Origin of the sequence: Nocardia veterana NBRC 100344 (genome assembly GCF_000308855.1) — a bacterium.
Taxonomy (GTDB): domain Bacteria; phylum Actinomycetota; class Actinomycetes; order Mycobacteriales; family Mycobacteriaceae; genus Nocardia; species Nocardia veterana.
Genome location: NZ_BAGM01000064.1, coordinates 1 through 56,093, shown reverse-complemented (window position 1 = coordinate 56,093; position 56,093 = coordinate 1). Strand labels below are relative to the sequence as shown.

56 protein-coding genes (1 of these 56 running past the window's edge) are annotated in these 56,093 nt (G+C 69.4%); 30 read left to right on the top strand and 26 right to left on the bottom strand.

Translation table 11 applies throughout. The features are described 5' to 3' along the window. On the top strand, nt 1–161 hold the 3' end of the coding sequence (locus ON37_RS10575; RefSeq protein WP_210742531.1) for a TetR/AcrR family transcriptional regulator. 412 nt of this gene lie to the left of the window's left edge; only the last 161 of its 573 coding nucleotides appear in the window; the start codon falls outside the window, past its left edge; the stop codon is at nt 159–161. Nucleotides 162–194: 33 nt separating this feature from the next. On the opposite strand, the gene ON37_RS10570 is transcribed toward ON37_RS10575, so the two are convergent. Next, nucleotides 195–1,217, bottom strand: coding sequence for a LacI family DNA-binding transcriptional regulator (locus ON37_RS10570; protein WP_040718725.1), 1,023 nt, complete (start codon nt 1,215–1,217; stop codon nt 195–197). Nucleotides 1,218–1,372: 155 nt separating this feature from the next. Between ON37_RS10570 and ON37_RS10565 the strand changes: the two genes are divergently transcribed. The 4 genes from ON37_RS10565 to ON37_RS10550 all read left to right on the top strand — a co-directional run bounded on the left by ON37_RS10565 (nt 1,373) and on the right by ON37_RS10550 (nt 5,424). After that, nucleotides 1,373–2,698: an aryl-sulfate sulfotransferase gene (locus tag ON37_RS10565; RefSeq protein WP_040718745.1), complete on the top strand. Its 1,326-nt coding sequence runs from the start codon at nt 1,373–1,375 to the stop codon at nt 2,696–2,698. 62 nt (nt 2,699–2,760) lie between these two features. Then, the gene (locus tag ON37_RS10560; RefSeq protein WP_083892878.1) at nt 2,761–3,618 is read left to right on the top strand and encodes an ABC transporter permease; all 858 of its coding nucleotides are present in this window, start codon (nt 2,761–2,763) and stop codon (nt 3,616–3,618) included. Continuing rightward, a complete protein-coding gene (locus tag ON37_RS10555; RefSeq protein ID WP_040718724.1) occupies nt 3,618–4,376 on the top strand; it encodes an ABC transporter ATP-binding protein in 759 nt (252 codons plus the stop codon). Before ON37_RS10560 ends, ON37_RS10555 begins: the two co-directional genes overlap by 1 nt. 4 nt (nt 4,377–4,380) lie before the next feature. Next, nucleotides 4,381–5,424, top strand: coding sequence for an ABC transporter substrate-binding protein (locus tag ON37_RS10550; protein ID WP_245553147.1), 1,044 nt, complete (start codon nt 4,381–4,383; stop codon nt 5,422–5,424). 25 nt (nt 5,425–5,449) lie between these two features. Here ON37_RS10550 and ON37_RS10545 read toward each other — a convergent pair whose 3' ends face one another. The 3 genes from ON37_RS10545 to ON37_RS10535 all read right to left on the bottom strand — a co-directional run bounded on the left by ON37_RS10545 (nt 5,450) and on the right by ON37_RS10535 (nt 7,646). Then, nucleotides 5,450–6,142, bottom strand: a complete 693-nt coding sequence (locus tag ON37_RS10545; RefSeq protein ID WP_040718722.1) for a class I SAM-dependent methyltransferase — start codon at nt 6,140–6,142, stop codon at nt 5,450–5,452. 52 nt (nt 6,143–6,194) lie between these two features. After that, the gene (locus tag ON37_RS10540) at nt 6,195–6,965 is read right to left on the bottom strand and encodes a trans-aconitate 2-methyltransferase (protein ID WP_040718721.1); all 771 of its coding nucleotides are present in this window, start codon (nt 6,963–6,965) and stop codon (nt 6,195–6,197) included. Nucleotides 6,966–7,034: 69 nt separating this feature from the next. Beyond that, nucleotides 7,035–7,646 (bottom strand): TetR/AcrR family transcriptional regulator, encoded by a 612-nt coding sequence (locus ON37_RS10535; RefSeq protein ID WP_083892877.1) that lies wholly within the window; start codon nt 7,644–7,646, stop codon nt 7,035–7,037. 51 nt (nt 7,647–7,697) lie between these two features. Here ON37_RS10535 and ON37_RS34665 point away from each other — a divergent pair, with 51 nt between their 5' ends. From ON37_RS34665 to ON37_RS10500, 9 genes are all read left to right on the top strand, one after another. Then, entirely contained in the window at nt 7,698–7,778 is an 81-nt protein-coding gene (locus ON37_RS34665) for a putative leader peptide (protein WP_371507465.1), read from the top strand. Between the two features lie 105 nt (nt 7,779–7,883). After that, on the top strand, nt 7,884–8,405 hold the full coding sequence (locus ON37_RS10530; protein WP_040718720.1) for a DUF4242 domain-containing protein: 522 nt from the start codon (nt 7,884–7,886) through the stop codon (nt 8,403–8,405). Then, nucleotides 8,402–9,433, top strand: a complete 1,032-nt coding sequence (locus ON37_RS10525) for an acyl-CoA dehydrogenase family protein (protein ID WP_040718719.1) — start codon at nt 8,402–8,404, stop codon at nt 9,431–9,433. Before ON37_RS10530 ends, ON37_RS10525 begins: the two co-directional genes overlap by 4 nt. Beyond that, entirely contained in the window at nt 9,409–10,140 is a 732-nt protein-coding gene (locus tag ON37_RS10520; RefSeq protein ID WP_040718718.1) for an ABC transporter ATP-binding protein, read from the top strand. The genes ON37_RS10525 and ON37_RS10520 overlap by 25 nt, the downstream gene beginning before the upstream one ends. Then, a complete protein-coding gene (locus tag ON37_RS10515; protein ID WP_040718717.1) occupies nt 10,137–11,282 on the top strand; it encodes an ABC transporter substrate-binding protein in 1,146 nt (381 codons plus the stop codon). The genes ON37_RS10520 and ON37_RS10515 overlap by 4 nt, the downstream gene beginning before the upstream one ends. Before the next feature lie 41 nt (nt 11,283–11,323). After that, on the top strand, nt 11,324–12,046 hold the full coding sequence (locus ON37_RS10510; RefSeq protein WP_373282004.1) for an ABC transporter permease: 723 nt from the start codon (nt 11,324–11,326) through the stop codon (nt 12,044–12,046). Nucleotides 12,047–12,104: 58 nt separating this feature from the next. Then, the gene (locus ON37_RS32855) at nt 12,105–12,269 is read left to right on the top strand and encodes a hypothetical protein (RefSeq protein WP_157171407.1); all 165 of its coding nucleotides are present in this window, start codon (nt 12,105–12,107) and stop codon (nt 12,267–12,269) included. Between the two features lie 79 nt (nt 12,270–12,348). Further along, a complete protein-coding gene (locus ON37_RS10505) occupies nt 12,349–13,146 on the top strand; it encodes an SDR family NAD(P)-dependent oxidoreductase (protein WP_040718715.1) in 798 nt (265 codons plus the stop codon). A gap of 120 nt (nt 13,147–13,266) precedes the next feature. After that, nucleotides 13,267–14,307, top strand: coding sequence for a Gfo/Idh/MocA family protein (locus ON37_RS10500; RefSeq protein ID WP_040718714.1), 1,041 nt, complete (start codon nt 13,267–13,269; stop codon nt 14,305–14,307). 6 nt (nt 14,308–14,313) lie between these two features. Here the strand turns inward: ON37_RS10500 and ON37_RS10495 are convergent, their stop codons facing one another. Beyond that, complete coding sequence (locus ON37_RS10495; RefSeq protein WP_040718713.1) at nt 14,314–15,111, bottom strand: SAM-dependent methyltransferase; 798 nt, start codon at nt 15,109–15,111, stop codon at nt 14,314–14,316. 498 nt (nt 15,112–15,609) lie between these two features. On the opposite strand from ON37_RS10495, the gene ON37_RS10490 reads away from it, so the two are divergent. Next, on the top strand, nt 15,610–17,115 hold the full coding sequence (locus ON37_RS10490) for a flavin-containing monooxygenase (RefSeq protein ID WP_040718712.1): 1,506 nt from the start codon (nt 15,610–15,612) through the stop codon (nt 17,113–17,115). Nucleotides 17,116–17,457: 342 nt separating this feature from the next. After that, nucleotides 17,458–18,708, top strand: coding sequence for a PucR family transcriptional regulator (locus ON37_RS10485; protein WP_245553146.1), 1,251 nt, complete (start codon nt 17,458–17,460; stop codon nt 18,706–18,708). A 2-nt stretch (nt 18,709–18,710) separates the two neighbouring features. Here the strand turns inward: ON37_RS10485 and ON37_RS10480 are convergent, their stop codons facing one another. Together ON37_RS10480 and ON37_RS10475 are read right to left on the bottom strand one after the other, a co-directional pair. Next, on the bottom strand, nt 18,711–19,895 hold the full coding sequence (locus tag ON37_RS10480) for an AI-2E family transporter (protein ID WP_051031432.1): 1,185 nt from the start codon (nt 19,893–19,895) through the stop codon (nt 18,711–18,713). An 87-nt stretch (nt 19,896–19,982) separates the two neighbouring features. Continuing rightward, nucleotides 19,983–21,071 (bottom strand): alpha/beta hydrolase, encoded by a 1,089-nt coding sequence (locus tag ON37_RS10475; RefSeq protein WP_245553145.1) that lies wholly within the window; start codon nt 21,069–21,071, stop codon nt 19,983–19,985. A gap of 281 nt (nt 21,072–21,352) precedes the next feature. On the opposite strand from ON37_RS10475, the gene ON37_RS10470 reads away from it, so the two are divergent. Further along, nucleotides 21,353–22,363, top strand: a complete 1,011-nt coding sequence (locus ON37_RS10470) for an alpha/beta hydrolase (RefSeq protein WP_245553144.1) — start codon at nt 21,353–21,355, stop codon at nt 22,361–22,363. A 15-nt stretch (nt 22,364–22,378) separates the two neighbouring features. Here the strand turns inward: ON37_RS10470 and ON37_RS10465 are convergent, their stop codons facing one another. Both ON37_RS10465 and ON37_RS10460 read right to left on the bottom strand, forming a co-directional pair. Continuing rightward, nucleotides 22,379–22,813, bottom strand: coding sequence for a DUF8820 family protein (locus tag ON37_RS10465; RefSeq protein WP_245553143.1), 435 nt, complete (start codon nt 22,811–22,813; stop codon nt 22,379–22,381). 10 nt (nt 22,814–22,823) lie between these two features. Next, the gene (locus ON37_RS10460) at nt 22,824–23,852 is read right to left on the bottom strand and encodes a DUF6745 domain-containing protein (RefSeq protein ID WP_040718711.1); all 1,029 of its coding nucleotides are present in this window, start codon (nt 23,850–23,852) and stop codon (nt 22,824–22,826) included. Between the two features lie 233 nt (nt 23,853–24,085). Between ON37_RS10460 and ON37_RS10455 the strand changes: the two genes are divergently transcribed. Beyond that, nucleotides 24,086–24,712: a hypothetical protein gene (locus tag ON37_RS10455; RefSeq protein WP_040718710.1), complete on the top strand. Its 627-nt coding sequence runs from the start codon at nt 24,086–24,088 to the stop codon at nt 24,710–24,712. Between the two features lie 88 nt (nt 24,713–24,800). Here the strand turns inward: ON37_RS10455 and ON37_RS10450 are convergent, their stop codons facing one another. The 4 genes from ON37_RS10450 to ON37_RS10435 form a co-directional block, all read right to left on the bottom strand. Then, nucleotides 24,801–25,799 (bottom strand): M56 family metallopeptidase, encoded by a 999-nt coding sequence (locus tag ON37_RS10450; RefSeq protein ID WP_051031431.1) that lies wholly within the window; start codon nt 25,797–25,799, stop codon nt 24,801–24,803. Further along, nucleotides 25,796–26,197 (bottom strand): BlaI/MecI/CopY family transcriptional regulator, encoded by a 402-nt coding sequence (locus ON37_RS10445; protein WP_040718709.1) that lies wholly within the window; start codon nt 26,195–26,197, stop codon nt 25,796–25,798. Before ON37_RS10445 ends, ON37_RS10450 begins: the two co-directional genes overlap by 4 nt. A 108-nt stretch (nt 26,198–26,305) precedes the next feature. Continuing rightward, on the bottom strand, nt 26,306–27,037 hold the full coding sequence (locus ON37_RS30900) for a DUF8020 domain-containing protein (protein ID WP_051031430.1): 732 nt from the start codon (nt 27,035–27,037) through the stop codon (nt 26,306–26,308). Nucleotides 27,038–27,583: 546 nt separating this feature from the next. Further along, nucleotides 27,584–28,978 (bottom strand): hypothetical protein, encoded by a 1,395-nt coding sequence (locus tag ON37_RS10435; protein ID WP_210742539.1) that lies wholly within the window; start codon nt 28,976–28,978, stop codon nt 27,584–27,586. 131 nt (nt 28,979–29,109) lie between these two features. Between ON37_RS10435 and ON37_RS10430 the strand changes: the two genes are divergently transcribed. After that, a complete protein-coding gene (locus tag ON37_RS10430; protein ID WP_040718734.1) occupies nt 29,110–30,000 on the top strand; it encodes a helix-turn-helix domain-containing protein in 891 nt (296 codons plus the stop codon). On the opposite strand, the gene ON37_RS10425 is transcribed toward ON37_RS10430, so the two are convergent. Next, on the bottom strand, nt 29,997–31,043 hold the full coding sequence (locus ON37_RS10425) for an alpha/beta hydrolase (protein WP_040718708.1): 1,047 nt from the start codon (nt 31,041–31,043) through the stop codon (nt 29,997–29,999). The genes ON37_RS10430 and ON37_RS10425 overlap by 4 nt on opposite strands. 253 nt (nt 31,044–31,296) lie before the next feature. Here ON37_RS10425 and ON37_RS10420 point away from each other — a divergent pair, with 253 nt between their 5' ends. The 3 genes from ON37_RS10420 to ON37_RS10410 are packed head-to-tail and all read left to right on the top strand — an operon-like array spanning nt 31,297 to nt 35,273. Then, a complete protein-coding gene (locus tag ON37_RS10420; RefSeq protein ID WP_040718733.1) occupies nt 31,297–32,715 on the top strand; it encodes a condensation domain-containing protein in 1,419 nt (472 codons plus the stop codon). Further along, nucleotides 32,693–34,285, top strand: coding sequence for an ArnT family glycosyltransferase (locus tag ON37_RS10415; protein WP_051031426.1), 1,593 nt, complete (start codon nt 32,693–32,695; stop codon nt 34,283–34,285). Before ON37_RS10420 ends, ON37_RS10415 begins: the two co-directional genes overlap by 23 nt. 10 nt (nt 34,286–34,295) lie before the next feature. Continuing rightward, on the top strand, nt 34,296–35,273 hold the full coding sequence (locus ON37_RS10410) for a glucosyl-3-phosphoglycerate synthase (protein ID WP_051031425.1): 978 nt from the start codon (nt 34,296–34,298) through the stop codon (nt 35,271–35,273). Here ON37_RS10410 and ON37_RS10405 read toward each other — a convergent pair. After that, on the bottom strand, nt 35,200–37,284 hold the full coding sequence (locus ON37_RS10405; RefSeq protein ID WP_051031424.1) for an acyltransferase family protein: 2,085 nt from the start codon (nt 37,282–37,284) through the stop codon (nt 35,200–35,202). The two genes, ON37_RS10410 and ON37_RS10405, sit on opposite strands and share 74 nt — an antisense overlap. 231 nt (nt 37,285–37,515) lie before the next feature. On the opposite strand from ON37_RS10405, the gene ON37_RS10400 reads away from it, so the two are divergent. The 3 genes from ON37_RS10400 to ON37_RS10390 all read left to right on the top strand — a co-directional run bounded on the left by ON37_RS10400 (nt 37,516) and on the right by ON37_RS10390 (nt 42,683). Continuing rightward, nucleotides 37,516–37,980, top strand: a complete 465-nt coding sequence (locus tag ON37_RS10400) for a nitroreductase family deazaflavin-dependent oxidoreductase (RefSeq protein ID WP_040718706.1) — start codon at nt 37,516–37,518, stop codon at nt 37,978–37,980. Nucleotides 37,981–38,097: 117 nt separating this feature from the next. Then, nucleotides 38,098–40,506, top strand: a complete 2,409-nt coding sequence (locus ON37_RS10395) for a beta-glucosidase family protein (RefSeq protein WP_040718705.1) — start codon at nt 38,098–38,100, stop codon at nt 40,504–40,506. 110 nt (nt 40,507–40,616) lie between these two features. After that, the gene (locus tag ON37_RS10390) at nt 40,617–42,683 is read left to right on the top strand and encodes a neutral/alkaline ceramidase (protein ID WP_085997265.1); all 2,067 of its coding nucleotides are present in this window, start codon (nt 40,617–40,619) and stop codon (nt 42,681–42,683) included. On the opposite strand, the gene ON37_RS10385 is transcribed toward ON37_RS10390, so the two are convergent. Further along, a complete protein-coding gene (locus ON37_RS10385; RefSeq protein ID WP_083892875.1) occupies nt 42,670–43,308 on the bottom strand; it encodes a TetR/AcrR family transcriptional regulator in 639 nt (212 codons plus the stop codon). The genes ON37_RS10390 and ON37_RS10385 overlap by 14 nt on opposite strands. A 131-nt stretch (nt 43,309–43,439) precedes the next feature. On the opposite strand from ON37_RS10385, the gene ON37_RS10380 reads away from it, so the two are divergent. Further along, on the top strand, nt 43,440–44,273 hold the full coding sequence (locus ON37_RS10380; protein ID WP_040718730.1) for an alpha/beta fold hydrolase: 834 nt from the start codon (nt 43,440–43,442) through the stop codon (nt 44,271–44,273). Nucleotides 44,274–44,307: 34 nt separating this feature from the next. Here the strand turns inward: ON37_RS10380 and ON37_RS10375 are convergent, their stop codons facing one another. The 4 genes from ON37_RS10375 to ON37_RS10360 form a co-directional block, all read right to left on the bottom strand. After that, entirely contained in the window at nt 44,308–45,381 is a 1,074-nt protein-coding gene (locus ON37_RS10375) for a DoxX family protein (RefSeq protein ID WP_040718699.1), read from the bottom strand. 82 nt (nt 45,382–45,463) lie between these two features. After that, a complete protein-coding gene (locus ON37_RS10370; RefSeq protein ID WP_245553142.1) occupies nt 45,464–45,949 on the bottom strand; it encodes a universal stress protein in 486 nt (161 codons plus the stop codon). A gap of 9 nt (nt 45,950–45,958) precedes the next feature. Further along, nucleotides 45,959–46,378, bottom strand: coding sequence for a MarR family winged helix-turn-helix transcriptional regulator (locus tag ON37_RS10365; RefSeq protein WP_040718698.1), 420 nt, complete (start codon nt 46,376–46,378; stop codon nt 45,959–45,961). Continuing rightward, entirely contained in the window at nt 46,368–47,744 is a 1,377-nt protein-coding gene (locus tag ON37_RS10360) for an MFS transporter (RefSeq protein ID WP_040718696.1), read from the bottom strand. The genes ON37_RS10365 and ON37_RS10360 overlap by 11 nt, the downstream gene beginning before the upstream one ends. 106 nt (nt 47,745–47,850) lie before the next feature. On the opposite strand from ON37_RS10360, the gene ON37_RS10355 reads away from it, so the two are divergent. Further along, nucleotides 47,851–49,269, top strand: coding sequence for an amino acid permease (locus ON37_RS10355; RefSeq protein ID WP_040718695.1), 1,419 nt, complete (start codon nt 47,851–47,853; stop codon nt 49,267–49,269). Nucleotides 49,270–49,281: 12 nt separating this feature from the next. Here the strand turns inward: ON37_RS10355 and ON37_RS10350 are convergent, their stop codons facing one another. The 4 genes from ON37_RS10350 to ON37_RS10335 form a co-directional block, all read right to left on the bottom strand. Then, nucleotides 49,282–49,935, bottom strand: coding sequence for a hypothetical protein (locus tag ON37_RS10350; protein WP_040718693.1), 654 nt, complete (start codon nt 49,933–49,935; stop codon nt 49,282–49,284). 104 nt (nt 49,936–50,039) lie between these two features. Beyond that, the gene (locus tag ON37_RS10345) at nt 50,040–50,594 is read right to left on the bottom strand and encodes a TetR/AcrR family transcriptional regulator (protein WP_157171406.1); all 555 of its coding nucleotides are present in this window, start codon (nt 50,592–50,594) and stop codon (nt 50,040–50,042) included. Between the two features lie 125 nt (nt 50,595–50,719). Further along, a complete protein-coding gene (locus ON37_RS10340; protein ID WP_040718691.1) occupies nt 50,720–51,001 on the bottom strand; it encodes a hypothetical protein in 282 nt (93 codons plus the stop codon). Between the two features lie 152 nt (nt 51,002–51,153). Next, nucleotides 51,154–51,327, bottom strand: coding sequence for a hypothetical protein (locus ON37_RS10335; RefSeq protein WP_168441333.1), 174 nt, complete (start codon nt 51,325–51,327; stop codon nt 51,154–51,156). A 757-nt stretch (nt 51,328–52,084) separates the two neighbouring features. On the opposite strand from ON37_RS10335, the gene ON37_RS10330 reads away from it, so the two are divergent. After that, nucleotides 52,085–52,315, top strand: a complete 231-nt coding sequence (locus ON37_RS10330; RefSeq protein WP_040718689.1) for a DUF397 domain-containing protein — start codon at nt 52,085–52,087, stop codon at nt 52,313–52,315. A gap of 128 nt (nt 52,316–52,443) precedes the next feature. Then, nucleotides 52,444–53,340, top strand: a complete 897-nt coding sequence (locus ON37_RS10325) for a Sco1979 family transcriptional regulator (protein ID WP_040718688.1) — start codon at nt 52,444–52,446, stop codon at nt 53,338–53,340. 103 nt (nt 53,341–53,443) lie between these two features. On the opposite strand, the gene ON37_RS10320 is transcribed toward ON37_RS10325, so the two are convergent. Beyond that, the gene (locus ON37_RS10320) at nt 53,444–53,785 is read right to left on the bottom strand and encodes a hypothetical protein (RefSeq protein ID WP_245553141.1); all 342 of its coding nucleotides are present in this window, start codon (nt 53,783–53,785) and stop codon (nt 53,444–53,446) included. A 507-nt stretch (nt 53,786–54,292) separates the two neighbouring features. Between ON37_RS10320 and ON37_RS10315 the strand changes: the two genes are divergently transcribed. Beyond that, nucleotides 54,293–55,135, top strand: coding sequence for an acyl-CoA thioesterase domain-containing protein (locus ON37_RS10315; protein ID WP_051031422.1), 843 nt, complete (start codon nt 54,293–54,295; stop codon nt 55,133–55,135). On the opposite strand, the gene ON37_RS10310 is transcribed toward ON37_RS10315, so the two are convergent. Beyond that, on the bottom strand, nt 55,132–55,971 hold the full coding sequence (locus ON37_RS10310) for a hypothetical protein (protein ID WP_040718685.1): 840 nt from the start codon (nt 55,969–55,971) through the stop codon (nt 55,132–55,134). The genes ON37_RS10315 and ON37_RS10310 overlap by 4 nt on opposite strands. Nucleotides 55,972–56,093 lie beyond the last annotated feature (122 nt).

Here is a 56,093-nt window from a genome sequence, read left to right as displayed (position 1 = left end):
CCGACCTCGATCTCGACCCGGTGCGCGTCCGCCGGGTCGCCGCGCTCATTCCGGCCGCGATGCGTGGCATCACCTCCGAACGCACCCTCGGCACCTACGGCGATCTCGACGACGCGATCGAGGCGCTGGTGGGCGGCATCGTCGCGTATCTCGAACGCTGACAAGGTCTTTCGCGCCGGCACCGGTGGCGATCGTCAGCGGACACACCCGCAGGTTTCGCCCGCGGCGAGGTGGATATCGATGCGGGGTGGGGCGTCGGTGCGGGTCCCGGCCGGGTCCAGCACTCGCGACAGTGCCGTGCGCGCAATCACTTCGAGTGGTTGCTGCACCGCGGTGAGCGTGATGGGCGCGTAGGTGTCGGCCGGATTCGCGTCGAAGCCGACCACCGAGATGTCGTGCGGAATACGCAGGCCCGCCTCCGCGACGGCACGCAGGGTGGCGGCGGTCTGGGCGTAGGTGCCGACGACCATGCCGTTCGGCGCCGGATGGGTGGACAGGTAGTCGCGCACCGCGCGGTAGGCGCCGGCCGGGGTGAGGTCGGTGGGAATCCGCTGGGCGTGCTGGTCGCCGACCGTGGACGAATAGCCCGCGTAGCGCTGGGCCACGGTTTCGCGGTCGCCGTGTGCGACCTCGGCCGCGGTGAAGCCGCCGACGAACACGATGGCGTCGCGGCCGTGCGGGTCGGTCAGATGTGCTGTCGCCAACGCCCCGGCGTGGACGTGGTCCGCCCCGACCACGTCGACGTCGGCGCCGTCTCGGTTGTTGTGGACCCACACGATCGGAATCCGTTCCTGGCGGCACAGTTCCGCGGTGGCGCGGCCGTTTGCGCCGCCCACCACGATCAGGCCCTCGATGCCGGAATCGCTGAAGGCCGAGGCGAATTCGAGTTCCCGCTCCGGGTCGTACCCGGTGTTGCCGATGAGGGTCAGATGGTCCCGGTCCCGGGCCGCGAGCTCGATCTGCCCGACGAGGGTGCCGAACAGTGGCATCCGTACGTCCGGAACCAGCAGTCCGATATGCCGCCAACGGCGGGATCGGCGCAGTGCGCGAGCCGCGCGATCCGGCCGGTAGTCGAGCTCGTTCAGGGCAGCTACCACGCGGGCCCGGGTGGTAGCCGAAACGGGCCGGGGACCGTCGTTGAGGACGTAGCTGACCACCGCTGTCGAGGTGCCCGCCCGACGGGCTACGTCGGCCAGAGTCGCGCGCTTGGCAGTCACATTCGCCTCATTCTCGATACGTCACGCTCGGCGGAACAGAGTTGAAATCATTCGGATCATTACAGTCTGCATGCGGCGGAATGGCGGTGCAAATCGATTAGATTCGTAACAACATCGACCTGCTCGCGTAACGCACGACTGATGGAGTGAACCGCATGGCCTTCGTACGACTCACCGGCGTCACCTATTACGACCCGAATTCGGCACATGCCGGCTACATCCTCTTCACCGGCGCGGACTCCGTCACGCGGCTGATCGATCTCAACGGCACGGTGCATCGAGAATGGCCGTTCGCCGGTGTGCCGCCGCGCATCATCGACCCGCAACTCACCGGTGGCCGCCGCGGCGACATCGGCGTTCAGCTCAGCGCGAGTGGTGACCCGCGCGGTGGCATCTACGCCAACGGCACAGTGGGACAAGTGAACTGGGCCGGCGAGACGGTGTGGGAATGGGGTCGGCAGGCGCCGGGCGGGGCGGCCCGGCAAAATCACGACTGGCAGCTGCTTCCGAACGGCAACCGTCTGCTGCTGGTCACCGTCCCGCGGGTCGTGCCGGGACTGGGACCGCGACCCGTCGGCGACCAGGGACTCTACGAGGTCACGCCCGACGGGGCGATCATCTGGGAGTGGCGCGCCGGCGACCACCTCGACGAGCTGGGTCTGTCCGATGCCGGCTGGGATGCCTTGCGTGCGACCGTGCTGCGGGACCCGGACGACCCGTGGGGCTATCTCGAAATCAACAGCGCACAGACGCTCGGTCCGAACCACTGGCACCGTGCGGATCCGGACAGCGTGTTCCACCCGGACAACATCCTCATCAGTTGCCGCAAGGCGAATGTCGTCGCGTTGATCGACAAGACGACGAAGGCCGTGGTCTGGCGGCTCGGCCCGTACTTCGACGAGGCGCCGGGTGCGCAGCATCAGCGAATCAACGCGCACAAGGTGCCGCGGGCGTTGGACCAGCTGTCCGGACAACACAATCCGCATCTGATCGCCGAGGGGCTCCCCGGCGCCGGCAACATCCTCGTCTTCGACAATCAGGGCGGCGCGGGATACCCGCCGGCGCCGCTGGGCATCTACGCCGGATCCCGGGTCCTCGAGATCGATCCCTCGACCCGGCAGATCGTCTGGCAGTACACCGCTGAGGATTCGGGGCAGCCGCCGTGGGCCTTCTTCAGCTCCTTCGTCAGCAATGCCCAGCGATTGCCCAACGGCAACACTCTGATCACCGAGGGGATGCACGGCCGCCTGTTCCAAGTCACGCCGGAGGGACGCGTGGTCTGGGAATACGTCTCGCCCTACGAGGGATCCGGTGTGGCGGGTGAACCGGAGGTTCGCGAACCCCGCGTCCCGGGGGTGGACCGGACGAGTACAACCCCCATGGTGTATCGCGCCCAAGCGGTTCCGTTCGACTGGGTGCCGATCGGCGCACCCGCGGCGGCGCCGGTCGCCGTCGATCTGCGGACCACGATCGGCGCCTGACCGCTCCGCACGGCCGGGGATGCCGGTCGCTCACCGGGAAGTCCGAATATGGAAGTCCGAATATGACAGAGAGTCTGCCAATCGTGCCGGCCGACCCCGGCGCGGCACCGGCCACGACGACGCCGTGGCGGCGCCGATTGGGCGCGTCCGCGACGACGCTGCCGAGCGGCCGCGCGGTCGGCGGCGCCGTCGCCGGAGTGATCCTGGCGGCGGTCGTCTGGTCGGTGATCGCCGCACTGAATATCTTTCCGCGCCAACTGTTTCCGTCTGTTCCCCAGATTCTGCACGCGGGTCGTGTACTGGGGGCCGACGGATTGCTGGTGCCCGATATCGCCGCGAGTCTGCGCCGGGCGGCCTTCGGCTTCCTGCTCGGGCTCGGAGCGGGGGTGCCGGCGGCGGTTTGTACCGCGACCACTCGGGTGGGCCGGGCGGTGGTGCAACCCGTGCTGCGGTTGTTGGCGCCGGTGCCGACGATCGGTTTGGTGCCGCTGGCGATCCTCTGGTTCGGCCTCGGGGAGAACAGCAAGGTGCTGGTCATCGCGCTGGGTGTCTTCGTCCCGGTCTGGATCAACAGCCACTCGGGATTCGCCGGCACCCCCGAGCACTACCTGCAGGCCGCGCGCTGCCTCGGTGCGAGTCGCCGGCACACCCTGACTCGGGTGGTGCTGCCCGAGGCGATCCCCGACGTGGTCGGCGGGGCCCGGGTCGGCGCCGCCATGGCGTTCGTCCTGATCGTCGTTGCCGAAATGACCGGCACCACAGCGGGAATCGGCTATCGGATCTATCAGGCACAGTTGTTCTCCCAGGCCGACCGGCTGATCTTCTGCCTGATCGTGCTCGGCGTGATCGGTGCGGCCTGCGATCTGGCGATCGCGGGCCTCACCGCACCGATGCTGCGCTGGGCGAAGGAGGTGAACTGATGGCCGTCGCGACCCGGGATCTGGTGGTGCACTTCCCGAAAGCCGCCCAGCCCACGCTGCGAGGTATCGACCTGTCGGTGCCCGACGGTTCGTTCGCCGTTCTCGTCGGCGCCTCGGGCAGCGGCAAATCGACGCTGCTGCACTGCCTCGCCGGGCTGCTGCCACCCACCTCGGGAACGGTGACCGATGGCGGTGCGCGCGTGCTCGGCCCCGATCCGCGCCGGGGCGTGGCCTTCCAGCGCGATGTGCTGTTCCCGTGGATGAGCGTCGCGGCCAATATCGAATTCGCGCTGCGCGCACGACGGGTGCCGGCCCGGGCCCATCGCGCGCGCACCGAGGAACTCCTCGACCTTGTCGGGCTGTCCCGCGCGGTGCTCGGACTGCGCCCGAGTCAGTTGTCGGGTGGGATGCGCCAGCGCGTCGGCATCGCCCGGATGCTCGCCGGTGAACCCGAGATCATGCTGATGGACGAGCCGTTCGCCGCGCTCGATGCGCTCACCCGGCTCAAGATGCAGGATCTGCTGATCGATATCTGGACCCGCTTGCAGCGCACCGTCGTCTTCGTCACCCACGACGTGGACGAGGCGATCCGGCTGTCCGACACGATCAGCGTGCTGCGCGACGGCCGGATCATCAATCGGATCACGAATCCGCTCGATCGTCCCCGCCCCGCGGATACGCTCGCGGACCGCCCCGGATACAGCGAATTGCGCCGATCGCTGCATCACGAACTCGGCATCGCGCCCTCGGCGGGGTGAGTCCATGTCCTCGAAGCCCGGCATGTCCTCGAAAGCGTTGCTCCGCCCCGAATTTTCGATCCACCCACACGAAGAGAAGCCCGTGAAATCGCTGCTGTTGCGCTCCCTGACCGCCCTTGTCTGCTTCGTCGCGCTGATCGTGCCGCTGGCCGCGTGCGCCGGTACGGACGATTCGGACCCCCACGCCCTCACGGTCGGCTTCGTCGTCGATCCTTCGTGGGCGCAGGTGCCCGTGGCGCAACAGGCCGGAGATTTCGACCGCCACGGGGTGAAGGTCCACATCGTCAACTTCGCCACCGGGGTGGAGGCGCTGCAGGCGCTCGCCGCCGGTCAGCTCGACGTGGCCACCGCCGCCGACGTTCCGGCCGCGGCGGCGATGACCCGGTCGCCCGCGTTGCGCATCGTCGGGGACGGGTCGCGATGGGAGGACTCGCGTATCGTCGCGCGCCGCAGCGCCGGAATCACGTCGCTGCGGGATCTGGCGGGTCGGTCGGTCGGCACGCCGCTGGGTACCAGCGCGGCGTACTTCGCCCAGAATGCGTTGTCGCACAGCGCGGTCGAGGCGAAGCTGGTGCAGGTGGCACCGCAGGCGACCGTGACTGCCGCGGGTCAGCGCAACGTCGACGCGGTCGCGATCTTCCAGCCGTACCAGGCTCAGGTGATCGATGCGCTCGGCGCCGACGCGGTCGAGCTCGCCGGTGGCACCTACAGCCAGCACAGCCTCTATCTCGCCACCGACAGCGCCGTCACCCGCAAGCCCGAGGCGCTCGCCGGCTTCTTCGCCGCCCTGGGGGAGGCGGGGAGCCGGCTGGGCTCCGGGGCCGAGCCGGCGATCGCCGCGGTGGCGTCGGCGACTCAGCTGTCCCCGGATCTGATCCGGAAAATCCTGCCCGAGTTCGATTTTCGCCTCCGATTGCAGCCCGACCTCGCCGATACACTCGTCGCTCTGGCCGAGTGGGCCAGGGCGCAGGGCGCGGTCGACAAGTCGGCCGGTTTGCCGGACTACCGGGCGCTGGCCGAGCCGAGGTTCCTGCCGCAGGGCGGGTAGGCCGGGTAGCAAGCGCCCGTCGCGTTCAGGCCAGGTGTGCCAGCAACAGCCAGGCGGGGACCGAGGTGCGGCCGCCGGGTTCGTCGCGGACGTTCTCGAAGCGGACCGGGAACCGGTCGTCGCGCGGCAGGTCGTTGCCGTGGATGCGGGCCGGGCGGATCTCGTCGATCACCCAGTATTTCGAAACCACTTCGCGTAGTTCGTCTTCGGTGACCGGATTGGGGCCGAACCCCTCGGGGGTGGCGGACGGGAGCGCGGTGCGGTCGAAGACGAGCGCGAAGTAGGACGCGCCCGGGGCGGCGGCGCGCACGATCGCTCGCTGATAGGCGTCGCGCTGCTCGACCGGGATGGAGTGGAACAGGGTGCTGTCGACGATGGTGCCGAACCGGCCGTCGTATCCGGTGAAGGAGGTGATGTCGGCTACCTCGAAGGAGGCGTTGGTGAGCCCGCGCCGGGCCGCCTCGGCCCGCGCCAGTTCGATGGCGGTCGGGGCCGAGTCCAGGCCCACCGTGACGTGCCCGCGGGCGGCCAGGTACATCGAGATCTCCGCCTCGCCGCAGCCCACGTCGAGAACGTCGCCGTGGAATTGGCCCTCGTCGGCGAGCACCTTCAGTTCCGGCTGCGGTTCGCCGATACTCCACGGCGGTTTGGCGCCGGAGAAGGGACCGTCGTCGTGCTGATATGCGCTCTCGAACGTGAAATCGCTCGGTGTGGTCATGATGTCCTCCGATCGGTCGGGACTATCAGACGAGAGTGGAGCAAACTCGATGCTACGACCCGGGTTTGTGCGCCACGGCGAAAACCCGGCGGAACGGCAACCAGGTCGTGCCGTCCGCGCGCGGTGGATAGGCGGCGCGCAGCAGCGGCGCGAGCTGGGCGGTGAAACGTGCCCACTCGGCATCGTCGAGTGCGGCGCGGACCGGGCGCAGCGCGGTGCCCGTCACCCAGTCCAGGACGGGATCGGTGCCGGTCAGCCGCTGTAGGTAGGTGGTCTCCCAGGCGTCGACCACACAGCCGGCCACCGTGAGTATCGCCGCGTAACCGCTCGGATCGAGGACGTCGCGCGGTTGCAGAATGCCGCTGGATTCGAGCCGCGACCGCCACTCGTCGCGGGCGGCCAGTTCGCGGATGGCGACGTGCGACGGTGCGTCGAAGTTGCCGGGCACCTGCAAGGCCAGCCAGGCGCCGGCCGGCAGGGCGTGCACCCATCGGGGCAGCAGGTCGGCGTGCGTCGGCACCCACTGCAGGACGGCGTTGCTGATCACGACATCGGTGTCCGGCGCCGGTTGCCAGTCCTCGGCGGACCGCACCTCGGCATCGATGCCCGATTGCCGTGCGGCCGCGACCATTTCGGGCGAGGAATCGAAGGCCTCCAGCCGCGCGGACGGCCACCGCTGGGCCAGCGTGGCGGTGAGTTGCCCGGGACCACAGCCGAGGTCGACCACCCGGCGCGGATTCTCGGCGTCGATCCGGGCGACCAGTTCGAAGAACGGGCGCGACCGATGATCGCCGAACCTGCGGTACCTGTCGGGATCCCACATGCGCTGCTCCCACTCGCCGAAGACGTTAAACCGTACGAGCGTTATGTTAGCTCGCCGCGGCGAATGCGGTCAGCCTGGCAGCGACCGCGTGATCAATTCGGCCGCCAGGCTCCGGCCCGTCCGCAGCGGTTCCAGCGAGTGGGCGAACTTGGATCCCGACAGTGCGCCGTCGTAGATCAACTGGATGCGCTGGGCGAGGGCCTCCGGTTCCGCGCTGCCGCATTCGCGCAGCAGGGCGGTCAGGGTATCGAGCATCCATCGGCGGTGGGCGACAACGGGTTCCAGCTCCTGGTCGGGAAATTCGGTGGCCGCGTTGGCGTATTGGCAGCCGCGGAAGCCCTTGGTGGGAGCGGAGGCCAGGGCGAGATCGAAGAAGGTCAGCACCTTGTCGACCGGCTCGGTCACCGCCGCCACGGCCTCGTCCCAGCGGCCGCGGTCCCGGCGATCGAGGTGTTCCAGATACGCCTGCACGAGAGCGTCTTTGGAGCCGTAGCTCTGATACAGGCTGGCCCGCGCCACCCCGGCCTCGGCCAGCACCCGGTCGATGCCGACGGCGCGGATCCCGTAGCGGGAGAACAGCGCGGTCGCGGTCTCCAGCAGGCGCTGGGCGGGCGCGGGTCGACTTCGGCGGGTCGACTGCTGCTCGGCCGATGGTGTTGTTGTGGCCACGTCTTCCACCATAACCACTCCCAGAGGTAGACAGAACGTTCTGTTCATGTTTAGTCTGAACGGGTGACCCGCAGCAACCTCACCCGCCGACTGCACGTGGACCTCGTGCGCGTGGCGGGCGCTGCCTGTCGTCACCAGCGCTGAGGCAGCCCCGCCCGGGGCCGTCGAGCATTCGCGCACATCTCCGGCCGCGCCCTTGCACGCGGCTGTCGAGCCCATCGCAGAGCCAGTTCCGAAAGGCGGCTGTCCATGTCCCTGTATCTGTACGAACTCGTGCCCACCGGCGCCCCCGGGCGCACCATCGACGAATTCGGCGCGCGCGTCGACAAGGCCGGTGGGGAGTTGATCGAGGCGCAGGTCACGGCGGGTGCGACGCGGATCTTCGCGATCGCCGAATTCGCCGGATGCGATGCGCCCGCGCTCCCGGCGGACGAGGTGTCCGCCGCCGCGGTCGACGGACCCCATCAGGTGCGGATCGTCGGCGCCGACCTCGCCACCGTCAAGGCCGCCCGCCCCGCCGCGGGCTATCTGGTCGAGTGGGACATCCCCGCCGAGATCGATATGGACACCTACCTCGCGCGGAAGAAGGCCAACGCGCCGAAATACGCCGACGTCCCCGAGGTCAGCTTCCTGCGCACCTACGTGCGTGAGGACACCGCCAAATGCCTGTGCTTCTACGACGCGCCGGACGAAGCCGCGGTGCGCCGGGCCCGGGCCGCGGTGAGCACCCCGATCGACCGGTTGTACGCGCTCGAGGATCCGCGGACATGACCGTCACCGTGCCGGCGCGCGCGGCGGTCGCCGCCTTCGTACGGGAGCGCGCTGCCGCGCTCGACGCCGGAACCACCGACGTCCGCGTCGATCTCGCGGAGATCGGCCGGAGCGAGTTGCTCGCCCTCGCCTTGGGCGAGACCGATATCAGCGAATTCGCGGTCGTGATCGAGGAGGTGGCGGCCGAAAGTCTCGCGGCCGGCTTCTCGCTCTGGGCTCAGCGCATGACGCTCGAATACGTGTGGCGGGCACCGGAACCGGTACGCCGGTGTTATCTGGACGGCCTCGCTTCCGGGCGCACGGTCGGCGTCACCGCGATGGCCGCGGCACTCAAACATCTCGCCGGACTCGGTGAGTTGCCGTTGCGGGCCGAGCCGGGGGACGACCGGGCGGTCTCCGGCTCGATCGCGTGGGCCTCCAACGTCTTCGAGGACGCGCTGATCGTCTTCCCCTACCGCGGGGCGGACAGGTCCGGTCGCGTCGCCGTGGTCGCGGCCGGTGCCGACGGGGTGCTGGTGCGGCCGGCTCCGGAACTGCTCGCGCTGAACGCCACCGGCTCGACCGGGTTGACCTTCGACCGCGTCGAGGTGCCCGACGATCAGCTGATCACCACCGATCTGCCCCGCTTCGGGGCCGCGATCCGGCCGATTTTCCTGCTCCTGCAGACCGCCTTCTGCAGCGGTGTCGCGGGCCGGTCGGTAGCGGAGGCCGGAGCCCGGCTGACGGGGCTGGGCGACCGATTCCGTGGCGACCACGGCGAACTCACGGCTCGGCACCGGTCGGTGCGGCAGCGGCTGTACGCGTTCGCCGCCGATCCGGGCCGGGTCGCGCCGGCCGAACTGATTCGCGTGCGGCTCGACGCGTCCCGGGTCGCGGTCGACGCCACCCGGCTGGAATCCACGCTGCGCGGCGGCGCCGGGTTCGCCCGGGACTGCGACACCAACCGGCGGTTCCGTGAGGCCGCCTTCCTCCCCGTCCAATCTCCCTCGGAAGGTCAATTGCGGTGGGAACTGTCGCAGTACGACTAGCGGGCGCGCGCAAGAGCTACGCCCGCCACGGCGCACCGGTGCTCGACGGTGTCGATCTCGAGATCACGGCGGGAGAGCTGCTGGTGATCCTCGGCCCCAGCGGCAGCGGGAAATCGACCCTGCTGCGGATCATCGCCGGGCTGGACCGGCTCGACGGCGGCAGCATCGGCTGGGGCGAAGGGGGGCAGGCGAATCCGACGACCGGCGTGGTGTTCCAGCAGCCGCTGCTGATGCCGTGGCTGAGCGTGCGGGACAACGTCCGCTTCGGTGGCCGGTTCGCGCGCCATCGCGACGATCTGGATCCCGGGGCGGCCGATGCGCTGCTCGAGCGGTTCGGCCTGGCCGGGCTGGCCGACCGGATGCCCGACGAGCTCTCGGGCGGCCAGGCGCAGCGGGTGGCAGTGATGCGCGCGGTCGCGGTCCGGCCGCGGCTGCTGCTGCTCGACGAACCCTTCAGCGCGCTGGACCCGGCCGTGCGCGCCGATCTACAGGACTGGCTCGCGGCCCTGGTCGCCGACCTCGGGTGCACTACCGTGCTGGTCACCCACGACGTCGACGAAGCGCTGCGGCTGGGGGACCGGATCGTGCTCATCGGTCACGGCGGCAGAGTGCGCGCGCACTACGCTCGCCCCGGCACCGAGGATGAACGAAATACCCTGCGGCAGAGCATTATCGAGCGCTACCGGGATGCGTCGGTGACGGTATGAGCAGGTCCGGGATTACGCGGCGTGGCCTGCTGTGCGGCTGCGCCGGACTGGTTGCTGCCGGTGGGCTGGCCGGACTGGCGGATCTCGGTGTGGCCGCCGCCGAACGCCGCGCCGCCGGCGGTGCGCAACTGCGCATCGGATATCTGCCGATCACCGACGCGGCTCCGCTGCTGATCGCCGAACGCGGCACCGAATTCGCCCAGCCTGTGCTGTTTCGCAGTTGGTCCGCCCTGGCCGAGGCCTTCCTCACCCGTCAGGTGGATATCGTGCACCTGCTGATGCCGATGGCGATCCAGCTGCGCTTCGGCCTCGGCGCCCCGGCCCGGGTTCTGGGTTGGAACCACACCAACGGGTCCGCGCTGACCGTCGCACCGCACATCACCGAACCGGGGCAGTTGGCGGGCACACAGGTGGCGATCCCGTTCTGGTGGTCGATCCACAACATCGTGATCCAGCAGTGGTTGCGCGCCAACGGATTACGGCCGGTGATCCGCGGTTCGGCCACGCGGGCGGCGGGCACGGTGGAGCTGATCGTGATGAGTCCCTCGGATATGATTCCGGCCCTGGCCAACGGGTCGATCAGCGCCTTCACCGTCGCCGACCCGTTCAATGCCGGGGCCGAACTGCGTGGGGTGGGCCGCATCCACCGCTTTCTCGGCGACCTGTGGCGCGACCACGCCTGCTGCGCGCTGGTGGTGCATCAGGACCTGTTGGACAGCCGGCCCGCCGTCGCGCAGACGATCGCGGAGGCGGTGGTGAAAGCCCAGCTGCGGATCGGTGGTGACCGCCCGGCCGCGGCGAAACAGCTTGCGGGACGGTATCTTCCGCAACCGCTGCCCGCGATCACGAAGGCGCTGACCTATTCCGATCGGATCCCGGTCCGCCACCCGGACTGGCATCCGCAGCGAATCGGATTCCAGCCCTTCCCCTTTCCCAGCTTCACCACCGCGCTCGCGACCGCCATGCACGACACCGTCGTCGACGGCGACACCCGGTTCCTGTCTCGTCTCGACCCGGCCGGTGTGCACGCCGAACTCGTCGACGACCGGTTCGTCCGGACCGCCCTGGACCGGGCGGGCGGGCCCGCCGCATTCGGACTGCCCCCGGGGCTCACTCGTACCGAGGAGATCGATCCATCGTGACTACCGTCGCCGCCCGCCCACTCCGCCGCACCGCGACCTGGATACCGCGCCTGGGCGCCGTGGCCGCCGCGATACTGCTGTGGTGGGTGCTCACCGATGTGGTCGCCGGACCACAGTCGCTGCTGCGCGAATTCGGTCCCCAGCATGTACCCGGCGCCATCGCCGGATTGCTCGACCGCGGGGTGCTCGTCCCGGATATCGGGGTGAGCATGTGGCGGCTCACGGTGGGTTTGCTGATCGCGGTCACCGTCGGGGTGCCGCTGGGCCTGCTGCTCGGATTGCATGCCGCCACCGAATCGGCGGTGGCGCCCATCGTGCAGTTTCTGCGGATGATCTCGCCGCTGTCGTGGGCCCCGATCGCGGTGGCGCTGTTCGGGATCGGGCATCAGCCGGTGATCTTCCTGGTCGCCGCGGCTTCGGTGTGGCCCATCGTGCTCAACACCGCCGCGGGCGTGCGCTCCATCGATCCCGGACTGCTGCTGGTGGCGCGTTCCTTCGGTGCGACGCGGCGCGAACAGCTGACCACGGTGGTGCTGCCCGCGATCCGCGGCCCGGTGCAGACCGGATTCCGGGTCGGGCTCGGTATCGCCTGGGTGGTGCTGGTGCCGGCCGAGATGCTGGGCGTGCGGTCCGGGCTCGGCTATCAGATCCTCAATGCCCGTGACCAACTCGCCTACGACCAGGTGATGGCCGTGATCGTGGTGATCGGGCTGATCGGGTTCGCGCTGGACTCACTCGCCCGCGCGGTACCGGATCGCCGCTGAGAGTCGAATCTCGCGCGTCCTGCTCAGCGAGCTGGGCGGCACGCTCACTCCGGCGGTCGTGCTGGGCCGCCGGGCCGGTGATCCGGCGATCGATGCCCCCGCCGACCGGCTCGTCACGGTGGGCTCGACGGTGAGCGGGCCCGGCGCCGTGGGCGCGGCCTCGATCCTCGGTGTCATCGCCGGCGTGGTGCGCATAGACGCCGGCGACGACGAGGAGGACTGAATGGCCCGCGCCGGGCGGATTCGGTTCAGCGCGATCCGGATCCGCGACCGGTGGGCCGCACCTTGTTACCGTCGCCGGCATGGATCTGGAACTGAGCGGTAAGCGCGCCATCGTGACCGGGGGCAGCAAGGGAATCGGGTTGGCGATCGCGCGTGGGCTGGCGGCCGAAGGTGTCGCGGTCGTGCTCGCGGCCCGATCTGCGGAACCGCTGGCCGCCGCGGCCCGGAGCATCACCGACGAGACCGGCGCTCGGGTGCTGGCGGTTCCCACCGATACCGGTGACGACGCGCAGGTGCGGGCCCTGGTGGACCGCACCGTCGCGGAACTGGGCGGGGTCGACATCCTGATCAATGCCGCGGCCACGCCGTGGAGTGCCGGCGCACCCGCGGACCTGGGCGCGACCAGTGACGACATCGTGCGCCGCGAGGTCGAGGTGAAGGTGCTGGGCTATCTGCGCACTGCCCGTGCCGTCGCGCCGCATCTGATCGCCCAGGGCTGGGGGCGGATCGTCAACATCAGCGGACTCGGTGCGCGGCAGGCCAATTCGATCGCTCAGACGGTGCGAAACGTCAGCGTCTCCGCGCTGACCAAGAACCTGGCCGACGAACTGGGTCCGCACGGGATCAACGTGACGGTGGTCCATCCGGGTCTCACCCGGACCGAGCGGCTGCGCGCACGATTGGCCGCCCAGGCCGCCGCGTCCGGCGCCACGGTCGACGAACTCGAGGCCGGTCTGGCCACGAACTCGATCCGCCGGGTGATCGATGCCCGCGAGGTCGCCGACGTCGTGACCTTCCTCGCCTCGCCCCGCAGCATCGCCATCACCGGCGATGCCGTCGCGGCCGGCGGCGGTGTGCCGGGCCCGGTCTACTACTGATCCGCACGACGGTCGCGCGGCGGCCGAGCCGAATCGGTCGCCGCCGGTGTGTCGCCGGCCGGTCTCGCGCCCCGGCGCGGGATCGTAGGTGCGTCGGGAACGGTCGAGGAAAGGGCGGCGATGACCGAGCTGAATGTCGCGGTGATCGGATACGGACTCGCGGGTGCGGTCTTCCATGCCCCGCTGATCGCCGCCGAGCCACGGCTGCGGGTGGCGGCGGTGGTGACCTCCTCGGCCGAACGCTCAGCCCAGGCTCGCGCCGAACATCCCGGGGTTCGGGTTTTTCCGACCCCCGACGAACTGTTCTCCGCCGCAACCGATTTCGATCTCGTCGTGGTGGCGACACCGAACCGCACCCACGCCCCGCTGACGCTGGCCGCGGTGGCGGCCGGCCTTCCGGTGGTGGTCGACAAACCGTTCGCGCTGACCGCCGAGGAGGGGGAGGCCATGATCGCCGCGGCCCGCCGGGCCGGCCTCATGCTGACGGTTTTCCAGAACCGGCGCTGGGACAGTGACTTTCGCACCGTGCGCCGACTGATCGATGAGGGCGCCCTGGGTGCCGTGCACCGTTTCGAATCGCGCTTCGAGCGGTGGCGGCCCCGGCCCAAGGGCGGCTGGCGGGAGATCGGCAGCGCCGCCGAGGGCGCCGGTATTCTCTACGACCTCGGTAGCCACCTGATCGACCAGGCCCTGACCCTGTTCGGCCCGGTCGCGCACGTCTATGCCGAGGTCGACGCCCGGCGCCCCGGCGTGGCCACCGACGACGATGCGTTCCTCGCCCTCACTCATTCGAACGGGGTCCACTCGCAGCTGTGGATGAGTGCCGTGGCCGCACAGCTCGGCCCGCGGCTGCGGGTACTCGGGTCGGAGGCCGGCTACGTCTGTTACGGGCTGGACCCCCAGGAGGCCGCCTTGCGGGAAGGCCGGCGACCGGACGACGGAAAGCCCTGGGGTGTGGTGGATCCCGTCGATTGGGGTCAGCTCGGCGCGGAGGGCGACCTCCGCCTGACACCGAGCGAACCCGGCGCCTATCCGGAGTTCTACGCCGGGGTCGCCGCCTGCCTGCTGGACGGCGCCGAACCACCGGTGGATCCGGCCGATGCCGTGGTGGTGCTGCGCATCATCGAGCGGGCGCACGAGTACGCCCGCTCGGTGCGCTGACCGGGATCAGGGTTTGCGCGCGACCCCGCCGAAGGCGGCGATCTCGGCGGCGCGGCCCAGTTCGGTCGAACCCGGCCGCCACTCGGTGATGCGGGTGTAGCCGGGTTCGACGAGTTCGAGCCCGTCGAAGACGGCCGCGATCTCGTCTCGGGTGCGCGGATAGTACGGCGTGCCACCCGTTTTCGCGTATTCGGCGCACAGGTCGACATACGCCTGACTGTCGTCGGTCCCGTCCCACAGCACCAGATAACTGCCGGAAGGGACGGCCGCCAGCACGGTACGCACGATGCGCAGCATGTCCTCGTAGCTGCGGGCGTGGCCGAGCACGCCCATGAACATCACCGCCACCGGCTGCTCGAAGTCGAGGATGGTGCGGGCCTCCTCGATGATCTTCTCCGGTTCGTGGAAGTCGGCGTTGATATAGGTGGTGACGCCTTCCGGAGTGGTGCTGGTGAGCAGTGCCCGGGCGTGGGCGAGCACCAGGGGATCGTGGTCGACGTAGACGACCTTGGCGTCGGGCGCCACCTCCTGAGCCACCTCGTGGGTGTTCTGCATCGTCGGCAGCCCGGTGCCGATGTCGAGGAACTGCCGGATTCCGGCCTCCCGGGCGAGGTGTCGTACGGCCCGGATCAGGAACTGCCGCGACTGCACCGCCATGGTCGAGATATCCGGGTCGATCTGCAGGCTCGCTTCGCCGACCACCCGGTCGACCTCATAGTTGTCCTTGCCGCCCATCCAGAAATTCCAGATGCGTGCCGAATGCGGGATGTCGGTGCGAATCTGCGCCTGATCCTCGTTGGCCATAGGTGTCGAACTCCCCGTCAGTGTGGCGCCGCCGAACCGCGCGGCAAATCGTCGGTGCGAATTGCCGCGAGTATAGACCCCATCGCGGAGTGCGCGCGGAAGATGTTGCAAGGGTGAGATATTCGGGCACATCGCCGCGGCGGCGGTCGTGGTCGAGCGCGTTGTGCCACGCGGGCCGCGCTGGGGGCGCCGGATAGAGCCGGCGCAGCGGCGAATCCTGTCGTCTGTGCGGCGTACGTCCGGTTCGACCTTGTTTTGCTGAAAATGTGCTAGTTTCTTCGGTTTTTCGTCATTCGCAAGCACGGTGCGCGCCCCGAACTGGCGCCCGTCCCGCGTGGAGCACCTACGCCGTGCTGCTGGACAAGCGATCGATCTGGAAATTCGTTCGGATTTCGGGTCGTTATCCGGACGCGCCGAATGCCTTCGCATTCGGGCGTTTAGGTATTCGGGAACCCGACCCGTATGGTTGCTGATCGGTTACTGAGGATCTCTACGCACATGGAGGTGGTAACGGGATTGCACAAGACAGTGATCGTCGTCGGGTCCGGATTCGGGGGGATCGGCATGGGAGCGGCGCTGCGGCGCGCCGGAATGGACGACTTCCTCATCCTGGAGGAATCGCCCGAACTGGGCGGCGTGTGGCGCGACAACACCTATCCGGGCTGCAGCTGTGACGTTCCGGCGCATCTGTACTCGTTCTCCTTCGCGCCCTACCGGGATGCGCGCACCCGGTTCCCGGGGCGCCGCCGAACGTTGGAATATCTACGGACCGTCGCCGCCGAGGCGGGGCTGCCCGCCCATCTGCACACCGGCGCCGCCGTCGTCGCGGCGACCTATTCGGACCGGGATGCGCGGTGGGAGCTGTTGACCGCGAACGGGATCCGCTACACCGCCGAGATCGTGGTCTTCGCCGTCGGACAATTGCACCGGCCGAACATTCCCGACTTCCCGGGCCGGGACGAGTTCTGTGGCGCCTCGTTTCACACCGCCGACTGGGATCACGCGGTCGACCTGCGGGGACGGCGGATCGCCTTGATCGGCAACGGATCCAGCGCCGCGCAATGTCTGCCGCACCTGGCCGACAAGGCGGCCTCGGTCCGGATATTCCAACGGACGCCGCAGTGGATTCTGCCCAAACCGTCCGCCGACTTCGGTCCGGCGGCTCGCGCGATACTGCGGCTGCCCGGCGCACAACGGATCTACCGCCGGACGCTGCAGTGGGGCGCCGATGCGCTGCTCGTCCCGATCATGCGTCGGGGCTGGCCCGCGCGCCCCGCGCAATGGTGTGCGCGGCAATACCTGCGGCGCAGCGTCTCCGATCCGGACCTGCGCGCGCGGCTGACGCCGGACTATCCGATCGGCGCCAAGCGGATTCTGTTCGACAATCACTTCTATCGCTCGCTGGCGCGCGCCCACGTCGACCTCGTCACCACGTCCATCGCCCGGATCACGCCGGGCGGAATCGACACCGCGGACGGGGCGCACCACTCGGCCGACGTGATCGTCTACGCGACCGGCTTCCGCGCTTCGGAATTCCTGGCGCCGATCACCGTGCGCGGCCGCAACGGACGCCTGCTGTCGGACGAATGGCGTTCGGGCGCCAGCGCTTTCATGGGCTTGGCGGTACCGGGGTTTCCGAACGTCTTCCTCCTCGCCGGGCCCAACTCGTTCAATCCGGCGGGAAGTAATCCGACGATGAAGGAGTATCAGATCGACTTCATTCTGCGGTGCCTGCGCTGGCGGCAACAGATCGGCGCCGCCGCGGTGGAGGTGCGTCCCGAGGCGATGGCGGCCTACCGGGAATGGCTGGACCGCGCCTTGGCCGGCACCGTCTGGTCGGCGCAGGTGCCGAACTGGTACCGGCACGACAGCGGCGCCGTCACCAACCCCTGGCCCGCCTCCGCGCGCACCTTCGCCCGGATGCTGCGCCGTCCGCCGGCCTCGAGTTTCGCGTCGGTCACCGGCTCGGTCGCCGGCGACCCGGCACCGGCCGTGCGTATGTAGTCGCGGAGCGAAGCCGCCCGGCGCAGCCTCGGTGCGCGCCGGGCGACGTCGTCCGACCGCCCGATTCGCCGGCAGCGCATCGAGCAAAAGTGAGCGGTTACCCATGTTTTGTTCCCGAAACCGCGGAGATCGCTGCGCCCGGCAGCATATCCCCAGGCGAGAAGCCCTTGTCCGGGATGTCGAATCTGTCCAAAACGGAGTAGAAGGTGAGCGGAGACTCGGATTACCGTTCCAACACGTAACACCTACGGCCGGTGAACGGGTGGTCTCGGCATCGCCCGATCACCGATGCGGCGGATCTCGCGCCAGGCCGCGGATCCGGTCCGTGACAAGGAGGTCAGAGTGACTACAGCAAGCACAGTCGGTGCTGAGCGCGCGATGTCCGGCCGCGTGGTCTCGCTGTCGATGCGGGACGTGCACGCGATGTCCCGCGAACTGGTCGCACACCTGTCCGCGGCGGTGCCGCCGTTCACCACCCTGCCCGCGGATGTGCTGTCCGGCGAGGTCACGGCCGTGGCGCGGCTCTGCGTCGAATGGTCCATCCGGCGAGTCAACGGCGGGGATCTGCCCGAGCGGACCGATCGCCTGCGCGGCGCCGCCGCCCGCTGGTGCCGGGCCGGTGTCCCGATCGAGGTCGTCGTGCACGCCGTGCACGAGGGTTTCAAGGCGGGCCTCGACCTGCTGTTCGCCCGAGCTCAGGCCAGCGATGCGGAACTCGTCGTCAAGGGCACCTCCACCGCCTTGGAACTGCTGGATCTGATCACCACCACCGTGAGCAAGGCCTACGTGCTCGAACGTCGCGCCGACGCCGCCGAACACCACACGGCGGTCCACACGCTGACCTCGGCGTTGCTCGGCGGCCACGCCACCACCAAGATGGCACGCGAATGCGGTATTCGCATCGCCGACCGGTATCACGTACTGGCGGTGTGGATTCCGCCGCACCCGGACGAGACGCATCCGCGGCTGGACCGGCACGTCGTGGCCCGGCGCAAACTGCGCCGAGTCCAGGCGGCGTTGGCGAAACTGCTGCGCGACAACGCCCTCGCCATGCTGTCGGTCGACGGCGGCAGCATCCTCGTGCCCGAGACCGCCTGCGCGGAAACGGATTTGGACGAACTCGTCGCACAGTTGTCGGAATTGGCCGGGGTGCCGCTGACCGCAGCCGTGGTCGGCGCGAACGCCGCGGATGTCCCGCGTGCCGCGCAACAGGCCCACGACCTGCTCGACACGGTGCGCCGGCTGGGCCGCGGGCCGGGCGTGCACCGGTTCGCCGAGCTGGCGCTGCAATATCAGCTCACCCGGCCCGGAATCGGCCGCGACATCCTGGATGCGCGGCTGGCGCCGCTGGACGCGCACCCCGAACTGCTGGAAACACTGAAGGTCTTCTTCAGCACCGACCTGAACCGCCAGCGGGCGGCCCGGCAGCTGTGCATCCACCCGAACACCATCGACTACCGGTTGCGCCGGATCGGCCAGCTGACCGGCTTCGATCCGTCGCGGACGACCGGATTGTGGTATCTGCGTTCGGCATTGATCGCCCGGCTCGGCCTCGCCGAGGACGCGCTCGCGCCGGCGCGGCAACCGGCCTGAGCTCAGGTTCCGGCCGGCGGAGGCGTCTCGTCCGGATGGTCCAGGCGCGGGAACACCACCTCCTGCAGGATCAACAGGACGGCCGCCGCCACCGGAATCGCCAGCAGCGCGCCCAGAATGCCGAGCAGCGCCCCGCCGAGGAAGATGGCGACCACCGTCACCACCGCCGGTACCCGCACCGTGCGATCCATGACCCGCGGTACCAGCAGGTAGTCCTCGAGCAGCCGCATGGCGATGAAGAAGCCGGCGGTGGCCACACTGACCGGCAGCGAAACCGTCAGCGCGACGGCGGTGATGATCAGCCCGGCCACCGTCGAGCCGATCAGCGGCAGGAGGTCCAGAATCGCCACCAGCACCGACAGGACCAGCGGGTACGGCACCGAGAACACGGTCAGCCAGATGAACGTCGCCACCGCGGTGATCAGGGAGATCAGCAGATTGCCCAGCACGTAGCCGCCGACCTTGGCGAAGATCGCGTCGCCGAGCAGAATCGCCCGCGGCCGCCGCGGCTGCGGGAACAGCCGGTACAGATTGGCGCGGATGCGCGGGAAGTTCGCCGAGAAATACGCGGTCAGCACCACCACGATCACCGTGCTGGTGAGAATGCCGAAGACGCGCTCACCGGCGCCGAGCAGGCCGTGGACGAGCGACGAGTTGGCGGTGAGCCCGTGCTGGAGTTCCTGATCCAGATGCAGTCGCTGCGACCAGGATCGGATCAGCGGGTACTGGGCCTCGAGTTCGTGCAGACGATCGGAGGCGTGGTCGACGAGATCACCGCCCTGGGTGACCAGCGGAGTGATGGCGGCGGTCAGAAATCCCGCGACAATCGCTGTCCCGCAGGCGAATACCAGCGCGACCGCGGCCCAGCGCGGCAACCGATGCCGACGCAGCCACGCGATCACGGGTTCGATCCCGATCGCCAGGAAAAGGGCGATGCCGACCAGGATCAGGGCCTGGCGAGCGGTCGCCAGCAATTGCACGACGCCGATCGCGAGCAGCACACCGAGGCCTCCGGTGAAGCCGATGACGAACGGGGAGTTGCGGTCGAAGCGCCGCCCGAGCCGCCCGTGCGGATGCCGCTCGTCGGCTGCCGCCGCGGCCGCCTGTTCGGCCGCGGCGATCGGCTCCGGGGCGGACGGGCCACCCCGGGTGCCGCGCTTGCCTGCCGATCCCGCGGAACTGCCCATTCTTGGCAGCGTAGTGCCCCCGGGTCCGGCCCGGGCGGGTCTGCGGGCGCAGGCCGCTGCCGTACCCGCCGCGCGGTGCCGGATCGGTCACTGTTCGAGGGCGGCCGCGAACAACGGCCAGCTCCGGTGCAGATCCTCCTGCCAATATCCCCAGGAGTGGGTGCCGTTGGGGCGAAGCTCGACGGTGGCGGGAATGCCGAGTTCGGTGAACCGGTCCCGCAATTCGCGCGTGCAGCGGACCGCGCCGATTTCCAGCGCACCGCCGACCAGCACCTGGTCGGCCAGTTTCGCCGGGTTGGAGCCGATTCCGGGGCCGTCGAGCGTATCCAGTGGACCCGGTGCCCCGGTGCCGGTGGAGACGTAGATCGCGGTGCCGCGCAATCGGTCGGCGTGCAGATACGGATCGTTGGCGGCCCAGGCCGGGTCCGCCGGCGGGCCCCACATGTTCACGGTATTGCCGAGGCCGGCGCCGACGACCGCGTCCACGATCAGCCGTCCCTGCGGGTCGCTGGTGCGCGCGCAGCCGGACAGCGAGCCGATCGCCCGATACCGGCCCGGCGCGGCCAGCGCCAGCTGGAAGACCGACGTGCCCGCCATGGACACACCGATGATCGCGTTGCGGCCGTTCGTGCCGAATCCGGAGTCGATGATCGGCGGCAATTCCGCGGTGAGAAAGCTCGCCCACCGCTGCCGGCCGAGCACCGGATCGTCGACGCGCCAGTCGGCGAAGTAGCTGTTCGCACCACCGAACGGGACCACCACGTTCACCTGCCGGTCCGCGAAGAAGCGGGCGATATCCGTCCGACTGATCCAATTCCCGTCGGCGCCGCCGTCGATGCCGTTCAGCAGGTATACCGTCGGTGCGGGCCGCGAACGGTCCGGCGCCGGAAGCACGTCCACTCGCACCGGAATGTTCATGGCAGCCGAATGCACCGTCAGCGTCAGCGCGCGCGACGATCCCGGCGCCGCGGTCGCGAGGAAGGACCCATCGGGGGAGGGGCGGGCCTCGGCCCGCAGCCGGTCGGCCGAAACCGACGCGGCCGCAGCCGGATTCGCCGGTGCGGTGGCCGGTGGCTGAGCCGTGGCGGAGCCACCGGCCAGACCGACGGCCAGGCACAGCGCTGCCGCCACGCGGGCCCAGTCACCACGCAGAGCGTGCGGGACAGCGGAATTCACGCGCCGCCTTTCAGAGGTTACCGACAGCGGAGGGTACGAACAGCGGATCCGGCCTCGCCGACGGTAAGCCGGGGGCGGGGACCGGGCCAGTGGTGCGGCGGATATTTGGCGCGAATGCCAGTGCGGGGGCGACCGGTCTGGTAATGCCCACAAATTCCGGGATATCCGGTGCCGTCCCGGTCGGCGACGTCGTTGACTGTGGACAATGTCGGTCGGACATGATCGCCGCCGACCGGGTCGAGATCGGAGCGAGGATGCCCAACCGCCCGCGGAGATTGCGTATGCGCGCCGCCGTCGTGACGGTGCTGATCGCCCTCATGGCCGTGATCGGTAGTGGTGAGCGCGGCCGGGCCGAGCCCGCGGCTGCGGATCCGATGGCGGTGCGCGCGCCGGACGGCTCACATATTCAGGACATTCGCCCCCGGGCCGATCGGATCCTGGACATCGGCGTGTACTCGGCGGCCATGCGCAATGTGACGCGGGTCCAGCTGATTCGGGCCGCCGACCCGCAGCGCCCGGCGCCCACGCTGTACCTGCTCAACGGGGCCAACGGTGGCATCAGCGACGGCAGCTGGGCCGACCGGACCGATATCGCCGAATTCTTCGCCGACAAGCAGGTGAACGTGGTGGTTCCGTTCGGCGGCGCCAGTAGCTACTTCACCGACTGGCGCGCCGACGATCCCGTACTCGGCCGGCAACGCTGGACGACGTTTCTGACCAAGGAACTTCCGCCGATCATCGATGCCGGGTTCGGTGGCACCGGGCAGAACGCGATCGCCGGGATTTCGATGGCGGGCACGTCGGTGTTCCAGCTGGCACTGGCCGCGCCGGGGCTGTATCGGGCCATCGGATCGTATTCGGGCTGTGTGCGCACCAGCGACCCGCAGGGCCAGTTGATCGTGGACGCGGTGGTCGGAAATCGGATGGGCAACACCGTGAACATGTGGGGCCCGCCCACGGATCCGGCGTGGGCGGCCAACGACCCCTATCTGCATGCGGATCGATTGCGCGGCACCGCGATCTACGTCTCCACCGGCACCGGGGCACCCGGGCCGCTCGACAACCTGCACGGGGCGCACGGCGACCCCACCCAACTCGCCTATCAGCTGGTATTCGGCGCCGCGCTCGAAGGGGTGACCAATATCTGCACCCATCAGCTACACGACCGGCTGCAGCAGCTCGGGGTCGCCGCCACCTTCGAGTTCCGCCCGGCCGGCACCCATTCCTGGGGTTACTGGCAGGACGATCTGCACCGGTCGTGGCCGATGTTCGCCCAGGCCATCGGAGCGTGAGGCCGCCGCGGCGGCTCAGTCGGCGACGAGATGGCTGTGGGCACGGGTGAATTCGCGTTGGCGGCGAATCACGTACTCGCCCGGGACGCTGCCGGTCGCGCCGTGTTCGGGATGCATGAGATAGGCGACGGCATCGGCTCGGAAGATGCCCAGCGCCAAGCCCTCCGGATCGAGGACGTCGGGGGTCCACCAGCAGGTTCCCGGCTCGGCGACCAGTGTGTGCGGATTTCCACCGGCGCCGCCGCGCAGGACCTCGATGCCCCTGGCGGGCACGGGTATCCGGGTTCCGTACGGTGCCGGGGTGACCGGTCCGAGGAGTGACAGCGGGACCACGATCAGGTCGCCCTGGGCGTACAACCCGTCGACGACGGGGATGTCCACGGCGTGGGCGAGCAGCCCCATCGAGTCGGAATCGGTTGTGGCGCAGGTAATCATCGAGTCATCGAGCATGTGCATCACCTCAGGTGCGATGGACGAGCGTGCGGTAGAGATCGGCGGACAATCCGTAGGTCCACGCCGCGGCCGCGACGGGGTCGGCGAGATAGCGCGGGACGCCGAGACCGTATCGGCGGCGGGTGCCGTCGCGTTCGACCGATCCGTTGGTGGCGACGAGAACGCGGTGCTGCCCGGGCAGGTCGTAGAGCAGGAGCTCGAAACCCGGATTGCCCGGATCCGCGGCGGTGGCGACCAGCCGCAGCCCGGCCTGCTCCACATACGCGGGCCAGCCCAGACGTTCGATGGCGCAGCGGCGTACCTCGATATTGAGCTCGGCATCGATCGCCGCGGCATCGGGTGCGGTGATCACCCATTCCGGCACCCGCGTGCCGTGCCAGAAATACAGCTCCCACCCGTCCGGGTAGCCGACCGCGGGCCCGTCGGGGCAGTGCGGCCGCAGCGCGTCGAGGCCGGCGGTCGGCTCGGTGCGCAAGACCCGGGGCCGCTCGGAGATCACACAGACACGCTCACCAGGCCACCACGGACCACAGCTTCGGGCCACGGTCGCCCACGCCTGCCACAGCGGTGACGAATCGCCGTGCAGCAGTGCGAAATACGCCCACACGCCGGGCGGGCCGTACACCCGCTGCCAACTGCCGAGGCGGTCGAAGACGCCGTAGGCGGTACTCAGGACCGGCTGCATCGTGGCATTCCAGGTCCGCGCCACCGGCTCCTCGACGTGCCGCCGAAACATCTCGGCTCCCGGCCGCGGCCACAGCTCGTGACACTGCCACGACAGCCACGACAACAACGGAAAGTCACGGGATGTGCGCTGCTGCAAGGGGTTACGGCCGATGCGGCCCGGCGCACCGGTGTGCAGGGCGAGGAGGGGTGAATCGACCCAGCGGAATCGTGGTGGCGCCAACCCGGCCAGGCGATACAACTGCGTCAACGCCGCTTCGGCGGCGGGACGGTCGGCCGGTGCCGTGGACAGCAGGTGATCGGTTATTTCTCGACGGATGTCGGCAGCCTCGCGCTGCCCGAATGCACTCACCGGAGGGCGGTGGTGTCGTCCTTTCCTGCGAACATGCCGACCATCGTGACAGATCGGCGGCCGTGGCGGCAAGAGCGTACCGGGCGCGGGCTGCCGCGTGCCGCCGCACCGAGCCGGTCCCGACCCGATACGGTGACCGGACCCGCCGTCCGCCGGCCGGTGGGAGAATCCGAAAAGAACGCACAGCGATTCGTCTCAGCAAGCACTACCGGAATACTCGAGGAGAACTGGTTATGCGTCGACTGAGTTTCACCCGTCGTCTCAGCGCGGCAGCGATAGCGGCCACCGCCGCGGGCCTGATGTTCGCCGCCCCCACCACCGCGGCCCCCACGCCGGTCGACTGGTCCGCGGCGACCGCGCACCTGCGGGCGGCCGCGGCCGGTAACCCGGCGGCCGAACAGGCGATCGATCGGCTGATCGCCTCCGGTCCGGCGGTGGAGCAGGCCGCCCTGCCGCCGCAGCCGTTCCAGATGCCCGCCCAGTCCGATATCGGCCGCGGCGACGGCCCGGGCATCTACGGCTCGGGAATCGCCTTGAACTACGACGGTTTCCGCTTCGGCTTCTTCGGTGGTCCCGGCACCATCGCCCCGAATCAGGCCGGGGCGAGCCTGCAGGTGGTCTGGTACAACCTGTCCAACGGCCGCAGCGGCAACCAGGTGTTGATCGAACACAACGACGTGCCGCTGGACACCACGATCCGCACCGCGGTCTTCGATCCCGGCCCCGGAATGGTCGTGGCCGCGGTGTACGGGACGCTGTGGCACCGCTGGCCGGTGCCGGTGTCCGACGCGAACCCGGACGGGTTCCAGTACCAGCGCGGCACCATCTCCGTGCCGTCGTTCGGCATGATCTACAACTGATCGTCGCCCGCCGGGCGGTCGGCCCGGCGCGACGCGGAGGTGTGGGCCGGTTTCCCGAGACCGGCCCACACTCGTGTCCGGGTGGCGTTCAGTGCAGAAACGGCAGACACCCGGCCATTCCGAAATGCACCAGCAGATAACCCGAGGCCGGGATCGCGGTGAGGACGGTTGCGGCGGCGCCGAGCCGTAATCCGTGCCCGGCCCGGCGGGCCCGCGACTCGCTGCTCAACAGCCGATCGACCCGCGCGGCGACGGCGAGGCCGCTGGTTCCCAACGCGATATCCGGCATCGAACCCGGTGCGGCGGAGCGGATCTCGTCGTCCACCGCGCCGGAGAGGGCGAGCAGGGCGGTCAGGATCGTGGTGCGGCTGTGCCGGCCGGCGGCCCGGTCGTCGGCGCACATCTCGAGCAGATGCGCGACCCGATCGTCGGCCATGGCGAACAGCCGGATCCGCGGCAGGGCCGCGGCCAGCGCGCGGGTGCAGGCGCGGATCAGATGGTGGCGCCCGGTCAGGTGGGCGTCTTCGTGCGCCAGCACGGCGGCCAGCTGGGGCCGGTCCAACGCGGCGACCGCGGCACTGGTCACCACCACCGCACCGGGGCGGCCGGCGACACAATAGGCCGCCTTCTGCGGTGCGTCGATGATCACCGCATTGCCTTCGGCTCCGGTCAGCCGTCGCCCGATGATCGAGGCCGATCGGGCGTGATCGGCGCTGGTGGTGCGCGCCCGCAGCACCGAGCGCACCACCCGGACGCCGCGCCCGGCGACGAATCCGGTCAGTATCAGCGTCGATGCCAGCGCGACGATCTGGGCGGGCACGCCGTGCCGGCCGTCGGCGGTAGCCCGCATCGCGACCACGCAGTCGTCGAACAGATGCGCCATCGGCAGATCCCAGATGTGGGCGACCTGCACCGCCGAGGCCACCGCCGCCCCGGCCCACGCCCCGAGGACGGCGACGAGGGCGGTGAGCCAGACGGCGACGCCGAGCGCGGGAACACTGCCGTGCGCGGTCAGCCGGGTCAGGATCGGGGGGCCCAGAACGCAGACCAGTGCCGAATAACCCAGCAGGCACAACGCGAGGGTCACTCGGCGGCCCCGGTCTCCGGGCTGCGATCACCGGAGGTGTGTCGGCTTCGCGCCTGCCGCAGCACCTTGCGCAGGGCGGCGGTGTCGTCGTCGGAGATCTGCTCCACGAAATGGGCGAGCACCAGGTCCGAGCGGCCGCCGCCGAGCGCCTCACGCATCAGCTGGGCGCTGTATTGTTCGCGGGTCAGCCGCGGCCGGTAGCGGTAGGCCTTGCCGTCGCGTTCGCGTTCCAGCCAGCCCTTGCGGTGCAGATTGTCCATCGTGGTCATGACTGTGGTGTACGCGATCTCCCGGCTGCGCAGCAGATCCTCGAACACGGTTCGTACGGTGATGGTGTCGGGAGCGGACCAGATGCGGTCCATCACCACCGCCTCCAGATCCCCGAAACGATGTGCCATCGAACCTCTCCACCATCGACTACGTACCCGGATAGTACCCATTCCGACCTGGCGGGAACGGCTGTGGCCCCGCCGCGCGGCGGGGCCACAGCACAGATGATGCGGGTTTCAGGAAGCGGCCGGGGCCGGCGCGTTGAGCGTGTTGTACATCTGCACCGCGCTGGCGATACCGACCGGGATGCCGAGCACCGCGGCGCCGATCAGCGGACCGATCGTCGCGCCGAGACCGGCGCCGACCAGGCAACCCGCGGGTCCGCTGGCCAGGAAGAACTCCGGAACCAGCACCGCGCCGACGGTCGCGCCGAGGGCGCAGCCGGTGACACCGCCGAGCAGGCCGCCCGCGAGGCTGCCGATACCGGTCGCCAGCCCGAACTGGGTCGCGGCGACGCTCAGTGCCGAGTTGAACTCGTCCTGGGTATAGATCGGCTGCGCGGAGGTGACCGGCTGTTCGGTGGCCGGTTGCTGGGCAGGTGCCTGCTGGACCGCGGCCTGCTGCGGCGTGGGCCGGTCGACGGTCACGGCCGCGGCCTGTTCGGCCTTCGGCGGGGCGGTGAGCGCGGTCCCGGCGACGAGCGCGCCGGCGCTGTCCTTCACTTGGAACTGGGCGCCCACCGTGGTGAGTGAGCCCAGCCCGGTCTGGATACTGACCGAGCCGTCCTGGGCGTTGCTGGTGTAGCGCACGCCCGGGAAGATCTCGGTGCTCAGGGTGAACGGGTCGGCGGTGACCGGAGCACCGGCGGGGGCCGCGCCGGGCTCGGCGGCGTGGGCGGTGGTGGCGACGGCACCGGTCACCATCAGCGCCAAGGTCGCGCCGGAGACCAATCGGGTGGTCTTGTTCATCGGATCCTCATCGTGGTCGATCGGATAAGGCCGGCGGCGGGGGAAGGTGGGGAAAGAGGTTCCGAATTGTCCGCTGCCGGTGCGGAATCCGGAATTGTCCGGAAGGCGCGAAAAGGAGATTAACGAGCGGTCGCGCGGACCATCGGCGGACGGTGAAAGGTTTACGGCTGAGAAATCTTGCTAACCAGGCAGATACAGCAGCGTAATGAGCTTTTAACGCGGAACACGAATGCGCGGGACGTATTTCGGCCGATCGGCGCGGACAAGATCACGGAATGCCGGGAGGTTGCTGTAATACCTTACCCGACAGGCTGTTCGTCGAATTCTCGTGGGCTCCGGCACGCGGCGCGTGGAATTGTCTCCACGTCGATGGTTGCCGTCGACTGTCCACGTAGGTATTTCGCAGCTACCGGGCAGAAATAACTGTGCAACAACGATGTTCGCCGGAATCGCTTGCGGGCGCCGAGTGCAGCCGGTCGCGGGGGCCGGGAAACGGCCGGGGGCGAGACCGATTCGGTCTCGCCCCCGGAGCGGAGAGGTTGCCGATCAGCGCGGTGTGATGCGGAACAGCCCGGTCGTGGTGCCCTGGTATTGCACCCGGCCGGGCGCGATCGTGCCGACCATCTGCAAGGTGTCGTGCACCGTACTCGTGCCGATCAGCCGGCTCGACTTCTCCGCGCCGGTCGCGGCGTCGATCGCGACCAGATGGTAGGTGTCGATCAGCGCGCCGGCGCTGCCCGTGCCGATTCCGGCGACCTCGTTCTTGCGCGCGACCGTGTAGATCAGCCCGTCGGCCAGTGAGAGTCGCGGCACGGCAGCCGATTTCACCTCGCTGGTCCACACCCGGGTGCAGCCCTTACCGTCGGCGTTCACGTCGATGCGGACCATACCGCCGGTGAAATCCGCACGCGCCGGATCGCTCGGACCGGCATTGTCGGGCAGCGCCGGGTACGGGTAGCCGTAGGTACTCGCCACGAAGACACTCGAACCCGAGCCGATGGGGGAGTTCTCGGTACCGTCGACCGCCGGCACCGAGCACACCGGAGCGCCGGTGCGCGTGTCGTAGACGAGCAGATTCTCCTGGGGGACGGCGTTGTCGGTGATCGCCAGATAGTCGGTGCCGTCGCGGGGACCGAAGAAGGTCGGGCTGGCGCCGCTGCCCCAGCTGAGTTGCCCCGGCTTGCGTGCCGGACCCCGATCGTAGGGCCGGCGCCACAGCTGCCGGGGTGCGCCGGACGCGTCGGCGGTGAACAGGTAGGTGGCGTGATCGGTGGTCACCGCCGTGCCCTCCGGTGCCGTGGAGATGCTGTTGTCCACATGTTCGCCGGGCAGGGTGATCGATTGGGCGGCACCGGAATTCGGGTCCACCACGCCGACCGCGCCGTTGGCCGTGGCGAACCAGACCCGGCCCTGCTGATCGGGCATGAGCGAGGCGACGCTGTCGCAGTCACCGCCGCCGCAGTGTCCGGTCACCGCGGCGCCGAGTGGGGTCGTGGCATCGATCGCCAGCTTCCAGTCGCCGCCGTCGCGCCGATGGCCGACCCGGATCAGGTTGTCGTCACCGTCGACCATGACCATGCGGTCGGCATTGTCCAGATAGGCGTACACGCCGCCGAGCAGGCCGCCCTTCGGGAGTGACAGCGAGGTCAGCGGCTGACCGTTGCCGGGATCGAGCAGGAAGATCTTCGGCGAACGGTCGGTGACGGTGGTGCACAACGCTTGTGGCATGCCGTCACCGCCCTGCAGAATCGTCGGGCACGCCGCGGCCAGCTCTCGGAACTGCGCGGTCACCGCGCCGGTGCCCACGCCCGGTAGGGGCGTGCTGTCGGAGGATTCCGCGTCGCCGTGCATGGTGGCGGTGCCGACCGGCCCGAGGAAGGGATTGACCGGAGGTGGTGGACCGAATGCGGCATTCGCGGTTCCCGCGCCGATGACCAGCATTGCCGCCGTGGCGGCCGCGGCCGAGGCGGCCAGGGTCCCGAGTAGACCTGTACGTCGCACAAACACTCCTCGATATGATTATTCGCATCGAACGATTCAATTATTCGTATCGCGACAGGTTAGGAGACCTCGTGCCGACAGGCAACACCGGACGCGCGGAGAGTTCGCCGCCGACCCGGCGGGTGGTATCGGTACTCGAACTACTCGCCGCGCACGAGGCCGCGCTGAGCTCCGCCGAGATCGCCGACACCCTCGGGCTGAGCCGCTCCACCGTCGGGTCGATCCTGGCCACGCTGGAGGAGTCCGGATGGGTGCGGCGGCGTCCGGATCTGGGCTACGAACCGGGACCGGCGCTGCTGGTTCTGGCCGGGCGCCTGCGCGACCGACTGCGTGATCGCGACGATCTCGACGCCCAGGTGCGGCGCCTCGCCGAGCGAGTGGGCTGCGGCGCCGCCCTCACCTCGATCGCCGGCCCGGAACTGATCTTCGTCTCGGTGGCCGGTGGCCCCGGCACCATCCCCGCGGGTATCGAGGCGGGTACCCGGATCCCGCTGCGCCCGCCCGCCGGGGCCGCGATCCTCGCGCACGCCGGCCTGCCGGCCCAACGGTCCTGGTTGCAACAGGCCCCGCCCGAGCGGCGCGGCGAATTCGAACGGGTTCTGGAAACCGTTCGGGCGCTGGGTTATTGCGCCTGGGGCCTGGATGCGAACAGCCTGCCGACCTTGCGGGTACTGGCCGAGGTGGTCGATCACCTGTCCGACCATCCCGCCGGGCGTGGACTGCGGGAACGGGTGCTGACGCTGCTCAGCACGATCGGCGGCGCGGCGCACAGCCGGGCCGATCTCGACAGCGAACGCGAGTTGCCGATCAGCTATCTCAGCGTCCCGGTGGTCGGTGCGGACGAACGGGTCACGATGGAATTGCAGATCGGCCCGCTGGACCCGGCCGTCGGTCCCGCCGCCCGCGCGGAGTACGTGCGTGAGATGCGGGCCGCCGCCCGCCGGATCGGAGCGGGGAACTAGCCGGTCAGCGCCTGTTCGAACAGCGGCCAGGAGCGGTGCAGATCCTCCTGCCAGTACGCCCAGGAGTGCGTGCCGACCGGGCGCAGGTCGAAGGTCGCGGGAATGTTCAGGCCGTTCAGCCGTTCCCGCAGCGCCACCGCGCAATTGTGCGTCGCGGCCTCGAGTATGCCGCCGTAGACGAGCTGTTCGGCGAGCTTGCGCGTATTACCGTGGATGCCGGGACCGTCCGGAGTGTCGAACGGGCCCGGAATGCCGGTGCCGGTCGCGACATAGATCGCCACACCCCGCAACCGCTCGGCATTGACGTACGGATCGTGCGCCGCCCACAGCGGATCGGTCGGCGGCCCCCAGAGATTGAGCGGATCACCGTGCCAGCGCAACACGACGCCGTCCACGTATGCCTGTCCCAGCGGATCGCTGGTACGAGCGCACCCGCTGTAGGAACCGACCGCCCGATACCGGCCGGGCGCCGCCAGCGCCAGCTGGAATACCGAGGTGCCCGCCATCGAGATTCCGGCCACCGCGGCGGCGCCGGATCCGTGGAAGGCCGAATCGATGATCGGCGGCAACTCCGCGGTGAGAAAGGTCGCCCAGCGCTGCCGGCCGAGCACCGGATCGTCGGCGCGCCAATCGGCGAAGTAGCTGCCGTTCCCGCCCATCGGGGTCACCACCGTGACCTGCTTGTCGCGGAAGAAGTCGACGATATCGGTCTGTTCGGGCCAGCTGCTCGATTCCGATCCGCCGCTGGCGCCGTTGAGCAGATACAACACCGGCGCCGGCGCCGAACCGTCCGGTGCGCGAAGCACTTTCACGCCGATCTCGCGATCCATGGCCGCCGAGTGCACGCGCAGATTCAACATGCCGCCGGCGTCCTCGTCGACCGCGATCAGCTGCGCGCCGTCCGCTGCCGGCCGGGCGGCGGCGGTCACCGCCGCGACGGGCACCGGTGTGGGCGGCGGTTCGTCGGCGACGGCCGGGGCCGCGAACACCGCCGCCGTCAGCGCCGTGGCCAGCAGCGCGGCGAGTTGTGTGCGGCGATCCATCCGGGTACCTCTCTCGCTCCGGGGGCCGGGACGGCGGTCAACGTAGGCTCGCGAACCTCACTGCCGCAAGGTGATCCGCGAACTGTTGGGATCGACGGCCTATCCGCCTCCACTCGATCTGGGGAAGGTCACAAACTTCGGCGGCGGCGGTTGGCGGATGGACGCGCGTGCCGTTGACTCGGTCCGCGTGACCCGGCGGCGCGGCCGGCGCCGACGGGTCGGTCCGTCACTTCTGGACGAAACGAGGGTCTCCGTGGTCGGTTTCGGTTTCTTGGACGAATGGCATCCCCAGCCGGGCAGGCTGATCGCCTGGTCGCCCACCCCGCAGTCGCGAGCGGCGGTACTGGCCGCCCCCGAGCACCCGGTCGGCCCGTCCTATCAGCAGCGGGAATACCTGCGCGCGGCCTATCGCCAGCGCGACCTCGGTTCCCGCGCCTCCCGGCTGTGCATGATCGCCTTCGATTTTCCCGCTCCGCTGGACCGGGACGCGATGACGCGGACGGTCACCGCCTTCGTCCGCCGCCACGACACCTTCTGGAGCTGGTTCACCTGCGATGTCGACGAGCGCATCGCCCGCCACGTCGCCGATCCCGCCGAGATCGCGTTCGAGCCGCACGATATCGGGGAATTCACCGACAGCGACGCGGTGCGCGGCCACATCCAGCGCCAAGCGCGCGAGGTATTCGATTGGGACTGTTTCGGTTTCGGCGTGATCGACCGGGGCGATTCGTTCACCGTCTACGCGGCCGTCGACCATCTGCACACCGACGGCGTCGGCCAGGCGCTGTCGTGCGTGGATCTGCTGATGCTCTACGGCAACGAACTGTCCGGCGGGCAGGTGCCGATCGAACCGGTGGACGGCCATCTGGCGTACTGCGCGCGGGAACTGAACCACAACGCGGCGCTGACGGTCGATTCGTCGCCGGTGCGCCGGTGGCTGGAACTGCTGGTCCGGCACGGCGGTTCGGTGCCGTCGTTCCCGATGGATCTCGGTGTGGCGCCGGGTACCGCGGGATTCACCCGCGGCGCGCAGATCACCGTGCCGCTGTTCGAGGAGTCCGAGGCGGTGCGGTTCGAGCAGGTGTGCCAGGAATTCGGCGGCAAGTTCCTGGGGGGACTGTTCGCGGCCATCGCCCGCACCGAATTCCTCCTGACCGGGCGGGAGCGGTATTTCGTCTTCACCCCGGTCAACACCCGCAGCACGCCGGGGGAACAGGGGTCGATCGGGTGGTACACCGGCCTGGTACCGGTCGCGGTGGCGGTGCGTCCCGGCGATACGTTCACCTCGCTGGTCGGACGGGCCCAGACGCAGGCCGACGCGGCGAAGGAGTTGGCCGACGTCCCGATCCATCGGGTCCTGGAATTGGCCGCCGACGATCCGCGAATCCGGACAACGCTCGGGTTCTCGGCGCCGATGGTGTCCTACGTCGACGTGCGCCGGATGGCGGGCGCGCAGATGTTCGATCGGATCAACGGCGGGCTCTACGGCAATCGGGCCAGCTCCAGTGAGGTCTATCTGTGGGTGAACCGCTTCCCCGACGTCACGACGCTGAGCATGGTCTTCCCCGATACCCCGCGAGCGCACGAGGCGATCACGACCTACCTGGCGACCTTGACCGAGCTCTGCCGCGAGGTCGCCGGCGCCGAACGTGTCGGAGCCGCGTTACCGTGACGACCCGGTGGCCGGTGGGGTGGGTGTGAGCGGGCCCGCCGAGCTGCGCTTCCGGGCCACGAAAGCCCTTGGCGCGGTGCGACTTCCGGCCCCAGCCGGCGTTCCGGTCCTGATCGTGGTCGTGACCACCGCTGTCCTGCTGGTGCGCGCGGCGCGCTACGACTGGTTCGGCGACGAGCTGTACTTCGTCGTCGCCGGATACCACCCGGCGGCCGGCTACGTCGATCAGGGACCCCTGATCCCGATGTTCGCGCGGGCCGCCGATACGCTCGCCCCCGGCTCCCGCACCCTGCTGCGGCTGCCGGCCGTTCTCGCCGGGACGATGTCCGTGCTCGTGACGGCCTGGCTGGCACGCGAATTCGGCGGCGGGCGCGGCGCGCGGATCCTCGCCGCGCTGGGCTATGCGAGCTGCCCGTATCTGATCACCCAGACCGCATCGCTGTCCACCTTCGCCCTCGACAGCACGGCGACCGCGATCGTGATCTGGCTGCTGGTGCGGTGGGTGCGGCTGCGCGCCGACCGGCTGCTGGTGGTCGCCGGCGCGGTGGCCGCGATCGATCTGCAGGTGAAGCTGCTGCTGCCGGTGTTCGCCGTCGCCCTCGGCATCGGGTTCGGCTGCTGCGGGCCGCGGACTCTCGTGCGCCGTCCCGCACTGTGGATCGCCGCCGGTATCGCCGGCGTCTCCGCGGCGCCCGCCCTGCTGTGGCAGTGGCGACACGACTGGCCGCAACTGGCGATGGGCGCAGTGATCCGCGCCGAACAGCAGGCGGCGACCGGCGGCACCGCCGGGCTGCCGATGCAACTGGTGCTGATGGCCGGAGTTCTCGGAGTCGTCTTGATCGGTTGTGGCACGCATGGATTGCTCACCGAGTTGCGGCCGTACCGATTCCTCGCGGTCGCCGCCGTCCTCGTGGTGCTGTTCGTGGCGGTGACGGGTGGGCGTCCCTACTACGCGGCCGGCCTGCTGCCGGCGCTGTTCGCAGCCGGCGCCGTGGTGACGGTACGGCGGTGGCCGGTGCGGTGGTGGCGGGCGGGCGTGGCGACCGCGGCGACGACCTCGGTCGCGATCGCGGCGACCGTGGTGCTGGGGTTCCCGTCGGGCGGGCAGCCGGACGTGGTGACCACGCGGGCCGAATTGTCCACGCGCATGCGGGTATCCGGCACCACCGGCTGGAACGATCTGGTCGCCGGGGTGGTCCGCGCGGTCGGGCGATCCGGTACGGACCGCGCACAGACCGCGATCCTGACCCGAACCTATTGGCAGGCAGCGGCGCTGAGCCGGCTCGGCGGACCCGACCTGCCGCCGGTCTACAGCCCGAACCGGGGCTTCGCCGAGTTCGGTCACCCCGACGCCGGCACCACCACGATCGTCTCCGTCGACACCGACGCCGCCGAGAGCCGATTGACTCGCGTGTTCGCCACCGTCGAGCCGGTGGAGCGGCTCGACGATCCGCACGGGTTTCCCGGCATCGACGCGCACGTGACGCTGTGGCGGTGCAGCGGCCCCCGCGACACCTGGGATCGCCTCTGGCCCTTGCTGACCACCGATGTTATGGACCCGGGAATCTGAGGAGATAGCCATGTCGTATTCCGCACACACTGCCGAACGACCGTGCCCCGCACGGGTTCTCGACGTCGCCGAGCTGATCCGGGACAAGGGGGAGCGCAGGATTTCGGTGGTGGTTCCGGCGCTGAACGAACGCGACACCATCACCGGTGTGATCGCCTCGATCCGAGATCTGGTCGGCGGCCTGGTCGACGAACTGGTCGTCGTCGACTCCGGCTCGACCGACGACACCATCGCCCGGGCGGTCGCGGCCGGCGCGGATGCCGTCTACACCCGGGAACAGGCGCTGCCCCGCGTCGCGGTGCGGGCGGGTAAGGGGGAGGTGCTGTGGCGGTCATTGGCCGTCACGATCGGCGACATCGTCGTCTTCATCGATTCCGACCTGCACGACCCCGATCCGGGGTTCGTCCCGGCCCTGATCGGTCCGCTGCTGCGGGACCCGCGCCTGCATTTGGTCAAAGGGTTCTACCGGCGTCCCCTCGGCGACGACCCGCACGGCGACAGCGACGGCGGCGGCCGGGTCACCCAGCTGGTGGCGCGGCCCCTGCTCACCGCGCTCGCCCCCGAGCTGGCCGATCTGCGCCAGCCGCTCGGTGGCGAATACGCGGCCACCCGGGAGCTGCTCACCGGAATTCCGTTCGCGCCCGGCTACGGCGTCGAGATCGGCATCCTGCTCGACGCGTGGCGCCGGTTCGGCCGCGACGCCATCGGTGAGGCCGATCTGGGGGTACGGCACCATCGCAACCGCCCGACGCACGAGCTGGCCGTGATGAGCCGGCAGGTCATCGCCACCCTGCTGCACCGGCTCGACATCCCGGATTCGGGGATCGGGCTGACTCAGTTCCGGCCGGAGGGATCGGGGTGGCAGCGGGTGACCCATCCGGTCTCGTCGGCTGATCGTCCCCCGATGGCCACGCTCACCACCAGCCCAGCAACGGCTGTAACCGCCGGCCGAGTTCGGGCGCGAGCGAGCGCGCGTAGCTCGCGGTGAAGTGATGCTCGTCGTGGTAGACGAGGATATTGCCGATCTCGACCGGGCAGACGTCGCGTTCGCAGACGGCGTCGGTCAGATCGACCGGGAACACGTTCGGAAAGGCCGCCGCGGCGTCCAGGGCGGGGTCGACCGGCGCCAGGGCGTCGGCGCGGCGCATGCCGCAACTGATCCGGTCGCCGTGGCGAGCGAGGCAGTCGATGGCGCGATAACGCACTCCGTCGCGACGCAACCACGGTGTGTCGCGGATGGCGATCACCTTGATCCCTTTGTCGGACAGGGCTTTCCACACGTCCTGATAATCGGGCGGGGTTTCGTCGCCACCGGCGTCGACCGGGCGGGTGCCGGTGGTGAACACCCAATCGGGTCGTTCGGCGCCCAGCAGGTCGATGACCTCCCGCGACCAGTCCCGACAGTCGGGGTTCGGTTCCCCCTTGTACATGGCGTTCTGGTCGAGGGTCAGCGGGCAACCCATCTTCAGATGCACGAGGATGCGGAAGCGATGCTGTTCGGCGAGCTGCTGAAGCGCCGGCATCCAGTGTTCGGCGTGGGAGTTCCCGACCACCGCGAGCGTGTGCTGGGCATCGGCGACACCGTAGGTGCAGGTGACCACCTCGCGGTGATCCCAGTCCGCGATGCAGCCGTCGACGGTCGGGCTGGGAAGTTCGGCCGGCGCCTCGTAGAGGGTGGGCCGCATGCGTGCCTGCGGGACGGGCGCGCCCGCGGCCAGTGCCTCCGCGCCCGGATACCGCACGGGGTCGAGGGCGCCGACCGGGCGCGGCGGATGGGTCTGCACGACGGCACTCCAGGTCACCGCGGCCGAGGCGACCACGGCCGCGGTCACCGCCAGCGCGACGGCCGCGGTCCGCCGATACCGCGGCCCGAACATCGGCGCCGAATTGTGCGGTTTCGGCTGCTGCATCCGCAGCGGCTGCTCGATATAGCGGTAGGTGGCCGCGGCCAGGAGCAGTGAGATCGCCACGACGGCCAGCCCGCCGCCCACACCCGCCCGCGATCCGCCGCGCTCGGCCAGCAGGAAGATCAGCACCGGCCAGTGCCACAGATACAGCGAATAGGCCAGATCGCCGAGGCGAACCAGCGGGCGCGCGGCGAGCATGCGCACCAGACGCGGGCGCTGTGCTGCGGAGATGCCGGCGCCGGCCAGGATCAGCGCCACCGCCGCGCCCACCGGCAACAGCGCGGGCGGGCCGGGGAACTGGTTGGCGCCGTCGGTGATCCACCCGCCGACCGCGACCACCGCCAGGCCCGCGGCGGCCAGCAGGGCGCGCACGGCCCGCGGCAGGCGGATCGAACCGGCGGCGAGCGCCAATCCGGCGCCGACCAGCAGCTCCCAGGCGCGGGCCGCGGAATCGTAGTAGTTCCAGCCCTGATGGGTGGCCGAGCCGTGCGCGGCGTACCGGAACGATGCGATCGCGGTGATGGTGATCACCACGGCCAGCACGGGGCGGATCAGCTCGGTGCGCCCGAGGCGACGGCATATCCCCACCGTCGCCGCGACCGCCAGCAGCGCCGCGAGATAGTACTGGCCTTGGATCGACATCGACCACAGATGCTGCAGCGGGCTCACAGACGGATCGGCGGCGAGATAGTCCGACCAGGTCAGTGCCAGTCGCCAGTTCTGGTAGTAGAGCAGTGACGCCAGGGTCTGACCGGCCAGATCACCCCACTGGGTGAACGGTCGCAGGGTGACCGTCGCCACGACGACGGCGCCGAGCACCACGACCAGCGCCGGGAGCAACCGGCGCGCCGTTCGCTGCAGGGTGGTGCCGATCCCGACCGCCGCACCGGACCCGGCCCGGCGCAGCAGCGAACCGGTGAAGAAGTAGCCCGACAGCACCAGGAAGATGTCCACCCCGCCCGAAACCCGGCCGAACCAGATGTGGAAGACCACCACCAAGGCGATGGCCAGGCCCCGCAACCCGTCCAGATCGTGCCGGTATTCCACCGCCCGGTCCCGTTCGGTGGCCGCCTCACTCACCGGCGCGGACATGGCGGCCCGGCGGTGTCGGCGGTCTGAACGGAAGGGGTGCATGACACGACAATTCCCTATCACACCGGCCGGACCCGGGACCAACTCCACACGCGCGCCGGTTCCCGGTCCGGTGGGTCGTGCCGCAGGCGGTAGCTGCGGTAATCGATCGGCTGCGGGTCGGCACGGAGTTATACTTCACCGGCCGATCGACCCGAACGTGTGCGAACTCGATATCGGTAAGGAGAAGTCATGACCCTGGCCGATACCGCGGCGGCGCTCGGTGCCCGGGCTCTGCGCACCCGCGCTCTGGCCCGCGCCCCGATCGCGCTCTACCGAGCCGGGCTCGGCTTCCTCTTCGGGCGGCGGCTGCTGATGATGGAACATATCGGCCGCAGCAGCGGGGCGAAGCGCTACGTCGTGCTGGAGGTGGTCGACCATCCCGCGCCCACGGACTACGTCGTCGCCTCCGGATTCGGCGTGCGTGCGCAGTGGTACCGCAATATCGAGGCGCGGCCGGAGGTGCGGGTGTGGACCGGGCTGCGGCGCGCGGTGCCGGGCCGCGCCGAGTCCATGAATGCCGCGGATTCCGCCGCGGCCCTCGAGCAGTACCGGCGCGCACATCCGGCAGCATGGGCGAACCTGCGGGCGGTGATCGAGCGCGCGACCGGCGCGCCGGTCGACACGCTGCCGATGGTGCGGTTGCGGCTGCGGTAGCCGCCGTGCGGTTGCGGCTGCGGTAGCCGCCGACGCGCGCCGGGATTGTCGGCGTGTGGCCGCGACGTCGGCGTAGCGTCGAGGCCGACGCGCAGTCGAGACGAAACGGGGCAGCCGATGGACGACCGGATCGAGCAGCTGATGAAGCAGTTGGATCTGCCGGCCGAACTACGACTCATCTCCGGTGCCGGAATGTTCCGCACCGCGGGCGATCCCGCGATCGGGCTCAGCGAGATGCCGATATCCGACGGCCCTTCCGGTGTCCGCGGCGAGAACTGGGACGAACGCGACCCCTCGGTGAGCCTGCCCTCGGGTACCGCCCTGGCGGCCACCTGGGACCGGGACCTGCTGACCGAGATCGGCGCGCTGATCGCGGCCGAGGCCCGGCGCAAGAAGGTCCACGCGGTGCTCGGCCCCACGGTGAATCTGCACCGAACCCCGCTGGGCGGAAGGCATTTCGAATGCTTCTCGGAGGATCCGATGCTCACCGCCGAGATCGCGGCCGCCTACGTTCGTGCCGTGCAGGCCCACGGTGTCGCCGCCTGCCCGAAGCACTACGTGGCCAACGATTCCGAGACCGACCGCTTCACCGTCGACGTGCGGGTGGCCACGCGCGTGCTGCACGAGGTGTACCTGTACCCGTTCGAACGTGCGGTGGAGGCCGGCGCCTGGATGGTGATGGCCGCGTACAACAGCGTCGACGGGACGACGATGACGGAATCGCCGCTGCTGGACGAACCACTCGAGGGCAGTTGGGGATTCGACGGCGTGGTGGTCTCGGACTGGACCGCGGTGCGCAGTACCGAGGGTGCGGCGCGAGGCACCGATCTGTGTATGCCCGGCCCCTCGCCGCTGTGGGGCCGGGCGCTCGCCGACGCGGTCGAGGCGGGCATCGTCCCCGAATCCGCGATCGACGACAAGGTTCGTCGCATTCTGCGTTTCGCCGACCGGGTGGGCGGGCTGGCGCCGGAGCCGGGCGTCGCGCCCGTGGTCCGCGACGGCGTGACCTTCTCCGACGAGCGGGCCCGGGAACTGGTACGCCGCGCCGCCGCGGCCGCGATGGTGTTGGTACACAACGACGGTGTGCTGCCGCTGGCACCGGAGACGGGCGTCGCGCTACTCGGGCCCGCCGCCGCGGAGCCGCGGTATCAGGGCGGCGGTAGCGCCACCGTGATTCCGACGCACACCGTCACTCCGGTCGAGGGTCTGGCGGCGGTGCTTCCGGTCGGATACACACCCGGCGTGCGTTCGAGCGACGATCCGATTCCGGTCCCGCTCGAGTTGGCGACCGATCCGGACACCGGAACCGCGGGCCTGTCCCTGCGCTACCTCGACGGCGAGCGGGTGCTGGATGTGCAGCACCGGACCGCCGGACGGCTGGTGCTGTTCGGTGATCCGAATGCCGCCTCCGCCACCGCCATCGAACTGCGGGCCCGGCTGCGCGCCGATACCGCCGGCAGCTGGCGGATCGGGGTGGCGGCGCTCGGGCATGTGCTGGTCGAGCTCGACGACGTGGTCGTCGTCGATACCGATATCGCCTTCGAGGGCTCCGATCCCGTTGCCGCCCTATTGGATCCGCCGCAGCGGTACGTCGAGCGCGAACTCGCCGCCGGGCAGGAGGTGGCGGTGCGGATCACCGTCGCCGCCGCGGCGGAGGGCGCCGCGGGGCTGGGCATGATCCTCGGCGCCGCACTGGTCGTCGCCCGCCCGCGGCGCGCGCCCGAAGACGAGTTCGCCGCCGCGATCGAGGCCGCGCGACGTGCCGAGGTGGCGGTGGTGGTGGTCGGTACCACCGAACAGTTGGAGAGCGAGGGGCGCGATCGCACCACGCTCGCCCTGCCCGGACGCCAGGACGAACTGGTCGCGGCGGTCGCCGCGGTGAATCCACGCACCGTGGTGGTGGTGAATTCCGGTGCACCCGTGGAGATGCCGTGGCGTGAGGACGTGGCGGCCGTGCTGCTGACCTGGTTCCCGGGGCAGGAATTCGGCTCCGCCCTGGCCGATGTGCTGACCGGCGCCGTGGAGCCGGGCGGCCGGCTGCCCACCACCTGGCCGAAACGTCTGGCGGATGTTCCGGTGCGTGAGGTCGTCCCGGGCCCCGACGGCACGCTCGGCTACGACGAGGGGGTGCACATCGGTTATCGGGCATGGTTGCGCGCGGGCGTGCAACCGGCCTATCCGTTCGGGCACGGGCTCGGTTACACGGTGTGGGAATTGAGCGATCTCACCGTCGACGGCCACGAGGTCGAGGTGACCGTGGCCAATATCGGCGAACGCACCGGTAAGCAGGTGGTGCAGGTCTATCTCTCGCGGGAGGACAGCGCGGTCGAGCGTCCGGTGCGCTGGCTGGCCGCCTTCGCCACGGTGACCGCGGAACCCGGCGGCCGCCGCCGCATTCGGATCGCCTTGCCGCAGCGAGCCTTCCAACATTGGGCCGGCGACGGCTGGGCCGTCGAACCCGGCGCGTTCACGGTCCATGTCGGCACCTCGGTGATCGCGCTGCCACTGACCGCGCCGATCGAGTGATATCGCGGGGCCGTCAGGTCTAGCGTACTGGACGAATGACCAGTAGTCTCCGGTGCACACCGATGGACCAGGCGGCCGCAGCGTCGCGGCCGGAGTCGAAGGAGCGATCAGTGACGTTTACCCGGCGATCGATGCTGGCCGGCACCGTGAGTGCCGCGATCGCGGCGGGGGTGGCGGTCCCCGGTTCCGCGGCCGCCGCGCCCGGGGACGGCACCGACGGGGGCACCGGATATCTGGTCGGCGCCGGGATCGCCGATGTCACCGGCGCGGTCGCCGGGCAGGGCATGATGGGCTACTCCGAATTGGATCAGGTCGCGACGGGCCTGCTGATGCGGACCTGGGCCCGGGCCTACATCGTGGTCGACCGCGCCACCGGCGAGCGCGTCGCCTTCGTCAACGCCGATATCGCCTGCCTGTTCCAGTCGGTCCACCTGGCCGTCATGCAGCGTCTGGCGCAGCGCTTCGGCTCGCTCTACACCGAGCGCAACGTCAATCTCAACGCCACCCACAACCACAATTCCTGCGGTGGTACCGCGCGCGAATACGCCTATTCCCTTGCCGCCTACGGCTTTCGGAACAATTCCCATCAGGCCGAGGTGGACGGCATCGTGGCGGCGCTGGTGGCCGCGCACGAGAATCTGGCGCCCGGCACGCTGTCGCTCGGTCACGGCGAACTCCACGACGCGTCGGCCAACCGGTCCCGCATCGCCTTCGACCGCAATCCGCCCGAGGATCGATCGGAATTCCCGAACGCCATCGACCCGCAGGTCACGGTGCTGCGGCTGCGGCAGGGGAACCGCGATATCGGCGCGATCACCTGGTTCGCCACCCACGGCACCTCGCTGACCGACGCGAACACCCTGATCTCGGCCGACAACAAGGGCTACGCCAGCTACCGCTGGGAGCACGACGAGATGGGGGTGCGGCGCGACGCCGGCGCGCCGGGATTCGTGGCCGCCTTCGCCCAGACCAATGCCGGGGACATGACCCCGAACCTCGGTCTGACACCGTGGCATCCGTCCGGGCCGACCGAGGACAACCGGCTCAACTGCGCACTGATCGGCGAACGCCAATACCGCGCCGGGCGTGCCGCGTTCGATGCCGCCCGCCCGATGCGCAGTGGGGGAGTGGATGCGGCACTGCGGTATCTGAACATGGGCGATCTCGCCATCGACGGCGCCTATACGCCCGACGGCAAACCCGCGCGCACGGCACCGGCGATGATGGGTGCGGCGGCGGCCGCCACGAGCTCGGAGGACAACTGGAAGACCCAGCTGTCGTTCCTGCAAGAAGGCGACGCCAATCCGGTGGTGGCCGCGCTCGGCGGGCTCGACGGCCCGGTCGAGCAGTGGATGCGGGATGTGCAGGCGCCGAAGCTGATCGTGGCGCCGCTGGGCGTACTGCCGCCGCGGCCGTGGGTGCCGCTCACGGTGCCGATCCAGATTCTGCGCATCGGTGATCTGGTGCTGGCTTCCGGACCCGCCGAATACACCGTGGTCTCCGGTCTGCGGATCCGCCGGGTGGTGGCGCAGGCGCTGTCGGTGCCGCTGGAAAACGTGCTGCTGCAAGGGTATTCGAACGGCTACTGCGGCTACGTCACCACCCCGGAGGAGTACGAGGTGCAGCAGTACGAGGGCGGGGAAACCCTCTACGGACGATGGACGCTGCCGGCCTACGTGCAGGAATTCGATCGGCTGGCCCGAGCCGTCGCCGCCCGCGTCGACCTGGGCCGAGGCCCGGCACCGCTGGACTGGACCTCGGGCCCGCAACCGGATCTGCTCCCGCCGGTGCCCGCCGATCTGCCGGTGGCCGGTCGTTCCTTCGGTGAGGTCGTCACCGCCCCGAAGCCGGCCTACCGCCCCGGCGACACCGTGACCGTCGAGTTCTGCGGCGCTCATCCGAACAACGATTTCCGCACCGGCGCAACCTATTTCGAGGTACAGCAGGAGCGGGGCGGGCAGTGGCGGCCCGTCTTCGACGACAACGACTGGTGCACCGAGCTGCATTGGTCGCGTCCGCCCGGGCAGCCGGCCGCCTCGGTCGTCGCCGTGCACTGGACCATCCCCGGCGATGCCGATACCGGCCGCTACCGGATCAGCTATTTCGGCGATCGGCGCGACGGCGGTGGGGCGATCACCGGATTCACCGGGACCACCCCGGAATTCACTGTCGGCTGATCGTCCGGTCGTCGAGTCCCGCTGCGGGGGTGGCCGATTCGGCCGCCGACAGTTCGTCGAGGTATGCGGCCATGGCGCGTCCGGCCGTCGTGATCGGCGTGGTGGTGCGCAGCGTGCGGCTGAGAATGAACGCGCCCTCCAGTGCGCCGAGGAGGGCGACCACGAACGTGCGGGCCGCCGGCTCGGCGAGGCCGCGGGCCCGGAAGTACGCGGCGCCCTGCGTGATCCAGGAATCCATCACCTCGGCGGTCACCTCGCGTAGCGCCGGTTCGCTGTCGGCGACTTCCCCGGCCACCGTGCCGACCGGGCACATGTTCATCCAGTCCGACTCCTCGATGGTCGCGGCGGCTGCGTCGAAGGCGGCGATCACGGCGGCGCGCAGGTCGGGTTCCGGGTCCATCAGCAGGGGCAGCAGCTGAATGTAGGCGGCGCCGCTGGTGCGCAGGGCGGCGGCCGCGATCTGCACTTTGCCCTGCGGGAAGTGGTGATAGAGCGAGCCGATGGGCGCGTGGGCGGCCGCGGTGATCTGTTTGACGCTGGTCGCGCCGTACCCCTGCCGGCGCATGAGTTCGGCCGTCGCGGTGACGATGCGTTCCGCGGTGGGGCTTGACATGGTCTCGGACATCCTCCCATACTAGAGCATACGCTCTAGAGCGTATGTTCTAGCAGATCGAGGGCGGTTTCCGCCGACCCTGGTACCGGCCGAGCGCGTCACCGGCGTGGCCGGGTGGTCGCGTGATGCGAAAGGTGGGCAGTATGCCGGTCGTCCGGATTCCCGCGGGCCCGATCCACTACGTCGAACAGGGGCAGGGCCCGGCGGTGGTCCTGCTGCACGGGCTGCTGATCGACCACACCGTCTGGGATCGCGTGCTGCCTCTGCTGCCCAGCGGTTTTCGCTACATTCGCCCGGACCTGCCGCTGGGCGCCCACCCGGAACCCATGCACCCGGACGCCGATCTGAGCATGCGCGGTATGAATGTGGTGATCGCGGATTTCCTTGCGGCCCTGGACCTGCGGGACGTGACGCTGGTGCATTCGGACTGGGGCGGTGGCTTGTTCCTCACGGCCTACGGTCTCGACGAACGGGTGGCACAGTTGATCGTGCTGCCGTGCGAGGCCTTCGAGAACTTCCCCCCGGGGCTACCCGGCAAGCTCGCCGCGTTCGCCCTGCGGGTGCCCGGCGCGCTGCCGATCGTGCTGCGCCAGTTGCGGATCGGCCTGCTGCGCCGGTCACCGCTGATCTATGGTCAGATGGCCCGCCGGCCGGTGCCGGACGAGCTGATGCGTGGCTGGACCGAGCCGGCGCTGCGCAACCGGGCGATCGGCCGTGACGTACGCAAGTACGGCCGGGTGCTGCCGCCCCGAGCCCAGCTCGTCGCCGATACCGAAGCGCTGCGGAACTTTCCGGGCCGCGCGCTGGTGCTGTGGTCCTCGGCCGGTAAGGCGATGCCGCGCGCGCACGGGCGACGTCTGGCCGAGTTGCTGCCGCGCGGACGGCTGGTCGAGATCGATGACGCCTATGTGCTGTCGATGCTGGATCGACCCGAGGTCGTCGCCGCCGAAATCGGCGCCTTCCTCACCGGCAGCTGATCCGGGGCCGGGGAGGAAGGCGCCGGTCCGGCGACTATTGCCGCGCGTCGGCCAAGCGGTCACGGGCGGTTTCGGCGGCCTTCTCGGCGCGTTCGCGGGCGAGTTCGGCGGCCTTTTCGGCCCGTTCGCGCGCTCGGCGCGCGAAGATCGAACCCCGCTGTTTGGCGACCTCGGCCCATTCCCCGCCGTGTTCGCGCGCCGCTTCCGCCCATTCGGCGCTGCGGCTCTTGGCCAGATCGGCCCAGTCACCGCGGTGATCGCCGGTGTTGTCGGCGAGTTCGGCGCCCTTGCGCTTGGCGAGCTTGGCCCATTCTTCGCCGTGTTCACGGGCCGAGCCGGCCAGATCGGCCCCGCGGCGCTTGGCCGCGTCGGCCCAATCGCCGCGGCGGTCCAGCGCGGTGCCGGCCAGTTCGGCGCCGCGGCTGCGCGCGAGATCGGCCCATTCGCTACCGTGTTCGCGGGCCGCCTCGGCGAGTTCGCCGCCGCGCGACTGCGCCACCGACGCCAGTTCGGCACCGCGCGACTGCGCCACCGCGGCCAGATCCGCGCCCTTGTCGGCGGCCACCGAGGCCAATTCACGACCGCGAACGGCCTGCTGCTGCAAGCGATCTCGCACCGTGTCGGCGGTGGTCGCGGTGAACGGCAGCGCGGCGGCGGCCTTGCGCGCGGCGCGACGGCCCCGCCAGCCCAGTGACGGTTTGCCCTCGGTATCCGCAGCGGCGATCAGCAGACCGCCCAGCAGCCCCACATCCTTGAGGAACGCGGTGCGTTTCGCGGCGCGCTGCTGGGCGTCGGACTCGTTCCAGAAGTCCTGCTCGGTGACGGTCGCGGGCACCACGCTCACCGCGAGCGCCAGTGCCGAGATCCGCGGTGCGCGATTGAGCGCCAGCAGCGTCCCCGCACCGACCCGCACGAGGGCATTGATCCGCACCACCTTCGCCGGGTCGGCGGGCAGTTTCGCCGACACCGAATCCGGTAGGCGCTGTTCTCCATGAGATACCAGGGTGGTGGCGGCCTGTGTCCGCGGCTCCGGATGCATCAGGGTGTCGACCCCGTCGACGACGAATACCGATGCCAGCAGCGGTCGGGCAAGGCGGCGAATCAACATAGTGAAAACCCTTTCCTCAACGGTCTCGTTCCGGCGGGTTCCCCCGATGTCGCGTCCCAATCACCCGGGACGCCGACGGGCCTCAGGGCACGACAGTAACCGGCCAGCGCCCCGCTTTCACCAGACGCACCGCGACCGACCCGACAATTCGATGCCCGGCCTTCTCGGAAGCGCCGACCACCACACCGTCGGCCTTCAGTTCGTCGGCGGCCTCGGCCAGCACCGTGAACGGATCGCCGCGGCGGGTGATGAACTTCCAGCGCGTGCGGTAGACGTCCTTGACCTTCTCGGCGTGCTCACGAACCTGCCGGGCCAGATCCTCGGCCATCTCCGCGGTCGCGCCCTGCACATCCACCCCGTAGGCGCCGGCCATCGCCATCCAGGGCTGGACGTAAACCATTGCCAGCAGCGAGTTCTGGCGGCGGGCCAGGCCGGCGGCATAGGCCGCCGCCCGCCACGAGGCATCGGAACCGTCGATGCCGACCATGATCACCCGCGGCCCGTCGGTGCCGAGTTCGAAACCCGACGACAGGCCGGGCGCCCACTCCGGTGTTGTCTCTTCGGCCACGTTCCGAGCCTAGAGGAGTCGCAGCAGATCGCGCAGGGTCCGCAACTGCTCGGCCGACAGCGCCGCGACGGACGGCGGGGCCGGGTCCGGTGTCGCCATCGCGTACTCGACGACGTCGCGGCCGGCCGCGGTGATCGTGACGAGTTTGCAGCGGCGGTCGTCGGGGCTGATCTCGCGCGAGACCAGCCCGCGCGCCTCGAGATCGTTGACCACGACCGTGGTGGCGGGCGCGTCCATCGCGGCGGCCCGGGCCAGCTCCTTGAGCGGCAGCGGTCCCGGCAGCAACCGCCGCAGCACGCGAGTTCTGCTGAACGGCATACCCGTTCGCTCCACCACCGCGCGCTTCCACGCGTCGCGGGTGTCCTTGACCACGTCGGTCAGCAGCCGCCACACCTCGTCGGGAGTGGGGGCGAGTTCGTCATCCGGCATGGGCGGGCACCTTGTTGTCGAGCAGGGGCGTGATCCGGTCACGCGACCGCAGCGCCCATCCGGTGTTGGCGCCGATGCCCAGGACCACGATGCTCGCCGCGAGTGCGGCGACCACCCACCACAATCCCGCCCCGGTGAGCAGGCCACACAATGCCACACCGACACTGACACCGACCTGACGGCTGGTGGAGGCCACCGCGGAGGCGGCTCCGGCGCGGTCGAGCGGCATCCCGCTGACCGCGGCCGTGGTGATGGGCGCGTTCACGGCACCGAAGCCGGCGCCGAAGACGGCGAACATCACGATCAGTTGCCAGATCGGTGTGCCGGCCCGCAGCGTGGTGAGCAGCATCGCCGCCACGGTCATCAGAATTCCGGCCGCGACCAGGGACGGCCGGGTCCCGTACCGCCCCACCAATCGTCCCGACAGGGGCGAACAGATCAGCATGCCCAGCGCCATCGGCAGATACAGCAGTCCGGTGTGCACCGCCGAATAATGCCGCACGCCTTGCAGATACAGCGAGGCGCTGAACAGGAACGCCCCGAGTCCGGCGAACGCGCACACCGCGGTGAGGGTGGCCGCGGAGAACGGCACGCTGCGGAAGAAGCGCAGATCGATGAACGGCGACCGGTGCCGCGATTCGACGAGGACGAACCCGGCCAGCGCGACGGCGGTCACCGCCAGGATCGCCGGGCGATGCTCGATCAGACCGAAGACCAGGGTGAACATGACCACGACGGCCAGCGCCTGGCCCAGCGGATCGATCCCGCGGGCGGTGGTCGACTTGGATTCCGGCACGTAGATCGTGGTGAGGATCAGCGCCACCACGCAGATGGGCAAATTGATCCAGAACACCGACTGCCAGCCGAGCGCGTCGATCAGGCCGCCGCCGACCATCGGGCCCAGTGCGGTGGAGATGCCGACCACCGCACCCCAGACGCCGACGGCCCGCGCCCGCTCGACCCGGCCGGTGAAGACCGTGGTGATGATCGACATCGCGATCGGGTTGAGCATCGAGCCGCCCACCGCCTGGACGAATCGGGCGCCGATCAGCATGTCGATATTCGGCGCCACACTGCACAGCAGCGAGCCGAAGGCGAAGACGCTCAACCCGATCCGGAACATGCGCTTGCGGCCGAAGCGGTCGGCGGTGGCCCCGGAGAGCATCAGCAGACTCGCGAGGGTCAGCGTGTAGACGTCGACGATCCACTGCAGGCGCGACAGCGGCGCGGCCATCTCGGTACGGATCGTCGGAATCGCGAGATTGACGATCGTCGCGTCCATCGACGAGATCAGCAGGCTGAGGCAGCACGTCACCAGCACGATCGTCTTGCGGCGAGAGCTCGGCACGGAGTTACTTGTGGGCACACAATGATTGTGCGCTCACAAGCAAATGCGGACAAGACCTGTGATGTGGTTCACGACGGGGTCGCTGCGCTCGCGCCCCGGCGGCGACCCGGTACGGTGCTCCGATATGACGACCGAGCGGAAACCGGAGGCGACGGGCGCGGCAGCGCTCACGGCCGCGGGTGAAGAGGGCTATCAGCGCGGCCTGAACCCGCGAACCATCCAGATGATCGCCATCGGTGGTGCGATCGGCACCGGACTGTTCTACGGCGCGGGCGGTGCCATCGAACAGGCCGGCCCGGCGCTGATCCTGTGCTATCTCGCCGCGGGCCTGGCGATCTTCGTGATCATGCGGGCGCTCGGGGAGCTGCTGACCTACCGGCCGGTGTCGGGCAGTTTCGGTGAATACGCCCACGAATTCCTCGGGCGGTTCGCCGGCTTCGTCACCGGCTGGACCTACTGGGCGGTGTGGGTGGCGACCTGCATGGCGGAGATCACCGTCGCCGGAAAATACGTCAAGTACTGGTTCGCCGTCCCCGAATGGTTGACCGCGCTGGTCGTGCTCGGTGTCCTGTTCGCGGCGAATCTGATCTCGGTGAAGCTGTTCGGCGAGGGCGAGTTCTGGTTCTCCGCGATCAAGGTGACCGCGATCGTCGCGATGATCGTCATCGGGATCGGCGTGCTCATCTTCGGCTTCGGCCACGCCCCGGATCCGACCGTGACCAACCTCTGGGCGGAGGGCGGCGTCTTCCCGAACGGGTTCGGCCAGGCGCTGCTGGCCTTGCAGATCGTGCTGTTCGCGTATGTGGGCGTGGAACTCGTGGGCGTGACCGCGGGGGAGGCGGCCGATCCGCGACGCACGCTGCGCCGGGCCATCAACTCGCTGCCGCTGCGCATCGGGCTGTTCTATGTCGGGGCGCTGGTGGTGATCATGTCGGTGTCGAGCTGGCGGGTCTTCCATTCCGGGCGCAGCCCGTTCGTCGAGGTCTTCGAGCAGATCGGAATCCCGGGCGCGGCGGGCATCATCAATTTCGTGCTGCTCACCGCGGCGCTGTCGTCGTGCAATTCCGGTATCTACTCCACCGGGCGGATGGTCCGCAGCCTGTCGTTGCGGGGGGAGGCGCCGGTCGCGCTCTCGGGTCTCAGCAGCCGGCGGGTGCCGTATGCGGGCATCATCCTGTCGGCGGCGATGATGGTGATCGGGGTGCTCGTCAACGTCATCTCGCCCGACAAGGCGTTCAACTACATCACCTCGGTGTCGACCATCGGCATCATCTTCGTCTGGGGCATGATCCTGGTCTGCCACCTGATCTATCGCGCCCGAGTCCGGCGCGGCGACCTGCCGGCCAGCGACTACCGCCTGCCGGGTGCGCCGGTGACCTCCGTGCTGGCCCTGGCCTTCCTCGGCCTGGTCGTGATCCTGCTGTTCTGGACCGACAGCGGTCGCACCGCGCTGGTGGTGGGTCTGGTGTGGACTGTCCTGGTCTGCGCCGCGTACCCGGTGGTGAACCGCCTCGTGCGGCGTCGGGAAACCACCGCCGGCTGACCTACCGCTCGGCTACTTTCCGCTCGGATGACCGACCGCGGCCAGGGCGGTGGTCCAATCGGCGGCGATGGCGTCCTGGGCGGCGCCGAGGGGCACCGCGCCGGAGCAGACCAGTGCGTGGAGCTGATTCTCCACCGCGTCCTTGGGGTTGTTCGGTCCGGACCCGGGGCGGTGGTCGGGGGAGGGCGGTTCGACCCACAGATTGCGGGGATCGTTCGGGTCGCCGCCGAGTTCCAGCGAGATCAGGTGATCGTATTCGGCGTCGTGCAAGTTGCCGGGGTAGCCGTAGGAGCGGGCGTTGGCCTGCTTCTCCCGGTCGGTGACGGCAGCGGGTGGGCGGATGGACCGGGTGTAGCCGCCGACACAGATCGTGGACGCGACGGTTTCCGGAGTCACCTTCGGGTTGGTCGCACCGGGCGTGCAGTGCGGGTCCGGAAGTGGTTGTCCCGCAGCGGAGGTCCGGTAGTGGCAGCTTCCGGGATCCGGCTGCGGGGCGACGGTGTACGTACCGGACGGTCCGGGGCCGACGGCGGGAGCGCCTTGCCGGACCGGCGGAACCGGATGGGCGACCGGACTCACCGGGGCGGAATTCTGGTGGGAGCATCCACATATCACGAGGGGAGCCGCGATCAGCGCGGCTGCCGCCAGGGTCCAGCGTGTGGTCATGATGTCCTCGGGTCGATCGCCCCCCGGCTCCCATTGTGCGGTAGCGCAACGCGATTGCCGAGAGCCGATCCGAAACCCGCTGTGCGGCCGCCGGATTCGTCGGCTCAGTGCCGATCGTAGATCGCCAGTGCCACCTCGACCGCGGCGTGCCGGCACTGCTCGTCGGTCAGGTCGATATCGCCCATCATGGCGGCACTCCAGGAGATGGCGAGCAGGGCCTGGCGGGCGTGGAAGACCGCCAGTGGCTCGTGATCGGGAGCGGTCATGGCGTCGGCGACCGCCCGGAACTGGTAGCGCAGCGCCGAACCCACGCCCATCCGCCGAAACGCCGGTTGGTTCTCGTACATGAAGCGGGTCATCTCGCGCCCCGTGTGGTGCAGGACGGCGCCGTAGCGGCGCAGGATCTCGCGGCCGGTGTCGTGCCCGGGCGGCTGGTCCGCGGCCCAGGTCAGAATGTCGTCGATGCCGTGCCGCAGATCGTCGGCGAGGCTGACGACGATGTCTTCCTTGGACCGGAAGTGGTAGTACACCGCCGCTTTGGTGATGCCGAGCCGTTCGGCGATCTCCCGGATCGAGGTGTGCTCGTAACCGTTCGCCGAGAACAGCTCCATCGCCACCGACCGGATCCGGTCCCGCGTATCGGTCCGCCTGCCGGCCACCGGCCCATCCTTCCGATCCATCGGACGGCACTGCTGTGCGCCGGCCCCGTGACCGGCCAGCCTATACCGACGGGCAGGCGCGGCGATGGGTCCGCTCCGCCCGATTCGTTCGGAATGCCGGGAAGTTACTGCCCGAGAATCGAATTCATCAGGGTGCCGGCGCTGGTTGCCACGACTCCCCCGATCAGCGCGCCGGCCACCATCTTCGGTGACTCCAGCGGTCCGCCGTTCCACTTCTCCCAGGCGAACCGGCCACCCGCGAAGATGATCGCGGTGGTGCCGGACAGCAGCATGAACCAGGTGAAGTAGCGCACCATGGTCAGGAGTTTGTCCGCCGCCGGAGGAGTCTCGGGCGTCGGGTTGCCGACCTGGGCCACTATGACGTCGTGCACCGCGAGAAATATCATGATGCGCTCGTTCCGCCAGATGGTGTGGTGCGAGTGTCACCATGGTAGATCGCGCATTCGCCCCGACGACAGCCGGCCGTGCGCGTTGATCCGGAAAGCGAGTGTCGGCGACCGGTTTTCGTTCGTCCAGCCGACTTGACAGCTCGGCCGGACTATTCGTCGTCGAGTCCGGCGGACAGATATGCCGCCGCCGCGATCCACTGCCGGCAACCGAGATGACGATCGTGCGCGGACAGAATGGCACGAGCGCGGGGATGGGTCAGTTCCCGAGGTTCGATGGCGCAGTCACCGGCCGGATCCGCGCTCGAACCGCGGAGTGCGGACACCGCGTGATCGCATGTACCGGAATGCTGCAGCAGTTGGTTCATGGGATGCCTTCGACCGTTGCGAGAGATTCGGAAGCAAGTTTCCGGCACGGCCCCCCCGTTGATTCCGGCCTGCCTGCTCCGGCGTGGTCCGGCCATGTCGTGCGAGCGAGTTTACGGCGCTGCAAACAGCAAATGCAAGTACATCTGCACACTCGCGTGGCGCCGGACATGTTGTGCGCCTTGGCAGATCGGGTAGGTGACGCGAGGGCCAGGCTGTCGTGCAGGCGTCGCCGGTCCGATCCCGCAGGCTGCCCTGAAACCGTCCCATGTCCTCGAATGTCCGGAGTATGAGCGGAACGAGTTGCGTTGCGGCCCGGTAGACCCGACGTCAGGTCCGCAGTCTGCCGCACTTTCCGGATTGTTGATGGCCATGCGCACTTCGATACGGGCCCGGAGGCCGGCGGCGCTGGGGCGGCTGGTTTTCCCCGGTTCGAACAGAACCGACCGGTCGGAGCTCGATTCCGGCCCGCTCCGGCGGCCCGCGAAAGATGACGAGTCAATGGAAAAGCCCTTGTCGCGCTGGTTTTTTCCGATTTTCCGGATGGCTCGATCCGAGCCAACCCGCGTGCTATCGTTCAAACCGTCGGTTTCAAATGCAAGTACATTTGCTCGAACATATGCAAGAGCTGAAGGTAGGCATCAGCTCGCTCATCCGGACCCGCCGAGTGCCGGCCCTCGCTGCCCGAGCTCGGCCCCACCGAACCTGGAGACAGTCATGACCGATTCCACTGCCACCACAGCCGGCCGCCTGTCCGAAGCCGTGTGGCGCAAGAGCACGTTCAGCAACCCCAGCGGGAACTGTGTCGAATTGGCCGATTTGTCCAATGGCCTGGTTGCCGTGCGGAACTCGCGTGATCCCGAAGGGGCGGTGCTCGTCTACACCCGCCCGGAAATCGACGCGTTTCTCCGCGGCGCGAAGAGTGGAGAGTTCGACGATCTGGCGTGATCAGCGGTAGCATGGCACTCGGCGCGGTGTCGGTACGCGACGAGGCAGTGATTCCTGATGTTCGGCCAGCTGCTCTCGATGGTTGATACCCTCACTGCCGGTGATCGTCGAGCATCGGAGTAGACCTCATGATGGCAGAGCCCGTCCGGATCGGCCGTGTGGATTCGCTTGTCGCCGAACGCGGTCCGACAGCGCTTCGGATCGCGGTCGGTGGGCAGCTCCGCAAACTGCGGGAAGCCGCCGGCATCACGCGTGAGGCGGCAGGCGAGCACATCCGTGGCTCCCACGCCAAGATCAGCCGACTCGAGCTGGGCCGCACCGGATTCAAGGAGCGCGACGTCCGCGATCTGCTGACGCTCTACGGTGTCACCAACGAGGAAGAGCGCGAGATCTTCCTCGATCTGGTGAGCCGGGCGAATCAGCCGGGTTGGTGGCACAGCTACAACGATCTGCTACCCCAATGGTTCGAGACCTATCTCGGTCTGGAACACGCCTCGAAATCCATCCGCACCTTCGAAGGTCAGTTGGTGCCGGGGCTGTTGCAGACCGAGGAGTACACCCGCTCGGTGGTGGCCCTCGGTCATGAGAATGCCGAGGCCGCCCGTCGGGTGGAACTGCGGAAGAAGCGGCAGGAGATCCTGGACCGTCCGGGTGCGCCGACGCTGTGGGCCGTTCTCGACGAAGCGGTTCTGCATCGGCCGATCGGTGGCGAGCATGTGCTGCGCGCGCAGCTCGATCATCTGGTCGAGGTATCGAACAAACCGAACGTCACCATTCAGGTGCTTCCGTACGCGGCCGGCGGGCATGCCGCCGCGGGCAGCTCGTTCACCATGCTCCGGTTCGCCGAGCCCGAACTGCCCGACATCGTCTATCTCGAACAGCTCACCAGCGCACTGTATTTGGATCGGCAACAGGATCTGGAGCTGTACCGTCAGGTCATGGACCGGCTCAGTGTGCAGGCCGAGCCGCCGGAGCGTTCCCGCGAGATGATGAAGGAGGCTGCGGCCGCACTTCCGGAACGGTAGTCCGATCCGGACCCGACAGCCGGATGCTCCGCAGCCGAATAACCGACGGAGAAATATCAGCGGCCGCCGACCCGAAGGTCGGCGGCCGCTGATTCCGTGTAGGTTACTGTTTGATGCAACTGGATGCGATGCGCCAGAAGGCTTCCGGTTGCATCGCGTCGAAATCCCAATCGTTCACCAGCGCATGAGCGGTGGTGACGATGCGATCGATATCGAAATCATCGCGTGTGGCCGCGCCGGTGGACTCGACCGCACTGATGACGAAAGATGTTGCGGTTTCCCGCGAAGTGATGTGATGCTCGGCCCGGTTTCGGTCCATAATTCCGAGTCGGCCGAGACCCATTGGCTGGTTCATCCGAACGCCCCTGACGCCAGGCCGCACGATTATCCTTCGGCGAAAATTGGCTTCCGGTTCACCCTGCGGCTCACGGGTAGTCCCCTGCATTGCCTTGCAGGCTCGAGTCTAGGGCGACGTCGAGATCGGATGCAAGCACATCTGCAACATCGAATGGCCGGTCAGAGCATGGATTTGGGCTGCTGACGGGTTGCTGTGGCGGGTGCCGTGCGGGGTGCCGAGCGGGCCCCGCCCGGCGCCGAATCCGATAGCGGCGACGATATACCGACCGGTGCGACAGGTCGGCCGGACCGTCGGCTTGCTGCGCTGTTTCCCAACGGACCGGACGGCTGGTTAAGTCGTCGAAAAAATGTGGTAGAAGACGGCCGGATCGGGCGACCGGATCCCGCAGCCGTGCGCCACGCCGGGTCCCGGCCGGTGGGCCCGGCCTGGAACAGGTTCTTGCGTCCGTGCTATATCTGCCAGGAGCAGCAAGATCAGTCGCCGTCGGCGAGCGCGGGCTGTCGCCGAGGCGAGCAGCGCGTCGTGTCGCCGGTCCGTCTGCCGCCCCGCCCCGGCGGCCACAGGCGCGCGGCGACCCGAGGAGACAGGTACGCAGTGGACAGCTCGCACGGGTATTTCGCGGTCGACGGGCAGGGCTTCCTGCCGAACCGGATGGCGGCCAGTCAGTGGTCGGCCGACCAGGTGGTCGGGCCGGCGTTGTGCGGCCTGCTGGCCCGCACCCTGGAGATCGGGCACGGTGGGGACGGATTCGTGCCGGTCCGGCTCACCGTGGATCTGTTCAAACCGGCCCGTATGCGCGAACTCGCGGTCGCCACCACCCGGGTCCGGGACGGCAAGCGCATTCGGCTCGCGGACGCGGTCGTCACCCAGGACGGCGAACCCGCGGCACGCGCGTCGGTGGTGTTCCTGCAGCCGTCCGAGCAACCACCGGGTGAGATCTGGACCCGCGAACGACAGCCGGTGCCGCCCTCGCACGAGGTGGCCCCGCCGGTCGACGGGCCGGACGCGCCACTGTGGCACAGCGACGCGTCCGCGGAATGGACGCGGATACCGTCCGAACACGAGAACGGCAGCCGCAAACGCAGCTGGCAACATCCGGTGAACGTGGTCGACGGGGAGGGCCCCTCGGCCTTCGTCCTGGCCGCGATGGCGGCCGAGCAGACCAGTATGGTGACCAACTGGTCCAGCGCCGGTGTGGGCTTCATCAATACCGACCTCACGCTGGCCCTGGTACGCATGCCGGACGGCGGTGGGATCGGACTCGAAGCCGATAATCACCTGAGCCGCAACGGCATTGCCGCCGGCACCGCCACCCTGTTCGATCGGCACGGCGCCTTCGGCAGCGCCATGATCACCGCGGTCGCCAACGCGGCACGCCAGATCACCGCCGCCCGATTGGATGGCGTGATCGCGGCGGCGAACGGCGGTCGCCGCTAGCGCAGGCCGGTGCGGTGGGCGGCCCAGCGGCGCGCCGCATCCCGCAGGCTGTGGGTCCAGAAGTTGGGGCGGCGATTGGCAGTGGCGGTCCATTCGGCGGCCAGCGCGCCGGAGAAGATGCGGAGATCGCGGTCGGAGGCACTGTGCCAGGCCGGGATTCGCGCCGCCCAGGTCTCCGCATCGGCGGGTTCGTGTCCGGCGAAGATGAGCCAGACGATCCAGCATCCCGGATCGATCCAGGCCGCGCCGCGGGTGGCCCACGGCCAGTCGACCAGCCGGGCGTGCGTACCGGTCTCGTCGTCGACGATCACGTTGCTGTAGTTCCAATCGGTGTGCAGCAGCGCGTCGCCGGCGAAGACCGTGGTGTCGGCGTCCTCGTCGAGATATGCGCCCCAACGCACCTCGGCGTCCTTGAGTTCGATCTCGGCCGGGCAGTGCAGCCGGCCGAGTGCCGTCATCGCCGATGCGGTCGCGGCCAGATCGGCATCGACCCGGTAGTCGGCGAAATGCCCCGCGATGAACTCGAATCCGAGCAGATCCCAGCCGCCCGCCGCGATCTGCCAGTGCAGCCGCGGACCCACCGGCGTCACGTGCCGGGCCAGGGCGGCCTCGCGATGCTGGGTCCACACCTCCGGGTCTCGTTGCGGCACACCCTTGATGAAGGTCCGACCGGCGGCGGTCTCGATCACCGTGGCGAGTTGACTGCTGAATCCGGCGATCACCGAATCGGCCCGCACCACCGGACCGGTCACCGCTTCGACCGCCGCCCGGGTGGCGGAGGGTAGATCCTCCCAGTTGCGCCGGTGCGACGACGTCTGCGCCCGATCGACTGTCACCCTCGAACAATTACCCCCGAAGCCCTGGTCTGGCAAGCGAACTCGGACATTCCACAACGACCGCCGACCGTGTGTTCTCACCTGTGCTTTCAGGTGCTGTTTGCACGGTCGCGGGCTGGGCT

What these genes read in the sequence shown, in the direction of transcription:
- ON37_RS10565 (WP_040718745.1), top strand. Translation starts at nt 1,373, where the DNA reads ATGGCCTTCGTACGACTCACCGGCGTCACCTATTACGACCCGAATTCG.
- ON37_RS10560 (WP_083892878.1), top strand. Translation starts at nt 2,761, where the DNA reads ATGACAGAGAGTCTGCCAATCGTGCCGGCCGACCCCGGCGCGGCACCG.
- ON37_RS10555 (WP_040718724.1), top strand. Translation starts at nt 3,618, where the DNA reads ATGGCCGTCGCGACCCGGGATCTGGTGGTGCACTTCCCGAAAGCCGCC.
- ON37_RS10550 (WP_245553147.1), top strand. Translation starts at nt 4,381, where the DNA reads ATGTCCTCGAAGCCCGGCATGTCCTCGAAAGCGTTGCTCCGCCCCGAA.
- ON37_RS10545 (WP_040718722.1), bottom strand. Translation starts at nt 6,142, where the DNA reads ATGACCACACCGAGCGATTTCACGTTCGAGAGCGCATATCAGCACGAC.
- ON37_RS10540 (WP_040718721.1), bottom strand. Translation starts at nt 6,965, where the DNA reads ATGTGGGATCCCGACAGGTACCGCAGGTTCGGCGATCATCGGTCGCGC.
- ON37_RS10535 (WP_083892877.1), bottom strand. Translation starts at nt 7,646, where the DNA reads ATGGTGGAAGACGTGGCCACAACAACACCATCGGCCGAGCAGCAGTCG.
- ON37_RS10530 (WP_040718720.1), top strand. Translation starts at nt 7,884, where the DNA reads ATGTCCCTGTATCTGTACGAACTCGTGCCCACCGGCGCCCCCGGGCGC.
- ON37_RS10525 (WP_040718719.1), top strand. Translation starts at nt 8,402, where the DNA reads ATGACCGTCACCGTGCCGGCGCGCGCGGCGGTCGCCGCCTTCGTACGG.
- ON37_RS10515 (WP_040718717.1), top strand. Translation starts at nt 10,137, where the DNA reads ATGAGCAGGTCCGGGATTACGCGGCGTGGCCTGCTGTGCGGCTGCGCC.
- ON37_RS10505 (WP_040718715.1), top strand. Translation starts at nt 12,349, where the DNA reads ATGGATCTGGAACTGAGCGGTAAGCGCGCCATCGTGACCGGGGGCAGC.
- ON37_RS10500 (WP_040718714.1), top strand. Translation starts at nt 13,267, where the DNA reads ATGACCGAGCTGAATGTCGCGGTGATCGGATACGGACTCGCGGGTGCG.
- ON37_RS10495 (WP_040718713.1), bottom strand. Translation starts at nt 15,111, where the DNA reads ATGGCCAACGAGGATCAGGCGCAGATTCGCACCGACATCCCGCATTCG.
- ON37_RS10490 (WP_040718712.1), top strand. Translation starts at nt 15,610, where the DNA reads ATGGAGGTGGTAACGGGATTGCACAAGACAGTGATCGTCGTCGGGTCC.
- ON37_RS10480 (WP_051031432.1), bottom strand. Translation starts at nt 19,895, where the DNA reads ATGGGCAGTTCCGCGGGATCGGCAGGCAAGCGCGGCACCCGGGGTGGC.
- ON37_RS10470 (WP_245553144.1), top strand. Translation starts at nt 21,353, where the DNA reads ATGCGCGCCGCCGTCGTGACGGTGCTGATCGCCCTCATGGCCGTGATC.
- ON37_RS10465 (WP_245553143.1), bottom strand. Translation starts at nt 22,813, where the DNA reads ATGCTCGATGACTCGATGATTACCTGCGCCACAACCGATTCCGACTCG.
- ON37_RS10455 (WP_040718710.1), top strand. Translation starts at nt 24,086, where the DNA reads ATGCGTCGACTGAGTTTCACCCGTCGTCTCAGCGCGGCAGCGATAGCG.
- ON37_RS10445 (WP_040718709.1), bottom strand. Translation starts at nt 26,197, where the DNA reads ATGGCACATCGTTTCGGGGATCTGGAGGCGGTGGTGATGGACCGCATC.
- ON37_RS30900 (WP_051031430.1), bottom strand. Translation starts at nt 27,037, where the DNA reads ATGAACAAGACCACCCGATTGGTCTCCGGCGCGACCTTGGCGCTGATG.
- ON37_RS10435 (WP_210742539.1), bottom strand. Translation starts at nt 28,978, where the DNA reads ATGCTGGTCATCGGCGCGGGAACCGCGAATGCCGCATTCGGTCCACCA.
- ON37_RS10425 (WP_040718708.1), bottom strand. Translation starts at nt 31,043, where the DNA reads ATGGATCGCCGCACACAACTCGCCGCGCTGCTGGCCACGGCGCTGACG.
- ON37_RS10410 (WP_051031425.1), top strand. Translation starts at nt 34,296, where the DNA reads ATGTCGTATTCCGCACACACTGCCGAACGACCGTGCCCCGCACGGGTT.
- ON37_RS10405 (WP_051031424.1), bottom strand. Translation starts at nt 37,284, where the DNA reads ATGTCCGCGCCGGTGAGTGAGGCGGCCACCGAACGGGACCGGGCGGTG.
- ON37_RS10400 (WP_040718706.1), top strand. Translation starts at nt 37,516, where the DNA reads ATGACCCTGGCCGATACCGCGGCGGCGCTCGGTGCCCGGGCTCTGCGC.
- ON37_RS10395 (WP_040718705.1), top strand. Translation starts at nt 38,098, where the DNA reads ATGGACGACCGGATCGAGCAGCTGATGAAGCAGTTGGATCTGCCGGCC.
- ON37_RS10385 (WP_083892875.1), bottom strand. Translation starts at nt 43,308, where the DNA reads ATGTCCGAGACCATGTCAAGCCCCACCGCGGAACGCATCGTCACCGCG.
- ON37_RS10380 (WP_040718730.1), top strand. Translation starts at nt 43,440, where the DNA reads ATGCCGGTCGTCCGGATTCCCGCGGGCCCGATCCACTACGTCGAACAG.
- ON37_RS10375 (WP_040718699.1), bottom strand. Translation starts at nt 45,381, where the DNA reads ATGTTGATTCGCCGCCTTGCCCGACCGCTGCTGGCATCGGTATTCGTC.
- ON37_RS10365 (WP_040718698.1), bottom strand. Translation starts at nt 46,378, where the DNA reads ATGCCGGATGACGAACTCGCCCCCACTCCCGACGAGGTGTGGCGGCTG.
- ON37_RS10355 (WP_040718695.1), top strand. Translation starts at nt 47,851, where the DNA reads ATGACGACCGAGCGGAAACCGGAGGCGACGGGCGCGGCAGCGCTCACG.
- ON37_RS10350 (WP_040718693.1), bottom strand. Translation starts at nt 49,935, where the DNA reads ATGACCACACGCTGGACCCTGGCGGCAGCCGCGCTGATCGCGGCTCCC.
- ON37_RS10340 (WP_040718691.1), bottom strand. Translation starts at nt 51,001, where the DNA reads ATGATATTTCTCGCGGTGCACGACGTCATAGTGGCCCAGGTCGGCAAC.
- ON37_RS10330 (WP_040718689.1), top strand. Translation starts at nt 52,085, where the DNA reads ATGACCGATTCCACTGCCACCACAGCCGGCCGCCTGTCCGAAGCCGTG.
- ON37_RS10325 (WP_040718688.1), top strand. Translation starts at nt 52,444, where the DNA reads ATGATGGCAGAGCCCGTCCGGATCGGCCGTGTGGATTCGCTTGTCGCC.
- ON37_RS10320 (WP_245553141.1), bottom strand. Translation starts at nt 53,785, where the DNA reads ATGCAGGGGACTACCCGTGAGCCGCAGGGTGAACCGGAAGCCAATTTT.